At 73.6% G+C, this 57,671-nt stretch carries 41 protein-coding genes, 1 tRNA gene and 3 pseudogenes (2 of these 45 only partly in view); 19 read left to right on the top strand and 26 right to left on the bottom strand.

What is annotated here, in order from left to right:
* Positions 1–1,877, top strand: partial view of a helix-hairpin-helix domain-containing protein gene (locus ACMA1D_RS15190; protein WP_414724491.1) — the 3' portion only. The gene continues 1,243 nt to the left of window position 1, outside the view; the window shows 1,877 of its 3,120 coding nt (coding positions 1,244–3,120); its start codon lies off the left edge, out of view; it ends in the stop codon at positions 1,875–1,877.
* 332 nt (positions 1,878–2,209) lie between these two features.
* Here the strand turns inward: ACMA1D_RS15190 and ACMA1D_RS15195 are convergent, their stop codons facing one another.
* Positions 2,210–2,902 carry a hypothetical protein gene (locus ACMA1D_RS15195; RefSeq protein WP_414724492.1) on the bottom strand — a complete coding sequence of 231 codons (693 nt, stop codon included), beginning with the start codon at positions 2,900–2,902 and terminating at the stop codon, positions 2,210–2,212.
* A gap of 47 nt (positions 2,903–2,949) precedes the next feature.
* Between ACMA1D_RS15195 and ACMA1D_RS15200 the strand changes: the two genes are divergently transcribed.
* Entirely contained in the window at positions 2,950–3,138 is a 189-nt protein-coding gene (locus ACMA1D_RS15200; protein WP_349997543.1) for a DUF5703 family protein, read from the top strand.
* Between the two features lie 138 nt (positions 3,139–3,276).
* On the opposite strand, the gene ACMA1D_RS15205 is transcribed toward ACMA1D_RS15200, so the two are convergent.
* The 3 genes from ACMA1D_RS15205 to ACMA1D_RS15215 form a co-directional block, all read right to left on the bottom strand.
* Positions 3,277–4,218 carry a chaplin gene (locus ACMA1D_RS15205; RefSeq protein ID WP_414724493.1) on the bottom strand — a complete coding sequence of 314 codons (942 nt, stop codon included), beginning with the start codon at positions 4,216–4,218 and terminating at the stop codon, positions 3,277–3,279.
* 143 nt (positions 4,219–4,361) lie between these two features.
* Entirely contained in the window at positions 4,362–4,595 is a 234-nt protein-coding gene (chpH, locus tag ACMA1D_RS15210) for a chaplin ChpH (RefSeq protein WP_349993326.1), read from the bottom strand.
* Positions 4,596–4,772: 177 nt separating this feature from the next.
* Complete coding sequence (locus tag ACMA1D_RS15215) at positions 4,773–6,107, bottom strand: M20/M25/M40 family metallo-hydrolase (protein WP_414724494.1); 1,335 nt, start codon at positions 6,105–6,107, stop codon at positions 4,773–4,775.
* 231 nt (positions 6,108–6,338) lie between these two features.
* Here ACMA1D_RS15215 and ACMA1D_RS15220 point away from each other — a divergent pair.
* Positions 6,339–6,426, top strand: a tRNA-Leu gene (locus ACMA1D_RS15220).
* A 144-nt stretch (positions 6,427–6,570) separates the two neighbouring features.
* On the opposite strand, the gene ACMA1D_RS15225 is transcribed toward ACMA1D_RS15220, so the two are convergent.
* From ACMA1D_RS15225 to ACMA1D_RS15240, 4 genes and pseudogenes are all read right to left on the bottom strand, one after another.
* Positions 6,571–6,786 carry a hypothetical protein gene (locus ACMA1D_RS15225; RefSeq protein ID WP_414724548.1) on the bottom strand — a complete coding sequence of 72 codons (216 nt, stop codon included), beginning with the start codon at positions 6,784–6,786 and terminating at the stop codon, positions 6,571–6,573.
* A gap of 123 nt (positions 6,787–6,909) precedes the next feature.
* Positions 6,910–7,206, bottom strand: coding sequence for a zinc ribbon domain-containing protein (locus tag ACMA1D_RS15230; protein WP_414724540.1), 297 nt, complete (start codon positions 7,204–7,206; stop codon positions 6,910–6,912).
* Positions 7,134–7,712 (bottom strand): annotated as a pseudogene (locus tag ACMA1D_RS15235) (recombinase family protein); the annotation flags it as partial. The pseudogene ACMA1D_RS15235 and the gene ACMA1D_RS15230, both read right to left, overlap by 73 nt.
* A gap of 697 nt (positions 7,713–8,409) precedes the next feature.
* Positions 8,410–9,300 (bottom strand): TRM11 family SAM-dependent methyltransferase, encoded by an 891-nt coding sequence (locus tag ACMA1D_RS15240; protein WP_414724495.1) that lies wholly within the window; start codon positions 9,298–9,300, stop codon positions 8,410–8,412.
* A gap of 123 nt (positions 9,301–9,423) precedes the next feature.
* Here ACMA1D_RS15240 and ACMA1D_RS15245 point away from each other — a divergent pair, with 123 nt between their 5' ends.
* Complete coding sequence (locus tag ACMA1D_RS15245; RefSeq protein ID WP_414724496.1) at positions 9,424–9,891, top strand: hypothetical protein; 468 nt, start codon at positions 9,424–9,426, stop codon at positions 9,889–9,891.
* A gap of 25 nt (positions 9,892–9,916) precedes the next feature.
* Here ACMA1D_RS15245 and galE read toward each other — a convergent pair whose 3' ends face one another.
* Positions 9,917–10,912 (bottom strand): UDP-glucose 4-epimerase GalE, encoded by a 996-nt coding sequence (gene galE / locus ACMA1D_RS15250; RefSeq protein WP_414724497.1) that lies wholly within the window; start codon positions 10,910–10,912, stop codon positions 9,917–9,919.
* Positions 10,913–12,333: 1,421 nt separating this feature from the next.
* On the opposite strand from galE, the gene ACMA1D_RS15255 reads away from it, so the two are divergent.
* Complete coding sequence (locus tag ACMA1D_RS15255) at positions 12,334–12,567, top strand: DNA methyltransferase (RefSeq protein ID WP_414724541.1); 234 nt, start codon at positions 12,334–12,336, stop codon at positions 12,565–12,567.
* Here ACMA1D_RS15255 and ACMA1D_RS15260 read toward each other — a convergent pair.
* A complete protein-coding gene (locus ACMA1D_RS15260; RefSeq protein WP_414724498.1) occupies positions 12,564–13,490 on the bottom strand; it encodes a hypothetical protein in 927 nt (308 codons plus the stop codon). The genes ACMA1D_RS15255 and ACMA1D_RS15260 overlap by 4 nt on opposite strands.
* A gap of 842 nt (positions 13,491–14,332) precedes the next feature.
* On the opposite strand from ACMA1D_RS15260, the gene ACMA1D_RS15265 reads away from it, so the two are divergent.
* The 3 genes from ACMA1D_RS15265 (at position 14,333) to ACMA1D_RS15275 (ending at position 20,451) form a co-directional block, all read left to right on the top strand.
* A complete protein-coding gene (locus ACMA1D_RS15265) occupies positions 14,333–16,342 on the top strand; it encodes an MFS transporter (RefSeq protein WP_414724499.1) in 2,010 nt (669 codons plus the stop codon).
* Positions 16,343–16,770: 428 nt separating this feature from the next.
* A complete protein-coding gene (locus ACMA1D_RS15270) occupies positions 16,771–18,879 on the top strand; it encodes a GTP-binding protein (protein ID WP_414724500.1) in 2,109 nt (702 codons plus the stop codon).
* A gap of 348 nt (positions 18,880–19,227) precedes the next feature.
* Positions 19,228–20,451 (top strand): glycoside hydrolase family 26 protein, encoded by a 1,224-nt coding sequence (locus ACMA1D_RS15275; RefSeq protein ID WP_414724501.1) that lies wholly within the window; start codon positions 19,228–19,230, stop codon positions 20,449–20,451.
* Between the two features lie 25 nt (positions 20,452–20,476).
* Here the strand turns inward: ACMA1D_RS15275 and ACMA1D_RS15280 are convergent, their stop codons facing one another.
* From ACMA1D_RS15280 to ACMA1D_RS15320, 9 genes and pseudogenes are all read right to left on the bottom strand, one after another.
* Positions 20,477–21,763, bottom strand: a complete 1,287-nt coding sequence (locus ACMA1D_RS15280) for a GNAT family N-acetyltransferase (protein WP_414724502.1) — start codon at positions 21,761–21,763, stop codon at positions 20,477–20,479.
* A complete protein-coding gene (locus ACMA1D_RS15285; protein ID WP_414724503.1) occupies positions 21,760–23,322 on the bottom strand; it encodes a hypothetical protein in 1,563 nt (520 codons plus the stop codon). Before ACMA1D_RS15285 ends, ACMA1D_RS15280 begins: the two co-directional genes overlap by 4 nt.
* Positions 23,323–23,330: 8 nt before the next feature.
* Positions 23,331–24,059, bottom strand: a complete 729-nt coding sequence (locus ACMA1D_RS15290) for a glycosyltransferase (RefSeq protein ID WP_414724542.1) — start codon at positions 24,057–24,059, stop codon at positions 23,331–23,333.
* A gap of 438 nt (positions 24,060–24,497) precedes the next feature.
* Positions 24,498–25,256, bottom strand: a pseudogene (locus ACMA1D_RS15295) (glycosyltransferase); the annotation flags it as partial.
* Positions 25,253–26,632, bottom strand: coding sequence for a polysaccharide deacetylase family protein (locus ACMA1D_RS15300; protein ID WP_414724504.1), 1,380 nt, complete (start codon positions 26,630–26,632; stop codon positions 25,253–25,255). The pseudogene ACMA1D_RS15295 and the gene ACMA1D_RS15300, both read right to left, overlap by 4 nt.
* Positions 26,622–28,529: a lipid II flippase MurJ gene (locus ACMA1D_RS15305; RefSeq protein ID WP_414724505.1), complete on the bottom strand. Its 1,908-nt coding sequence runs from the start codon at positions 28,527–28,529 to the stop codon at positions 26,622–26,624. Before ACMA1D_RS15305 ends, ACMA1D_RS15300 begins: the two co-directional genes overlap by 11 nt.
* A 1,019-nt stretch (positions 28,530–29,548) precedes the next feature.
* Complete coding sequence (locus ACMA1D_RS15310; protein WP_414724506.1) at positions 29,549–31,150, bottom strand: O-antigen ligase family protein; 1,602 nt, start codon at positions 31,148–31,150, stop codon at positions 29,549–29,551.
* A 218-nt stretch (positions 31,151–31,368) separates the two neighbouring features.
* Positions 31,369–32,346 (bottom strand): annotated as a pseudogene (locus tag ACMA1D_RS15315) (sugar transferase); the annotation flags it as partial.
* A gap of 1,004 nt (positions 32,347–33,350) precedes the next feature.
* Complete coding sequence (locus ACMA1D_RS15320; protein ID WP_414724507.1) at positions 33,351–34,745, bottom strand: glycosyltransferase; 1,395 nt, start codon at positions 34,743–34,745, stop codon at positions 33,351–33,353.
* A gap of 1,298 nt (positions 34,746–36,043) precedes the next feature.
* Between ACMA1D_RS15320 and ACMA1D_RS15325 the strand changes: the two genes are divergently transcribed.
* Both ACMA1D_RS15325 and ACMA1D_RS15330 read left to right on the top strand, forming a co-directional pair.
* On the top strand, positions 36,044–37,873 hold the full coding sequence (locus ACMA1D_RS15325; protein WP_414724508.1) for a glycosyltransferase family 2 protein: 1,830 nt from the start codon (positions 36,044–36,046) through the stop codon (positions 37,871–37,873).
* A 41-nt stretch (positions 37,874–37,914) separates the two neighbouring features.
* Positions 37,915–39,795 carry a galactose oxidase-like domain-containing protein gene (locus tag ACMA1D_RS15330; protein ID WP_414724543.1) on the top strand — a complete coding sequence of 627 codons (1,881 nt, stop codon included), beginning with the start codon at positions 37,915–37,917 and terminating at the stop codon, positions 39,793–39,795.
* Positions 39,796–39,902: 107 nt separating this feature from the next.
* Here the strand turns inward: ACMA1D_RS15330 and ACMA1D_RS15335 are convergent, their stop codons facing one another.
* The gene (locus ACMA1D_RS15335; RefSeq protein WP_414724544.1) at positions 39,903–40,934 is read right to left on the bottom strand and encodes a glycoside hydrolase family 6 protein; all 1,032 of its coding nucleotides are present in this window, start codon (positions 40,932–40,934) and stop codon (positions 39,903–39,905) included.
* A gap of 410 nt (positions 40,935–41,344) precedes the next feature.
* On the opposite strand from ACMA1D_RS15335, the gene ACMA1D_RS15340 reads away from it, so the two are divergent.
* Positions 41,345–41,782, top strand: a complete 438-nt coding sequence (locus ACMA1D_RS15340) for a (2Fe-2S) ferredoxin domain-containing protein (RefSeq protein WP_414724509.1) — start codon at positions 41,345–41,347, stop codon at positions 41,780–41,782.
* 127 nt (positions 41,783–41,909) lie between these two features.
* Here ACMA1D_RS15340 and ACMA1D_RS15345 read toward each other — a convergent pair whose 3' ends face one another.
* The 5 genes from ACMA1D_RS15345 to ACMA1D_RS15365 form a co-directional block, all read right to left on the bottom strand.
* Positions 41,910–43,838, bottom strand: coding sequence for a primary-amine oxidase (locus ACMA1D_RS15345; RefSeq protein ID WP_414724510.1), 1,929 nt, complete (start codon positions 43,836–43,838; stop codon positions 41,910–41,912).
* 395 nt (positions 43,839–44,233) lie between these two features.
* Complete coding sequence (locus ACMA1D_RS15350) at positions 44,234–45,787, bottom strand: APC family permease (protein WP_414724511.1); 1,554 nt, start codon at positions 45,785–45,787, stop codon at positions 44,234–44,236.
* A 40-nt stretch (positions 45,788–45,827) separates the two neighbouring features.
* On the bottom strand, positions 45,828–46,775 hold the full coding sequence (locus ACMA1D_RS15355) for a hypothetical protein (RefSeq protein WP_414724512.1): 948 nt from the start codon (positions 46,773–46,775) through the stop codon (positions 45,828–45,830).
* Positions 46,776–47,321: 546 nt separating this feature from the next.
* On the bottom strand, positions 47,322–47,564 hold the full coding sequence (locus ACMA1D_RS15360) for a hypothetical protein (RefSeq protein ID WP_414724513.1): 243 nt from the start codon (positions 47,562–47,564) through the stop codon (positions 47,322–47,324).
* Positions 47,565–47,612: 48 nt separating this feature from the next.
* Positions 47,613–48,005, bottom strand: a complete 393-nt coding sequence (locus ACMA1D_RS15365; RefSeq protein ID WP_414724545.1) for a hypothetical protein — start codon at positions 48,003–48,005, stop codon at positions 47,613–47,615.
* A gap of 424 nt (positions 48,006–48,429) precedes the next feature.
* Here ACMA1D_RS15365 and ACMA1D_RS15370 point away from each other — a divergent pair, with 424 nt between their 5' ends.
* Both ACMA1D_RS15370 and ACMA1D_RS15375 read left to right on the top strand, forming a co-directional pair.
* Positions 48,430–48,801: a YciI family protein gene (locus tag ACMA1D_RS15370; RefSeq protein WP_414724514.1), complete on the top strand. Its 372-nt coding sequence runs from the start codon at positions 48,430–48,432 to the stop codon at positions 48,799–48,801.
* Positions 48,802–48,979: 178 nt separating this feature from the next.
* Positions 48,980–50,356 (top strand): RNA polymerase sigma factor, encoded by a 1,377-nt coding sequence (locus ACMA1D_RS15375; RefSeq protein WP_414724515.1) that lies wholly within the window; start codon positions 48,980–48,982, stop codon positions 50,354–50,356.
* 280 nt (positions 50,357–50,636) lie between these two features.
* Here the strand turns inward: ACMA1D_RS15375 and ACMA1D_RS15380 are convergent, their stop codons facing one another.
* Positions 50,637–52,310, bottom strand: coding sequence for an FAD-binding dehydrogenase (locus tag ACMA1D_RS15380; RefSeq protein ID WP_414724516.1), 1,674 nt, complete (start codon positions 52,308–52,310; stop codon positions 50,637–50,639).
* Between the two features lie 191 nt (positions 52,311–52,501).
* Between ACMA1D_RS15380 and ACMA1D_RS15385 the strand changes: the two genes are divergently transcribed.
* The 6 genes from ACMA1D_RS15385 to ACMA1D_RS15410 form a co-directional block, all read left to right on the top strand.
* On the top strand, positions 52,502–53,053 hold the full coding sequence (locus tag ACMA1D_RS15385; protein ID WP_414724517.1) for an NUDIX hydrolase: 552 nt from the start codon (positions 52,502–52,504) through the stop codon (positions 53,051–53,053).
* A 718-nt stretch (positions 53,054–53,771) separates the two neighbouring features.
* Positions 53,772–54,143 (top strand): YidH family protein, encoded by a 372-nt coding sequence (locus ACMA1D_RS15390; protein ID WP_414724546.1) that lies wholly within the window; start codon positions 53,772–53,774, stop codon positions 54,141–54,143.
* Positions 54,131–54,451 (top strand): DUF202 domain-containing protein, encoded by a 321-nt coding sequence (locus ACMA1D_RS15395; protein WP_414724547.1) that lies wholly within the window; start codon positions 54,131–54,133, stop codon positions 54,449–54,451. Before ACMA1D_RS15390 ends, ACMA1D_RS15395 begins: the two co-directional genes overlap by 13 nt.
* A 233-nt stretch (positions 54,452–54,684) precedes the next feature.
* Positions 54,685–55,629 (top strand): MBL fold metallo-hydrolase, encoded by a 945-nt coding sequence (locus ACMA1D_RS15400; protein WP_414724518.1) that lies wholly within the window; start codon positions 54,685–54,687, stop codon positions 55,627–55,629.
* Positions 55,630–55,946: 317 nt separating this feature from the next.
* Positions 55,947–57,077, top strand: a complete 1,131-nt coding sequence (locus ACMA1D_RS15405; protein ID WP_414724519.1) for a phosphotransferase family protein — start codon at positions 55,947–55,949, stop codon at positions 57,075–57,077.
* A 7-nt stretch (positions 57,078–57,084) separates the two neighbouring features.
* On the top strand, positions 57,085–57,671 hold the start of the coding sequence (locus ACMA1D_RS15410) for an acyl-CoA dehydrogenase family protein (protein WP_414724520.1). Its footprint extends 637 nt past the window's final position; 587 of the gene's 1,224 nt are visible here — the first part of the coding sequence; the start codon lies at positions 57,085–57,087; its stop codon lies beyond the right edge, outside the window.

Genomic DNA, 57,671 nt, shown 5'->3' on the forward strand with positions numbered 1-57,671 from the left:
ACGCCGCCACGGAGTTGGACCGCACGCGCCAGGTGTTGGCCGCCGGTGGGGCGCCGGAACAACTGGCCGAGCAGGTGGTGCGGACGCTGGGCGAGCGGGCCGCGACCGCCCTGCGGGAGGATCCGTGGCTCCTGCTGGCCGTCGCCGGCGTCCGCCCCGAGCAGGCGGACGGCTTCGCCCGGGCCCTGCTCGGGGCCGAGTGCGGCCCCGGTGACGCGCGGCGCGCGCGGGCGCTGGTCAGTTGGCTCCTGGAGCGCGCGGCCCTCGAAGGCCACACGGCCCGGGAGACCTCCGCGCTGCGCGCGGCGCTCGCCGGGCAGGCCGTCCCCGACCCCGACGAGGCCCTGCGCGAGGCCGTCGCGGAGGGCGGAGTGCTGGTCTTCCAGGACGCCCTGGAAACCCCCGGTGCCGCCCCGCGTGCCCAGGACGACGCCGAGGAGGAGGAACAGCCGGTACGGGTCCTGTTGGGGCTCGACCGGTACGCCCTGGCCGAGGAGAGCCTGGCCGACGGACTGGCCCGGTTGATCAACACCTTCGACCCGACGGCCGAACCCACGCCGCCCACCGCCCCGGACGACACGGACGGGTCGCACGCCGCGGGTCCGCACGCCGCGGACGACACGAGTGGCCCGGCCGCCACCGACGACGGCACCGGCACCGGCACCGGCACCGGCACCCCGGAGGAGGCTCCGACCTGGGACTCCCTGGCGGAGGCAGCCCCCTCGTCGTCGGCCGCCGAGTTGATCAGAGCCGCGGCGGCGCACGGGCTGGTGGTGCACAGCGGGGGCGAGCGTGCCCGGGCCGAGCCGGTGGCGCTCGTCGCCGCCGCGCACGCCCGCGGACTACGGGCCTACGCGGCGGCGCACAGCGACGACGGCCGGCAGCGGCTGGCCGCGGCGCTGGCCGCCGCCGACCTCCCCGCAACCCTCGCGGTGACCGTCGCCGGGCTGCTCACCGACGCCGAGGGCCCCGGCCGGGACGCGGAGGGCGCGCTGGGGCTCGACCTGCTCGCGGTGCTCGACGCCCCGCACCTGGACGTGGAGGGCGCGGCGGCGCTGGTGGAGTGGCTGCCGGACGGCTGCCGGCTGGTGCTGAGCGGCGATCCGGGGGTGCTCGGTTCGGCCGGGCCCGGACGGGTCTTCGGCGATCTGCTGGCCGCCCGCGCCTGCCCACAGGTGGTGTCCAGGACGCCGGACCCCGGACCCATCGGCGAGTTGGTCTCCGGCATCGGCATCGGCGAGCTCCAGCAGGTCGCGGCGCCTGGCAAGGAGGTCGTGATCGTGCCGGTGCGGGACGCGGGCGAGGCCGTGCACCGCACGGTGCAGTTGGTGGCCGACTCGGTGCCGCGGGCGATCGGCGTACCGGTGCCGGACATCCAGGTGATCACCGTCGGACACGGCGGCGCCGCCGGCACCCGGGCGCTCAACGCCGCCCTCAAGGAACGCCTCAACCCCGGGCCCGGTCGGTTCGCCGGCTTCGACCCGGGCGACCGCGTCGCCTATGCGGTGGCCCCGGGGCGTACGGTCACCGGCACGGTGGTCGCCGCGGAGCCGGCCGGCCTGCGGCTCGACTGCGGCGGCGCCGGGGTACTCGTGGAACGGGCGCGGATCGCGGACGCGCTGCGGCACGGCTGGGCGATCACGGCGCACCAGGCGGCCGGCCGCCGCTGGCCCGCCGCCGTCGCCGTGCTGCCGGGCGACGCGGGCCACCTGCTCACCCGGGCCTGGGTCTACACCGCGTTCAGCCGCGGCGAGCAGCACCTGTCGGTGGTGCACGGCGTGGGCCAGGCGCTGCCGCACGCGGTGGCCGAGGTGCCGGCCACGGAGCGTACGACCCGGCTGCGGGCCCTGCTCCACGCCCAGACCCCGACGGTCTGAGCCCCACCGCGCGGGGCGCCGGGCCCGTACGGTGGCCGGCGCCCCGGGCGCACGCCAGCCCCGGGTCGCCCCGTGCGCCCGCGGCAGGGCGCACGGGGCGGCGCTGGCCCGGCCACCGGAAGCCGCGCTCCCGGCCGGACGTACGGGCCCGGGCCACCGGGCGCGGCCCCTCCCACCACCCGTACACCGCCCCACGCCCCTGCCCGCCAGCGCCCCGCGCGAGCCCGTATCCACCGGGCACGCGAACGGGCCGCCGCCCCGCCGGCGTCGACCAGCAGGGCAGCGGCCCGAAAGCAGACCCGGCCCGGGGGGCCCGGCAGAGCAAGCCCCGGCTAGGGCTCCGGCTCAAGCAGTTCCAGGTCGTCGTCGACGTCATCGTCCACGTCGTCGGGTTCCTCGTCGAAGACCGTGCTCACATCGAAGCGGCAGACGATGCGCTGCGGGTCGGTGTGGTCGAACGGCGCCGCCAGCCACTCCCCCGGCTCGGCCGGCTCGTCGGTGGCCGCCACCCAGAGCGTGGAGTCCCCCTCCTCCAGGCCGAACTCCTTGTGCCGGGAGGCGATTTCATCCGGTTCGTACTCTCCGAAGAGGACCCCGAGCGCGGCGTGCACGCTGCCTCCGACGGCCGCGGCCGACGTGCCCTTGCCGGACAGGCCGTTGCCCGCGATCACGTCCGGATCCAGGTCGGCGATCCGCTGCGCCTGGGAGAGCAGGCGCTGCGGCTCGGACACCGCGTAGTCCCTGCGGATCAGCACGCTGACGGCGCTCGGTTCCTCCGGCCCGTCGTAGGCGGGCAGCGTGTCGTCGCCGGGGATCTCGAAGGGCGTGACTTCGTCGTACGCGTCGTAGAGGAGTTCGTCGTAGGTCTCGGCAGCCGCGGCCAGTTCGTTGAACGCGGCGTAGACGGCCGGGTCGTCCCCGCCGACCCGTCGCTCGACGGCATCGAGGTGGCGATCCAGTGCGGCTTTCACCGCTTCAGCGGCGGCGCGTACCTCGGCAGCAGATGGCTGCGCAGCATCAGACATAGTGCAGACGCTATCCGTACCAGGGCAGTTCCCGCACAATAGATGCGATGCCGGAATACGAATTCTGCGATGTGTACGTGCCTCGGGGGGTATCCCGCAAGGCCACGACTCGCCTACTGACCGAACATGCCGAGTACGGACACTGGGAGTTGGACCGCCTGCGGCTCAACCCCGACGGCAGCCGCAAGGTGCGGCTGCGCCGCCGGATCATCCGGCAGTTGCGTGCGACCTGGTGACGCGGCGCGGGCCCGATGCCCCTGGGCCCGCGCCGCGCTCCACCCGTGGTCACCGACGCGCACCCGCTGGTGTCGGATCGGCCCGCACCGCCCCGGCCGACCCGGTCGACGGGGGCGGGGCGGTGCCTGCGGCAGCGGTTAGGCGGCGCGCGACCTGCGGTAGAGCACCGTGCCTGCGAGCAGCAGGCCGGCGCTGGCGGGCAGGGCGATGGCCAACGAACCGGCGCCGGTGGCGGCGAGCTGGTCGGTGGCCTTGGAGATCAGGTCCTCAGCGGGGCGCTCCGAGCGGGACGCCGGCAGCTCGGGGCCGCGCTCCATGTGCGTCTCGGTCTGCGGGGGCGTCTGCACCCAGGGCCCGGGCGGCTGCTCGGCGTGCGGCGGCTTGACCGGCTCCGGCTTGGGCGCCGGCTCCGGACGTGGCTTGCCCTCGGGCTTCGGCTCGGGCTTCGGCTCGGGCTTGGGCTTCGGCGGCGTCACTTCCTCCCGCTCGGGCGGCTGGGGCGGCGTCTCGCGGACCACGGGTCCGGCGTCGTTGGCGCACTTGTTGCCGAGCGCCGGGTTCAGCAGCCCGATGACGTTGATCGTGTTGCCGCAGGCGTTGACCGGCACGTGCAGCGGCACCTGGAGGTTGTTGCCGGAGCCCACACCGGGCGACCCGTGGGCGCCGCCCTGGGCCAGCGCCCCGCCGGACTGCGTGCCCTGCGCGGGCACCCCGCCAGGCCGCGGAGCGCTCTGCCCCGGGCCCGTGTGCTTCCCGGTCCCACCGGGCGTGGTCTTGCCGGGTGCCGTCTTGCCGGGCGTCTTGCCCGGCTTGGCCTTCCCGGTGGTGCCGCTGCCGTCCACGTTGGCGCATCTGTTGCCGGCTGCCGGGTTGAGCGCGCCGACCACGTCCACGGTGTTGCCGCAGGCGTTGAGCGGGATGTGGATCGGCACTTGTACGTTGTTGCCGGACAGGACGCCCGGTGAGCTCGTGGTGGCACCGCTGGCGGCCGAGTCCGCTTGCGCGTAACCGCCGGCCACGGCGAGTACGCCACCCGCGGCGGCCATGGTGATCAGGCCCTTCTTCGCGACCTGTCGCATAGGTTTGGTTCCCCTGATTCTTGCCGTCCGGAAGACACGGGAGCGCGAGCGCGCCCCGCGCCAATGCCCAGCGGCCCCGGAGTGCATGGCGCGCACTCCGGGGCCGCCCGGGTCTCACCCCCTTGCGGGGGCGAGGCTTAACGTCACTTGTTGATGCAGGTGTTGCCCAGGGCCGGGTTCAGCAGCCCGATCACGGAGATGGTGTTGCCGCAGACGTTCACCGGCACGTGGACGGGCACCTGGATGTTGTTGCCCGAGATCACGCCGGGCGAGCCCACGGCAGCACCCTGGGCGCCCGAGTCGGCGGCGGCAACGCCCGCGCCGGCGAGCAGCAGGCCACCAGTGGCAGCCGCAGCAGCGACGACCTTCTTGATCATTCTTCCTCCTTGTTGGCAATGCGGCCCCAGCCGCGGACCGCACACCCTGTAACGAAGGGGAAGTATTCGAGCAACGCGTCAAACAGGGCGTTCACTCTTCTCAGCTAACGCCCCGGGTGTCACTTGCGAAACGTGTCGATTCCGGACCCGTCGACACCCCTCGGCGACACCGAACGATCAGCAAGCGTCGATGAACCGGTCGAGCACCCGGACCCCGAACTTGAGCCCGTCCACCGGCACCCGCTCGTCCACGCCGTGGAACATCCCGGCGAAGTCCAGCTCCGGGGGGAGCTTCAGCGGCGCGAAGCCGAAGCCGCGGATGCCCAGGTCGTCGAAGGACTTGGCGTCGGTGCCCGCCGAGAGGCAGTACGGCACGGCGCGGGCGATCGGGTCCTCGGCGCGCAGCGCGGTCTGCATGGCGTCCACCAGCGCCCCGTCGAAGGTGGTCTCAAGGGCCTTGTCCGCGTGTACGTCCTCGCGCTTGACGCGCGGGCCGAGGATGCGGTCGAGGTCGGCCAGGAACTCCTCCTCGAAGCCCGGCAGGAAACGGCCGTCGACGTGCGCGGTGGCCTGGCCGGGGATCACGTTGACCTTGTAGCCCGAGTCGAGCATGGTCGGGTTGGCGGTGTTCCGCAGCGTGGCGCCGATGATCTTGGCGAGGCTGCCCAGCTTCTCCAGCGTCCCGTCCATGTCCTCGGGGTCGAGCGGCACGCCGAGCGCGTCGGAGAGCTCGTCCAGGAAGGACCGTACGGTCTTGGTGACGCGCACCGGGAACTGGTGCCGACCAAGGCGCGCGACCGCCTCGCTGAGCTCGGTGATCGCGTTGTCCTTGTGGATCATCGAGCCGTGGCCCGCCGTGCCGTCCACGGTGAGCTTCATCCAGTGCATGCCCTTTTGCGCGGTCTCCACCAGGTAGAGGCGCAGGTTCTCGTTGACGGTCAGCGAGAAGCCGCCGACCTCGCTGATCGCCTCGTTGACGCCCTCGAAGAGGCCCGGGTGGTTGTCGACCAGGTAGCGCGCCCCGTACGTGCCGCCCGCCTCCTCGTCGGCGAGGAAGGCCAGCACGATGTCGCGCGGGGGCTTGCGGCCGGTGCGCAGCCGGTCGCGGACGACCGCGAGCGTCATCGCGTCCATGTCCTTCATGTCCACGGCGCCGCGGCCCCAGAGGCAGCCGTCGGCGATCTCCCCGGAGAAGGGGTGGTGCGTCCAGTCGTCCGCGTTGGCCGGAACGACGTCGGTGTGTCCGTGGATCAGCAGGGCCGGCCGCGAGGGGTCCTCGCCCGCGATGCGCGCGACCGTCGACGCCCGGCCCTGGTGCGACTCGAAGATCTGCGGTTCGAGGCCCACCTCGGCGAGCTTCTCCGCGACGTACTCGGCGGCGGCGCGCTCGCCGGGGCCCGAGTGGTCGCCGTAGTTACTGGTGTCGATGCGGATCAGGTCCCGGCACAGGTCGACGACCTCGTCCTCGCCGGTGATGCTGGAACCGGTCCCGGCCGGGTTCGACTCGCTCACGCTGCCTCCTCGTCGTTCGTACGCCGCGCGTCCACCCCCGGGCGGGGTCGCCCGAGGCGTGGTCCGCCGTCCATACTCCCGCGCCGCCGTGCCCAGCCCAAGGCGGAAATACTGCCGATACGCGCTCGTCACACGGGTCCGCGGGCCGTCCGGCCGGGTGATCGAGCACCCCCGGATGTTTGCTATGGTTTTCCACGTCGGAACGGGCACGGCCCGGGCGGCAGACACCTAGTCCGGGTGGCGGAATGGCAGACGCGCTAGCTTGAGGTGCTAGTGCCCTTTATCGGGCGTGGGGGTTCAAGTCCCCCCTCGGACACCAGCTAAATCCCCACGGTTGTTCTCTGGCCGTGGGGATTTCGTGTTGCGCTCGTCGAGTCTGATCTCGGCGCGCACGATCGCGCGGTGGGCTTCGTAGGTGAGGTGGAGGCCGAGGCGTCGGTAGATCTCGGTCTTGTCAGCGGTCTTAACTTTTCTGGACGACGGTGGTGAGATCGCTGATGGAACGCACGATCCGCGCGATCTCGTCCTGGCTCATGCAGGCGGTGGGGCCACGGGTGGCGGCACGGAGGTCGGCCTCGGCTTTGACGCGGCGAGCCTGGGTTTCGGCGATCCATTGGGTGACGACGGTTGGGTCGGCCCCCGGCTTCGAGGGCGGCGCGGTGGGTGGCGAGCTTGGCATCGCAGTCGGTGATGACTCTCCGGGCCGTGGCGGCTGTGGTGGTGGCGCCTTCGGGCTCGGCAGCCGTGCTGAGGGACATCTGATCGATGGTGTCCTCCAGTCGGTGCGGGAGGAACACCTTGCTCACCTAGGCGTCCAGCGGGGGGATGACCCAGTTTTGTAGATGTTGCGCGGGTGCTGGACGTGGTTGGCCAAGGCGTATTCCTCTGGGAAGCGGCAGCGGTAGTACGCCTCGCCGTGGGACCACTGCCCTTGCATTCGCCGCGTGCACAGGGCGCAGGTGATGCGTCCTCGGAAGAGGTAGGGGTTGTGGGTGCGGTGCTGTAGGTGGGGGCGCGGGAGCGAAGGGTGGCTTGGGCCCGGGCGAAGGTGTCGTCGTCTACCAAGGGGGTGTGGACGATCTTCTTGGAGACGATCCACTTGTCCTGGCTGTTCCAGCGCATGGTGGCGGCGTAGCCGAGGGTGACGTCTTCGATGTCGGCCAGGGTTTCGTGTTTGTGTTGCCGGTTCCAGACGTTGCGGCCGATGTAGCGGGGGCTGGTCAGGATCGCGCGGATGGCGCTTTTGGACCACGCGACGCCGCTGTGGTGGGGATTGCGGGACCGGTCGTGAGCGGGATGGCAGGCGATAGTGTCGCGGGTCAGCCCTTCGGCGACGGCGAACAGCCCGAGCCCCTTGAGGTAATCGGTGAAGTTGCGGACCACAATCGGGGCCGTGGCCGGGTCGGGTTCCAGCCCGTACAAACGTTTGCCGTCTGCGGCCTTGGCGAGATGGGGGTGGGGCCCAGGTCCTTGAGTCGGTACCCGTAGGGCGGGCGCCCTCCGAGGTACCGTCCCTCCATCAGGGCGAGGGCGGACATGGCGGAGTGCACGCGGACCTTGATCCGGTTGCGCTCGCCTTTGGGACATGCCGCCGAAGACGGACATGATCAGGTCGTGGGCCTCATTGTCCGGATCGATAGGGCCCCCGACCTCCGGCACCCACAAGGGAACGCCGTAGTGGACGAAGAGGGGGAAGGTGTTGCCGAACTGGCTGCCGTAAAAGGCCCGTTGGGGCTCGCCGATGATCACTGCATCGAAGCCTCGGTCGGGGTTGGCGAGCCCGGCCAGCAGTGCTGATGCGCGAGGTCGGCGCTTCCAGGGCAGGGCGCGGCTATGCCCGATATCGAAGTACTCGTAGACGATCGTGCCGCCTGTGGAACTGATGAGCGCTTGAGCGCGGTTCATCTGCCGCAGGCGAGAGGCGTCGGGGTCCTGGTGGTCTTCGGTGGACACGCGCCCGCAGAAGGCGACGCATCCCATTGGCGGGCACTGAGGGACGCGTGGGAGGGGCGGGAGCGCACCCGGCGCGCAGCCAGGGAAGGGGAACGTCATCGTGTGCCACTGCCGTGGCCTTTCTGCCGTTGGTTGTTGTGGGCGTCTATCGATAGCTCGACTCTGCCCGAAGGGCCAGTTTGCTCGGCGTGGCGACGCAGGATGCGCACCAGGACAGCGGCGGCCGACAAGGTGAGCACGGGATCGCCCTCGGGGAGCACGACCTCAAAGCCTGGTGGCGGTGATAGATGGCGCTGGGGCAGGCTCCCGTCGCCGCCATCGCGACCGCGCGGCGGATCAGCGATTCGCATCACGGTTTCGCTGAGTGCAGGTACGCGGGGCGCGAATCGTCGGCCGCCATGGGCACGTGGCTGCCCACGTCGGTTGACGTGTTTTGGTAGGGCCTCATCGGGCCGGGACGAGTGAAGACGAGGACGTCCTCGTGCTGGATAACCGCCAGCGGGATGCCTCGGCGACGGGCATCGCGTACGTACTTCATCTGGAAGAACGATGAGCGAGGGATCAGACGACCGTCGTGGATGCCGGCTAGGAGCGCGACACAGCGCTCGGTAGGCGTGAGTCCCGCTGCCTGGCCGGCAGCGATCACGGCGGACGGCAAGTCGGTGAGTTCACCCCGCTCGCGCCACGGACGGGTCGTGACGACCGCGGTTCCCCCCGGTCGCAGCACAACCCGGCATTGGGTCAGGATCTCGGTGAAGGCGTGGAGGAGTCGGTCGGTGGAGACGTGGGCGAGGTTGGACGGGTCGTGGCTGTAGCGGTCACACCGTTTGACGACTCCGCGTTCGCCCGTCTCCCGCGTGGAGCGCACGTGCCCGTGTACCGAGTTCCCGTACGGACGCGAGGTGATGACGAGGCTCACCTTCCCGTGATGCTCGGGTGGGATGAGGCGGGTGAGATCGCGGGCGTTGCCGCAGCGCACGGAGCCGAAACCGGCGCCCGACTGCCGCACGGCGGTGGTCGTGTTGGGACGGACGAGGGCGGCCCACCGGGGCTCGTACTCGACCCCGAGCGCGTCGCGACCCAGGCGGATGGCTTCCACCAGCGTGGTGCCGATGCCGCACATCGGGTCCAGGACCAGGTCGCCGGGACGGGAGTAGGCGCTGATGGCGTGGGCGGATGAGCCGGGCGCGTAGCGATCTTTGCGCTGTGCCGCTGCGGAGGTGGGAGCGGCATTCCACACCGAAAGGGAAGTGGCACTGCGAGGTCTCCTTCGTCGCGGTTACGGGTGGCGAATCGCGGACAAGGCGACCAGGTCACAGTGGGCCACGCCACTCGCGCCGACCGTCGGCAGGAGGACCATCTCGTGCACGTCGTCGTGCCGACCGTCCTCGCCCTCCTCTGCGGGCAGCCTCGCCTACCGATGCACCTTCATCTGCTGGGGTTCAGCAAGGGAGGCTTCGCAGCCCTGAACCTGCTGTCACGACACCCGCGCCTCTTCACCGCCGCCAGCGTCTGGGACACCTCTCTGCTCAGCGACCGGCCACCGCACCCGCAGCTCGTGGAGGCTGCCGGCAGCACCGAGCAACTCGATGAGTACGACGTACGGCACAACCTGCGCTGCCACGCCGCAGCCCTGCGCGGAACCCACCGCATCGCGCTCGGCGCTATCGGCACGCTGGCAGCCGACTGGACCGCCGGCCACCAACTCCTCGACGCACTCCACATCCCTCACCACGCCTACCAGGACGCCCCGGCCCAGCACCGTTGGGACACCGCGTGGATCACTCCAGCCATGCGACACCTGCTCGCCCTCGAAGCCAGTCTGCACTGACGCCTCCGCGGAGCGAGGCGCGGACTCAGTACTTCAGCAGCTTGTCGCGTACGGGAATCCAGTCCAGTGCGGACTGGATTCCGTCCTCCAGGGGCAGCTTCGGCGTCCACCCCAGCAGGCTCTGAGCGCGGTCGCTCGTGGTGTACCCGCCGGCGACGTCGCCAGGGCGAGGGTCGGTGTCGATCGTCAGCAGGGGGGTGCTCACCACGTTGTTGAACGCCGCGCACAGCTCGCGGACGGTGGTGCCGGCACCGGTGCCCAGGTTGATCGCGATCGATGGCTTCGATGCGGTGAGAATGGAGTCGAACCGCTCGATCGCCGCGATGTGGGCTGCGGTGAGATCCCAGACGTGCACGTAGTCGCGGATGCCCGTGCCATCGCGGGTCGGGTAGTTCACGCCGATTACCGGGAACGCCGTGCCCTCCTGGTGGGCCTGGATGAGCTTGCCCAGCGCATGGCTGGGGCGCTTGAGCTGGAGACCGGTCCGCAGTAGGGGATCGGAGCCAACCGGGTTGAAGTACCGCAGCGACAGCACCCGCATCTTCCCGGCCGCGGCGATGTCGGCGAACATCTCCTCGCACACGGCCTTGGTCCGCGCATAGGGACTCTGCGGCGCCAGCGGCGAGTCCTCGGTGACGGGAGAACCGTCCTCGGCCTGATAGATGGAGGCCGAGCTGCTGAAGATGAGGCGATCGCAGCCGTTGCGATGGAGGTGGCGGACGAAGTCCAGGCTCTTCCCCACGTTCGCCTCGTAGTAGCCGATCGGGTCAGCCACCGACTCCGGTACCACGATCAGCGCCGCGCAGTGCACCACAGCAGAGATGTCCGGGTGCTCCGAGAACACCCTGTCAACCACGGCCCCATCCGAGATGTCGCCCTCGTAGAAGATCCGACCGTCGGTGAACTCCCTGCGGCCCGTGACCAGGCTGTCGAGAATCACCGGAGTCACCCCCGCGTCCAGACACGCCGACGCGACGGTGCTTCCGATGTAGCCGGCTCCGCCGGCGATGAGAACAGCCATGAATTGCCCCTTCTTGGCTCATGCGCGACCCAAGTTGACGATCAACAGCAAAGCTAGCGGAGCAGCGGGTAGAGGCTCGCGGAATCAGCCAATCGGCACGTTCCATCGCCTTGCCTGGCGGAAGCGCTATCCAAGGTTTCCGTCAGGATCGTGGACAGGCGCCTCCGTAGGCGATCGCTCCTAGGAAGGAGGCCATTGAATCGACGCCCACTGCCTCACGGTGCGCTATCGCAGGTTGCCTAGCTTGGCCCCGCCTGCTGAAACCATCAACGTGCTGCTCGACCGCGAACATTAGGTGGGTGGTGTTACGACCGAGAGGAGGCTGCGATCGGGCTGCCGGAAGCCCCGATGGCGACGATGGGTAATTTGGCGGCGAGCACGGTCGCGGAACCTTACCGACAGGTTCCTCTCGGTCACACATCCGCCATGGGCCTGGGCCCATCGGCCCGGCGCCCGCCACCTGTCGTCAGATAGGCCCTTGTCTTTCGGCCTGTTGCAGGCTTTCTAAACAGAGCGAGTACTTGCCTGCATTGATACTGGACCCACTAGCTTTGGCTATTTTCCCTGTCATGCCAATTTTGGATAACTGCGAGGTTGCGGTATACACTTCCGCCGGATGCGCGTGTGGCTGTATCTATGGAGCTGTGCAATTTGAGGCAGGATATGGAAGTTTCTCAGAACATTATGCCTAGCTTGGCGGAGGTGCACGAGGGAGGCGCCTTCGACCTTGTGGGTAAGCTTCCTGCTGAATTGGTTGACCTGGTTATCACTTCGCCACCTTACTGGGGACTTCGCGCCTACGGACTCGACCACAACGAGGATATCCTGCGAGAGTGGGAGGCTGAAGGTAGGAGTAAGGAGGTTACGCCTCCATACGACTGGCACAGACTTCACGGTGGTTGCCTTGAGCTTGAACCGCTCCCAGAGTGGTATGTGAGTAATCTTGTCGAAATTCTTCAACGAGGCGCGTCCGCATTGAAGGCGGGCGGAAGTATGTAGATCAACGTCGACGACACCTATTTCGCTAGATGGTCGAGTATCCGCTTCGACGGTCGCCAAGGTTTGGGCGACAATCCGAGAATGCGCAGGAAAACACCAATGGGAGGGTTTCGACAAGAGAAGCAGCTGCTATTGATCCCTGCACGCTTCGCTATTGCCATGCAAGCGGAGCGAATGGATTCTTCGAAACGACGTTATCTGGGAGAAACGGAATGTGCTACCGCGCCCCGAAACGGGACCGACTGAGGCTCGCACATGAACACTTCTTCCGCTTTGTGAAGCGCCCGAAAGAGGGGCGAGCGAAGTACTACTACGACATGCCCGCAGTGGAGGATGGCGCTCGGGATGTCGTGAGAGTCAACGCTGCGCCCGGCTCTGACTGACACTCGGCGACCTTTCCGGTAGAGCTGATCGAGCCGCGAATCGTAAGCTCGCGCCCTCCCGGCGGCCTCGCCTTGGACCCGTTCTGCGGCACGGGGCACTCTCTCGCAGTCGCGGTCAAGACCGGACGCCGAGGGTTGGGATTTGAGATTACCCCTAACTTCTCCGCGGCAGCGCGTGCGAATGTGACCAACCGGCAGTTCGCCACGACAACCGAGGGCGAGATAGGCCTGCCCAAGCAAGATGAGGGAGACCCACAGTCGCACCTGTTCTAGAGTTCGAATAGGCCGGTTTGGGCGGACATTGTTTTAGCTTTCTTCTTGACCTTGGCAACAAAGTCTTCGCGTTGGGCGCCGCCCTCACTGCTCGTGGTCATGGCTTGAAGGTAGTTCGGCACGGTCGTTCTGACAGTCTCGATCAGATCGAGCCGCAGTTTCCCGTCTGAGTCCAGAGCATCACTGTAGTCGAAGCCAGCAAATGTGATGTCCCAAGGCATTCCCGCTCCGACTGGAGTGAAGTTGATGCGCGACCGGAGTTGTTGAAGAATGCTGTGCTGCATCACTACATAGAGCGGCACATCTATTTGCTTTAGATATTCACCCTTCACGGCCACTTGGGTACCGAGCCGCTTGTACACGTTTCCAGTGTTCACTCCATAGTCTATCCTGTCGGGGCGTCCTTTACGTTTAGCTTCTTCGGTGAAATACGCGCGCCAGTCTTGGACATCGCCCGCTTTCCAGGCGTTCCAGGCCGGCCCAACTCCGCCGCCCCGCAAGTCGATTGCCTGCGTCTCGACCGCCATGAGCCGTGTTCCGCTTGGCGCGGAAGGTTCATCCGCGAATGCGACATAGTCGATGTTGAGTCTTGGAGTGAGCGTAGCCGCCACCTCAGGCACCAGAGTCGCCTGCCGATCCCCGAAAAAATCAGTCACGGCCCAATCGACGGGTGGACCGTCGAGCCGGTGGTCACAGACGGCGTAGGTGCGTTGCTGGCCGTTATCCCATTTAGCCGCATAAGGGACTGAACAGTAGCCAAACCCATATTGGCGCTGCTTCTCACACAAGCCACCCGCAAACGGGCAGCTTTCCTCTCTCCATGCCTTGGCGGCTGCTGGCGAGCCGCTGTCGTGGGGGAAGCCAAAAGCTTCAACGATGGGGAAGAAGGTTCCTCGTCGGTTCTGGCCCATGTTCTGCGTCATCAGGGCATGCTAGCCGTATCCGTAAGTCAACAGCGGGCCTGAGCGCTGAGGGCCATTAGCCTCGCGTTTTCATGAAGCAGGCTGTCCGACGGGTGGGCAGGTATGCCAAAAGTGCCTCCGACCAGCAAGAACGAGGATTGTCGAGGTCGTTGTTCCTGCCACCGCCAGAGGCACTTCTCAGGTGAAGAAGCGTATCGGGTCCTACCCACGCGTCCACAGTGCGAGGCAGATGGGGCTGTCGAGTTCGATGCGCAGCTCTCCGCCGGTAACCGGAGGGCAAGCTCTGCGACGTTGCTTCGGCGGCGGACGCCGAGTACCCGTACAAGGATGGCCTGGTCATCGATCCAGGGGCAGACGTCCCGTCGCTGAAGCCACGCCGCTCGGAGATGCTCACGCCTGACGATGGTTGTGATGGTCGAGCGAAGCGGCAGCGCCGCTATCGGGCTCAGCTAGTTGCCCCACCAAGGCGAGTTGCTGCACGGCCATTCGTACTCCAAAGGCGGCTGAGTCAGAGCGTCACCCTCCGCACTGACGCCGCGTCGAAACCTTGATTCTGTGGCTAGGCCACCGGTCGTGCCCGAGCGGTCACGGTCACCGGGCGGCCCGGCCGGCACGGCAGGCGCCTGGGCGCGCGCCTGGTGCGTACCGATCTCCGGTCGTGCCCGGTCGTGGTGCGGGGCGAGGCCGGGGGCCCGGGTGAGGGGCGGATGGGGGTGGCCGGTCCGTGGCGGTGATCAACGGGGTGAACCGATCAGCAAGTTAGTCGCGGCCGGCGCTGTGCTAGCGTCGAAGGCCGCTCTCAAGCCGGAAGCGCTGGGGCGGGTCCCGGGGGGACCGGGTCGATGACAAGCGTCGATGGCGAGCGTCGACGGCAAGTGCAGACCTCGGGGAAGACTGGGGAGAGAACCGCAGTGACCACCGACGGCCCGGCTCGGGCCGACGTCAGTGGCGGCGATGACGCCGCCGGATGTGCCCGGACGAAGCACAGGCAGCCGAGCGAGCAGACGGACAGACGGTCGGCCGGCATCCGAGTGCCCGCCGACCTGGGTGCGCGGATCAGACAGGGCGCGGTGCGCGCCCTCGTTCACCCGGTGGGCGCCGCGCTGGCGCTGGCCGGCGTGCTGCACCTGCTGTGGGTGCTGCTGATCGCCAACAGCGGCGGCGACCTGGCCGCGCAGGACGCCTGGGCGACCTTCGCCACGGAGTACCCGGGGTACGCGTACAACTTCGCCTGGTTCGGTGGCATGCACCCCGTCTCGTACAGCGTGATCTCGCCGTACCTGATGGCCGAGATCGGCGTGCGCACCACGATGGTGATCGTCGGCACGCTCTCCGCGGGGCTGGTGGCGCTGCTGCTGGTGCGCAGCCGTGCGGTGCGGCGGCCGATGCTGCCGGCGCTGTACGCGGCCGTGGCGCTGACCTTCAATGCGGTCTCGGGGCGGGTGACGTTCGGGCTCGGCCTGATGTTCGGGCTCGCGGCGGTCGCGGTGATCTTCGCCTGGCCCCGGAAGTGGCGCTCGCGGCGCTGGTCGCACCGGCTGGCCAGGGGCGGGGTCGCGGCGACGCTGTCCGCGCTGGCCACCCTGTCGAGCCCGGTCGCCGGGCTGTACGTGGGCATCGTGGCCGCCGCGCTGTGGGTCACCAAGCGGCGCCCGGCCGCGTACGCGCTGGGTGTGACGCCGTCGATCGTGGTGGCGCTCTCGGCGTGGCTCTTCCCGTTCTCGGGGACCATGCCGATGGACTTCACCTCGGTGATCGTGCCGTTGCTGAGCGCCGCCGCGGCGTTCTTCTTCGCGCCCAAGCAGTGGCGGACGGTCCGGGTGGCCGCGCTGCTGTACGGGCTCGCGGTGGTGTTGGTGTGGGCGATCCCCTCACAGATCGGGTCCAACATCACCCGGTTCGGCATGATCTTCGGCGGCGTGGTGCTGCTGGCCGTGGTGCCGCCGTTCAAGATGCCGCGGCTGAGCCTGTCGCGGGCGCTGAGCCGCAAGTGGGCGGCGCTGACGGTGGCCATCGCGGTGGTGGCGATCGGGCAGGCGTCGCAGTCGACGGCCGATGTGATCAAGACCACGCCCTCGGAGTCGTGGGAGCAGGAGCTGCTGCAACCGCTGCTCGACCAGCTCGACCGGGCGGGCGCCGAGCGTGGTCGGGTCGAGGTGGTCCCCGCCCAGAGCCACGTGGAGTCCTCCGCCATCGCCCCGCACTTCAACCTGGCCCGGGGCTGGAACCGGCAGGCGGACAAGGGGCGGAACCCGATCTTCTACGAGGAGGGCCGGCTCACCCCGGACAGCTACCGGGCGTGGCTCGGGCGCTGGGCGGTGCACTTCGTGGTGCTGCCGAAGGACCGGCTCGACGGGGCGGGCGAGGCGGAGGCCAAGCTGGTCAGCAAGGGCCTGCCGTACCTGGACAAGGTCTGGGCCGACGAGAACTGGAAGCTGTACCGGGTCGTCGACCCCACGCCGATGGCCGAGGGTGCCGCCACCGTGACGCGGGCCGGCGCCGAGGAGCTGACCATAGACGTGCGGGCGGCCGGTCCGGTGCTGATCCGGGTGCCGTACTCGCCGTGGCTCGGGCTGATAGACGGCAAGGGCAAGAACGTCGAGCCGCCGCGCGCGGGCGAGGACGGCGCGTCGCCGGTGAACACCCAGGGCTGCCTGACCAAGGAGGTCCAGGAGGTGCCCGAGGGCGAGCCCGAGGACGAGTGGACGGTGCTGCACGCGCCGAAGCCCGGTACGTACCACATCGGTGGACGCTACAAGTTCCCGCGCGGTACGGCCTGTCCGCACGACGTCGTGGAGAGCGGGAGCGCGCAGACCAGCGCGCTCAGGGCCGCGGACGGGGTCGGCCGCTAGCGGTCGGCTGCTTCAGGGTGCGCAGAGCGGCCCGGGGCACGCACCGGCTTGAGGCAGGCACCGGCGCGAGGCGCGCAGTAGGTCTCGGCGCGTATGAGAGGCATCTGGAGGGGGTCCCGCCCGGCGGGGCCCCCTTCGGGCTGTCCGGGGGCGGAGATGTGGGGATGCGGGCGGCGGGTGCGGTACGCGGGCGCGCGTAGTTCGGTTGTGTGGGTACAGGCGCGCGCGAGGCGGGGGCGTGGGCCGGGTCCGTGCGGCCGGGCGAAATTCGGGTGCCGGTGGCGGGCGGGGGTGGGAGGATGCTGCGGCGCCTGCCGAACCGGTGGTGGGCGCGGTCATGCGTACGGCGAAGGAGCGGCAGATGCGGCGAGCTTTCGGAATCTCCCAGGTCCCCCATCTGACGAGTGTTTCCGAGGACTTCGCCACCCATGACCACTGTGAACATCGGCATTCTGGCCCACGTTGACGCAGGGAAGACCAGCCTGACCGAGCGGCTGCTGTTCGACGCGGGCAGCATCGACCGGCTCGGCAGCGTGGACGCCGGCGACACGCAGACCGACAGCGGCGACATCGAGCGGCAGCGCGGCATCACCGTGCGGACGGCGGTCGCGCCGTTCCTGGTCGGTGACCGCCAGGTCAACGTGATCGACACCCCCGGGCACCCGGACTTCATCGCCGAGGTGGAGCGGGCGCTCGCCGTGCTCGACGGGGCGGTGCTCGTCGTCTCCGCCGTCGAGGGCGTCCAGCCGCAGACCCGTGTGCTGATGAAGACGTTGCGCGCGCTGGGGCTGCCGACGCTGCTGTTCGTCAACAAGATCGACCGTACCGGCGCTCAGGACGCCACGCTGCTCGCGCGCCTCCGGCAGACGCTGTCCCCGCAGGTGCTTGCGGTCAACGACGTCCTGGACGTGGGGACGCGGCGCGCCACCACCCGGCCGCGGGCGTGGGATGCGCCCGCGGTGGCCGCGGAGTTCGCCGGGGTGCTCGCCGAACACGACGAGGGGCTGCTCGCCCGGTGGGTCGAACGCCCCGGGGTGCCGACGCCCGGCGAGTTGCGGGCGGCGCTGCGCGCGCAGACCGCGGCCGGCCTCGTGCACCCGCTCTACTTCGGCTCCGCGCTGACCGGCGAGGGCGTGGCCGCGCTGGTGGACGGCGTCGTCGGACTGCTGCCGACGCCGGGCGAGCGGGCCGGGGACGGAGCGGTGCGCGGCACGGTCTTCGCCGTCGAACGCACGGCTGGCGGGGCGAAGGTGTGTTACGTGCGCATCCGCTCGGGCGCGCTGCGGCGCAGCCAGCGGGTGGGGCTCTACCGGCGCGCGGCCAACGGCACGGTCACCGAACAGGTGGCGCGGATCACGGCGTTGGAGGTGGTCAGGCCCGTCGGGGCCCGGCCGGCCGGCGGCCTCGCGGCGAGCTCCGGCGGGCCGGGGGCGGCCGTCGGGCAGCCGTCCATGGCCGGCGGGGACATCGCGCGGGTGTGGGGGCTTGCCGCCGCGCGGGTGGGTGACCTGCTCGGTGATCCGGCCGACGCGGGCGGCAGCGTGCCGCCGGTGGGCGCCCGGCCCTTCCCGCCGCCCGGCCTGGAGTCGGTCGTCGTGCCGCGCACGCCGGCCCAGGCGCCGCGGCTGCACGCCGCGCTCACCGCGCTGGCCGACCAGGACCCGCTGATCGGGGCGCGTACGGTGCCGGGCCGGGGGACGGCGGTGCTGCTGTACGGGGAGGTCCAGAAGGAGGTCATCGCGGCGACGCTCAGCCGCGACTTCGGCATCGAGGCCGCGTTCGAGCCGAGCCGGGTGCGGTGCCTGGAACGGCCGGTGGGGCGGGCGGAGGCGTACGAGGGGATGGGCGACCGGGCGGAGACGCTGTTCTGGGCCTCGATCGGGCTGCGGGTCGAGCCGGGTGAGCCGGGTTCGGGCGTGGTCTACCGGCTCGGCGTGGAACTCGGCTCGCTGCCGCTGGCCTTCCACCGGGCGATCGAGTCGACGGTGCGGGAGACGTTGGCGCAGGGGGTGTACGGGTGGCCGGTCACCGATTGCGTGGTGACGCTCCACCGGAGTGGTTTCAACAGTGTGATGAGCACCGGCACCGACTTCCGCAGGTTGACGCCGCTGGTGCTGATGGCAGCGCTGAAGGCCGCCGGGACCCGGGTCTACGAGCCGTACCACGCCTATGAGTTGGAGGTGCCGCAGGCCGACCTGCCCGCCGCGCTCGCGGTGCTCGGGGCGGTGGGGGCGGAGGTCGCGGAGTCGGGTCCGGCCGGGGCGGCGGACCTCATCGGGGCGGCGGGGGCTGCGGGGCCCGGGGCGGCGCCCGGTGGGGTGGGACGGCCGTGGTGCGTACGGGGCGCGGTGGCCGCGCGGCAGGTGGACGCGGTGCAGCGGCAGTTGCCGGGGCTGACGGGTGGTGAGGGCGTGTGGTGGTCGCGCCCGTCGGGCGACGGGCCGGTCAGCGGCCCGGTGCCGCGGTGCGAGCGCACGGACGGCAATCCGCTGGACCGGGCGGAGTACTTGCGGTGGTTGGCGCTGGGCGAGCGGTAGGCGGGGCCGACGGCCGGTGATCGGTGGCGGTGGCTGGTGACCGGCGGTGGTCGGGGCTGGTGGTTGGCGCCCGGGGCGGGGGCGGGAGTCCCGCGTCCCTTGTGACGGGTGGGGTCACAGCGGTCCCACGGCACCGGCCGCGCAGGCGTGGGGCGCGTACGGCGGGGGCCCGTGTTCCCGCTCGCCCGGGCCCGTGCCGCGGCGGGGTCGCGGTACGCGCCGGGGCGCGGTCGGCGGGCCGGTGGTGCGGGGGCGGCGGAGGTTTTGTGGGGTGTGGGGGCGTGGAATACCTCAGCCTCGGCGCAGCAAGCTGGGTGTCCCCGCGGGTGTGGGGCGGAGGGAGCGGTCATGGTCAGCCGAGGTCGCAGGGCGGTCCGGGCGGTCGGGGTGGCCGCGGTCAGTGCCGCCCTCGCGTGGGCCGGGCTCGGCCTGGCGACCGACGGCGGGGGCGGTGGGGCCGGCGGTGGGGTCCGGCCGTCGCCGGCGGGGGCGGCACAGCACGGCCCGGCGCCCGCCCCCGCACCCCCCGAGCCCTCCCCCGCGCCGCCCGGTCGGACCCCGGGCCCGCACGCCGCGCCGGTGCCCGAGGTGGCCTCGGGTGCGGCGGCGCCGATGGGGGCCTTCCTCGGCTCGGGGCCCGATGCGCTACGGCGGATGACTGAATTTCAGCAGTGGCTGGACGGCCCGCCGCTGCGCGTCGGCCACACCTATCTCCCCGGTGACCTGTGGTCCAACATCGAGGGCCGGCCGGAGTTCCTGCGGGCCTGGACCACCTGGCGGCGGGCCGATCCGGCGCGGCTGCTGGTGCTGAACGTGCCGATGCTGGAGCGCAACGAGGCGGGCGTGTCGGACCGCGAGGTGCGCGGGCTGCTGCGGCGGGGCGCGGGCGGGGAGTTCGACCGGCACTTCAGGACGCTGGGCGAGCGGCTGGTACGGCTCGGCGCCCCCGACACGGTCCTCGTGCTCGGCTGGGAGATGAACGGCCTGACGTACACCGGCCGGTGCGCCCCCGATCCGCGGGCGTGGCGCACGTACTGGCGGCGCATCGTGACGACCATGCGGGCGGTGCCGGGGCAGCGGTTCCGCTTCGACTTCGCGCCGAGCCGCGGCGAGGACGCCATCGGATGGACGACCTGCTACCCGGGCGACGACGTGGTGGACATCATCGGCATGGACAGCTACGACCAGCCGCCGGGCGAGGAGTTCGCGGACTACGTGAACCAGCCGTACGGGCTGCGCCACCAGGTGGAGTTCGCGGCGGCGCACGGCAAGCCCGTCTCGTACCCGGAGTGGGGGCTGTTCCGCAACGGCGACAACCCGGATTTCGTACGCGGCATGTTGGCGTGGATGGCGCAGCACCCGCCCGTCTACCAGACGATCACCGACTACTGCCCGCACGGGGTGTGGGAGTGCGAGCGCAGTCCGCGGTCCGCCGAGGTGTTCCGGGAGGTGTTGGCGGCCTCGGCCGACGCGGCGGCCGAGGCCGCCGGGCGCGCCGCCCCGTCGTACCCGGGGCCGGCGACGACCTCCGGACGGCCGGCGGCGGACCGCCCGGCGGGAGGGGAGAAGTAGCGGCCGGTGGCGGGGAGAGTCGGGGTCAGGGGCGGGTGGGGGCGCTGTGGTTGCGGTGGTTGCGGAGGTGGGTGCGCCAGGCGCGGAGGGCCGGGAGGCGGGTGCGGGTGGTCTCGGCGAGTGCGGCGCGCAGGGCGAGGTGGCCGGCGCGCAGCCACAGGGCGGGGGCGAGGTGACGGCGGCCGAGCAGGAACCGTTGGTTGACGACCTGCCGGGGCCGCCAGTGCCGTTTGTACGGTTCGTCGCCGCGCAGCAGGCTGAGCACGCTGCGGCCGGTCGCGGTGGCGCGGGTGGCGTCCTGGCGCAGCAGCATGGTGGCGATGTCGATCTTGCGGCGGGCCTCGGGGTGCGCGCCGTAGAGGTAGCCGCCCGCGAACTGGCGGGAGAGCAGGGTGACCTCGCTGACCAGGACGTCGTCGCCGATCCGGTACTCGCTCAGGACCGCGTCGCCGGTGCGCACCAACTGCCGGGTGGCGCGGGCGAGATGGGCGGCGAAGCGCGGCCTGAGGTGCTCGGGGGTGACGCCGCGGCCCTGCCACTGCTGGCGGTGCAGGTCGAGCATGGTGGCGACGGCCGCCGGCACCTGGTCGGCGGGGACGGCGTGGTGGGTGACGCCGAGTGCGTCCACCCGGCGCAGCTTGCGGCGGGCGTTGCGGGCGCTGGCGCCGGAGAGCCTGCGGAGCAGGTCGTCCATGGGGCGCGCGGGCAGTTCGAGACAGATCGAGTCGGCGCGCCGGCGCACCGGCCCGCGCCAGCGCCCGACCACCGTTTCGACGGCCGCGCCGGGGCGCACCTCGCGGAGGTCGATGAGCGCGGTACGGGCCAGCCGGCTCAGCCCGGCGGCGAGGGCGTCGGCGGCCTGCGGGCAGTCGTCGGCGATGAGTACGTCGCAGAAGTCGGAGATGTCGAGGCCGAGCGGTAGCAGGGTGGGGAAGGGGCGGTAGCCGAGGAGCAGTGGGGCGACGGCGACCAGTGGGCGTTCGGTGGGGGTGTCTTGCGTGGGGGCTGGCGGGGTGTCGGTGTCGGGTGGGGTGTTCCGGTGGACGAGCACCAGGCGGAGTCGGTGGGGGTGCCCGTAGGAGAGCCACCACGAGTGGAGCCAGGCGTGGGTCTGGAAGGGCGTGGCCGCGGAGCAGCGCCGGTACAGGTCGTCCCACGCCCCGGCGAGCGCCGCGAAGTGCCGCGGGTCGCGGCAGATGGTGGTGGTGAGGCGTTCGGGGGCGGGGGGCTGCGCGGCGTCGGGCCCGGGGGGCTGCGCGGGGGTCCTGCGGTCGGCGGGGGCCGGGGTGGTGCGGGCCTGGTGGGTGGTCATCGGGGTGCCTCCACTGCGGGGCGACGGCCGGGGGTGGCCGTACTGCCGGGTGCCGGGGCGGGGGCGAGCGGGGGCACGGGGGCGGGGGCCCCACCAGGGGCCAAGGTCCCGCCGGCGGCCGGGATCGCGCCGGTGACCGGGGTTCCGCCGGCGGCGGGGCGTGCCAGGAGGGCCAGTGCGCCGAGCAGGCCGCCGGCGCAGCCGCCGACGGCGAGGGAGAGCGGGAGCGAAGGTGAGGTCGGGGCGGTCGGGGGCACGGCGGGGGCGAAGACCGTGAGCCGGACGCCGGTGTTCCGGGCCGAGCGGTTGGCGTGTTCGGCCAGCGCGCGGGCGACGGCGTTGGCGGTGGTCGCGGCGCGGGCGGGGCGCGCGTCGGCGCCCGTTACCTCGATCATCGGGGCGTCGGGCGAGGTCGCGGTGCGCACGCTCGCCCGCAGGTCGTCCACCGGTGTCCCGGTGGTGCGCTGGGCCGCGCTCAGCACGGCACCGCCGGTGGTGATCCGACCGTACGCCTGGGCGAAGCCGAGCGCCGTCGCCGGGTCCGTACCGTCCGCCGGCACGGCGACCACATAGCTGGTGGCGGTGTACTCGGGGGTGGCGAGCAGCCCGTACGCCGCGCCACCCCCGAGGCCGAGCGCCGCGCCGAACACCACCGGCCACCACCCGGGCAGCCGCGCCCGCGCAGCGCGCCACAGCGGGCCCCGGGGGCGAGGGGTGCGGGTGGTGCGGGCCTGCGTTTCCGGTGCGGCTTCGGGATCGGTGTGGCTGGTGTGCTCCGGGGCGACGGGGAGCGGGGCGTACTCGGTGTGACTGGTGTGACCGGAGTGCCCACGGCCGGGGTGGGGAGGCTTGGGCGTGTTCCGTGTGGGGGCCGGTGTGGTGTCCGTGGGCGCCGGCGCGGTGCGGTCGGGCGCGACGTTCTCCTTGAACTCCCTTGTTTTGAGCGGAAGTTCGACCGTACGCGAGTGCCGGGCGGAGGGTCGCTGGCCGGGGCCGGTACGAGGGGTGGCCTGCGGGGGCTCGGACGTGGCGGGGGGAGGGGCGCCGGGAGTGGCTGGCGGGTTCGGCACGGTGAGGGTCAGCGTGGCGTCGGCGGCCAGCAGGGAGGCCGCCGTGGGGAGGTTCGCCCGGGAGGTGGGGGCGAGGGGGGCCGGCCTCCATGTCGATTTGTCGCTGCACTGTTCCACGGTGCGTGACTCGCTGTGCCCGGGTTCGCGGTGGCTGGGCTCCGGGTCGTCGGAGTCGTCCGGGTGGTCGGGCGGCGAGTCGTGCTCGGGTTCGTGGCGGGCGGTGGTGTGGGCCTTAACGCCCGTCGCGGCGTTCGGAACCTTGGCCCCGCCGGGGGTGGCGGCGGTGGCGGTGGTGCGCGGCTTGCGCTGCCGACGGGTGGTCGCGCCGGGGCGTCGGGGGGCGGCTGGTGCTGGTGCGGCTGACGCCGGGGGTGGGACGGGGGCGGCGGCGGTGGGCCCGGCCGGGGGCTGGCTCGCGTCCTCGGGGGTGACGGTGGCGCCTGGCGGCGTGGGGGTGCGGTCCGGGCGGGCGTTGGTGGTCTTGGGCATGGGAGTGCTCACCTCTTCGCGTTCTTGCGGGCGTACGGGCGCGCAGGGCGGCGCGGTTGCGCTGCGGTGGCGCCCTCCGCCCCCGGGGTACGTGGCGCCGGACGCCCGGCCGCGCGGGGTGGCGGGCCGTCGGCCACGCCCGGCCGGCGGTTGGCGCGGTTGGCCGCGGAAGCGGGCGGGAGTGGTTCGCCGGGGCGCGGGGGTGCGGGGGCAGGGGCCCGTACCGGCCGCGGGTCGACACCGCCAGCTACGGGGGCGGGCTGCGACGGGCCGGCAGCACACGGGGCGGCGGCCGGGGCGCCCGGCACCGAGCCGACGGGACACGGGGGCGCGGCGGCGGGGGCCCCTGCCGGCCTGTGGGGTGCGGTGCCGGTCGGCGCGTCGAAGCGGTCGCCGCGGCGGAGGCGGCGGGGTTTCCCGGCGCGGTCGGCGCGACCTTCGGTGGCGTACAACTCGGCGTAGAGGTCCATGAGTTGACCTGCGGTACGGGTGATGGCGTACCGGTGGACCGCGGGCGGCACCGGCAACCGCTCGGCGCCCCGTGCGGCGTGGGCGCGTAGGGCTGCGGTGAGTTCGGGCGCACCGGGGCCGATCCGGTGCGCGCCGGGCGCTTCGCTCTGGGGCAGTTCGTCGATGGCGGGGCAGGTGACGTGGAGTACGGGCAGGCCGGCGGCGAGGGCCTCGACGACGGCGAGCCCGAACGCCTCCTCGGTGGAGGGCGCGACACAGATGTCCATCGCGGCCAGCAGCTCCGGTACGCCGAGGAGCTGGCCAGGGCCCGGGGAGGTGCGGCGGGCACCGGCCGCGCCGTACGCGTCCCCCGTCCCGCCGCCCGCGTGGGCCGTCTGGTCCGCTTCCCCTCTCTGACCCGCCTGACCCGCCTGACCCGCCTGACCCGCTGCCCCCGCATCGGCTGCCCGGCCCGCGGTCCCGGCCCGGCCCGCCGCCCCCGCGTCGGACGTGGCCGAGGCCGCCCCGTCGTCGCCGGCCGTGGGCGAGCTCGTACGGGCAGCGGCGGAGGGGGCGCCGGTGCGGCACGGTGCCGTACGGGCGGTGGAGGGGGCGGGCGCGGCCGGGGGGCGGTCCGGCGTGGTGGGGGGTCGCTCCGACGCGGCCGGTGGGAGCACCGGGGCAGTGGGCGGGGCCGGCTCGGCGTCCGGGGCGGCAATCCCCTCGCATTCGCCGATCAGATGGACCCGGTCGGCCACACCGAGCGTCTGCGCCAGGCGCCGCAGCGCGGGGCGTTCCGGGCCGTCGCCGACGAGGAGCAGGTGGACGTCCGGCAGGGCGGCCACGGCGCGTACCGCCGTGTCGAACCGTTTGCCCGGGACCAGCCGGCCCACTCCCCCGGCCACGTACGCCAGGGGCGGGATGCCGAGCCGGGCGCGGGTGGCGGCCCGGGCGGTCGGGTCGAAGCGGAAGCCGGCCGCGTCGATGCCGTTGGGCACCACGTGTACCCGCTCGGGCGGCACGCCCCAGTCGCGCAGCCGGTCCGCGATGGTGCCGGAGACGGCGACGGTGGCGGCGCCCAGGCGCTCGGTCGCCAGGTACAGGGCCCGGGTCCCTGCGGTCAGTGGACGTCCCTCGATGTGGGTGTGGCCGAGGGAGTGTTCGGTGGCCACGACGGTGCGCACGCCGGCCAGTCGGGCGGCGGTCCGCCCGTACACGCAGGCGCGGTAGAGGTGGGTGTGGACCAGGTCGTAGCGGCCGGCGCGGATCAGTCGGGTCAGGCGCGGCAGGGCGGACAGGTCACGGTTGCCGCGCATGCCGAGGTCCAGGACGCGGACGCCGTCCGCGCGCAGGCCACGGGCGACCGCGTGTGCGTCGGTGAGCGCGATCACATCGCTGTGTACCGGCAACTCGCGGAGCAGCAGCCGTAGTTGCTGCTCCGCACCGCCGGCGCGCAGGCCGGTGATGATGTGCAGCGTCCTCATCGGACGGCCTCCGCCGTCGGGGCCGGAGCGCCGTTGCTTCCGGCTGCGTGGGGGCGCCCGGCCGCCGGGACGGTTCCGGTCAGCGGGACGGGGCCGGCCGCCGGGACGGTTCCGGTCGCCGGCTCGGTTCCGGTCGCCGGGGCGGGGCGTTCGCCCTTGGGCGCGGGGAACGGGGTGCGGCGGCGCAGCGGCAGCAGCAGCCGTTTGGCCGCGAGGCGCCAGGCCGTGTCGCTCTCGCCGATGTGCACCCGGGGCAGCGCGTACGGGCCGGTCAGCGGGCCGGGGTCGATGGCGCAGGCGTAGTCGTACCCTGCGGCGCGGACCGCGCTGACGGCGCGCCGGTCCACCGCCCCGTACGGGTAGCAGAAGCCGCCCACCCGCTGGCCGGTGATCTCTTGCAAGGCGGTGCGGCTGTACGCGGTCTCCCGGCGGAGCGTGTGCGAGTCGGCGGCCGGCAGCCGGTGGTGCAGCAGGCCGTGCGAGCCGATCTCCATGCCGGCGTCGGCCGCGGCGCGCAGGCCGTCCTCGGTGAGCAGCGGCTTGCGGGGGCCGAGCGGGTCCCAGGCGTTGTACTGCCCGATGCGGCCGGGCAGCGCGAACACGGTTGCCGTACAGCCGTGTTCGCGCAGCAGCGGGAGGGCGTGGTCGACGAAGTCGGCGTACCCGTCGTCGAAGGTGAGTCCGACCAGGTCGGCCGCCTCGCCGGCGGCGCGCGCCCGGAGCAGCTCCGCCACGCTGACGCCGCGCAGCCCGCGGTCGAGCAGCCAGCCGAGTTGGCGGCGCAGCCGGCCGGGGCTGACGGTGACGCGGTACGGGTCGTCGGGTTCGTGGCTGACCGAGTGGTACATGAGGAGCCAGGGCACGGCTGGGGTGCGGGGGGCCGGACGGGGGGAGGACTCGGCGCTCTTGCTTGCGCCTTCCCGCTGGCCTTCGCGGCCCCGCTGGCCTCCGCGTTCCCGCTGGCCTCCGCGGCCCCGCTGGCCGTTGCCTTCGCTCTCACCACCGCTCTCGTCATCCCCGTCACGGCGACCGGCGCCGGGTGCCGTCGGGAGCCACGTACGGGCGGGCGCCCCGGGCCGGGCGTCGGCCGCGGTTGCGGCTCCGGCTTCGGGATCGGCCCCGGACTCGGCCCGGGTCCAGGCCCCGGCCCCGGCTTCGGCCCCGGCTTCCGGCCCGCCCTGGCGCGCGGCCTGCGCGTACCCGCCGGCGAACTGGTCGTCCGCGGCTGCCCACGGGGTGCCGGCGGCCCCGGCCCCGGGGGTGGCCGGTGCGCAGGTGTGCGGTGGGGCGGGGCGCGCGCCGGCGGCGGGGTGGGCGTCGCCGGCCCGGTGGCCCGGGTCGGCCGGGGTGGGGGCGCGGTGCGGGTCAGTCGACATGCGGGTTCCTTCGGCGGGACGGGCGGGGTGCGGCGTCGTGGGCTGGTGGAGTGGGGGGCGCGGGGCGGGCGCGGCGGGTGCGGCGCGCCGCCGCCCGGGCCGTGGCGATGAGGTCGGGCACCTCGGGGGCGTGCAGGGCGACGGCCGCGGCGGCGAAGACCGCGGGCACCACCAGCAGGCCGAGCGCCGCGGCGGTGAGCGGGTCGGGCGTCAGCCGGGCGGCGATGGCGCCGGCGGCACTGGCGACCGCGGCGGCGCCCGCCAACCTGGCGAGGCCGCCGCCCATGCCCCGTACGTCCAGCGGGATCATCCGGCTGCTCAGCCCGCGCAGCAGCAGCACCGCGGTCGCGGTGATCCCCAGCGCATTGCCGAGCGCGATCCCGTACACGCCCCAGGGCCGCACCGTGCCCAGGCCCACCACCAGGGTGAGCAGCAGCCCGCCGAGCATCGCGAGGGCGGGGTACCAGGTGGGGCGGGCCGCCGAGAAGAACGGCCGGACCAGGGCGCCGGTGAGGCTGTGGCCAAGCAGCCCGATGGCGTACACGCGCATGACCGAGGCGGTGACCGCGGTGTCTGCGGCGTCGAACTCGCCGCGCTGGAAGAGGAGTTCCACGAGCTGGGGCGCGTACCCGACGACGTATCCGGCGCCGAGCAGGACGACCAGACCGGCCAGCGACAGGTCGCGCTCCACCCGGCGCCTGGCCCGGTCCCGTTCGCCGTCCGCCATGGCCCGGGCGACCAGCGGGAACGTGACGGTGCAGAGCATCAGCGAGAGCACCATCGGCACCTGGGCGATCTTCTGCGCGTAGTTGAGGTGGGAGATGGCGCCGGGCGCCAGGGACGAGGCGGCGAACCGTTCCACCAACACCTGGGCCTGCCGGGCGAGGGTGAACAGCGCGACCGGTACGAGCAACGCGAGCCCGAGCGACACCGGCGCGGCCCCGGCGGGCCGAGCGTGGGCGGGGTCGGCGCCGCTGGAGGTGGAGGTGGTGCTGGTGGGGTGGGCGCTGGCGGGGTCGGCGCTGGCCGAGCGGGCGCCGGCGGGGGTGCGAGGGTCCGTGCCGGTCTCGGTGCTGGCGCCGGCCTCGGTGCTGACGTCGGTCTCGGCGCCGGCGGGCCGCCGCCGGCGGAGCCGGGGCAGATGCGGGCGGGGCCAGCCGATCACCCGGTGGGCGAACGCCGGGAGCTGCACCAGGATCATCAGCACGCTGCCGAGGGCGACCCCGAGCGCCGCCGCCCGCACGCCCCACCCGTCGCCGATCGTGAGCACGGTGCCGACGATGGCCAGGTTGTACGCGACGTAGATCGCCGCCGGCGGTACGAAGCTGCGGTGCGCGCGGAGGGCGGCGCTCAGATAGCCGGCGGCCCCGAAGGTCAGGAGGGTCAGCGCGGTGAGCCGGGTGCAGTCCACGGCGAGCGCGGGATCCGCGAGCCCGGGCGCCAACAGTTCCACCCACCACGGGGCGACCACGACGAGCAGCAGCGCCGCACAGGCGAGCACCGCCCCCATCCACGGGGCGGTGCTGATGACCAACTCCCTTACGGGGTCTACCTCTTGAGGTTGCCGGGTTGGTCGCCGACCGCGGCCACGGGTGTCCGGTTCGGGGTGGGTGGCGGGTGCGGGTTCGGCGCCCGGCCGGGGCCGTGGGCCCGCCGCGGGGCCTGGAGTCGACGCGCGGCGCCGGGACAGCGCCAGGCTGAACGCCGGGATCAGCACCAGGGCCATGGCGTCCTCGATCAGCAAGGTCGCCGCGATCTCGGGCACCGTCCAGGCGACGAGGAAGGCGTCGGTGGCCCCGTTGGCGCCGAAGAGACGGGCGATGGTCTGGTCGCGTACGAGGCCGAGCAGCGCCCCGCAAACGGTGAGCACGGCGGTCACCGCCGCCGCCCGTGCCACGAATCGCTCGGCCCCCCGCGGCCGTTGCGCCGCCCTCGGCGCGGGTTGCGGCGTCGGTGGGGGCTGCTCCGCCGACGGGGGCTGTTGCCTCGGTACGGTCAGGTCCGCCGGCACCGTCGGCTCCGTCGGCTCCGCCGGTGTGGTTCGTCCCGTCGGCGTGGTTCGCCCCGCTCGGGCCGCCGTCTCGGGGGGCGGCTCCGTCAGTGGGTCTACGGGGGAATCCGCCGGCACCCCGGCCGGGAGGGGTTCGGCCGTAGGAGGTTCGGCCCTGAGGGGCGCGGCCGTGCAGAGTTCGGCCCTGGGCTGCGGCTCGTACGGGGACAGTGGCCCGGTTGGAGGCTCCTCGGCGACCGGCGACGACGCGACCGCAGCCCACTGGCCGGCGGGACTTGCCGGCTCCGACTCCGCAACCGGCTGCGGCTGCGAGACCGGCACCGATGCCGGCCCGTACTCCCGCACCGGCCCGTACTCCCGCACCGGCCGCGGCCCCCACGCCGGGGGCGGGCCGGCAGGTGTGCCGGAGGCGCCGGACGCGGCAGACGGGGTCCGCGGGGGCGCGGGCTCCGGTGCCGCGGGCGCCTCCTCCGGTACCAGCTCGTCCCGCGTGGTGATCGGCGTCGTGGGGGCACTGGGCAGGGCCGGGTGGGGGGCGTCCACCCGGAACGCCGCCGAGGCGGGCGTGAACTCCGTGGCGGCGGGGCCGGGGAGGAGTACGTCGTGCGGGTACGCGGCGGCACGACCCACCGGCCCCGCGGCGCTGGGCGGGGCGGCGCCCGGTACGGCGGCGGCATCGCCCTGCGCCGCGGACGCGCCGAGCCCAGGCGCCGCGCCCGGCCGGGGGACCTGCGCGGGCCCGGTGGCCCGCCCTGCCGCAGTCACCGGCGCCGGCTCGGCGCCTCGCTCCGGCCGACTGGCCGGCGCCGGCTGGGTGGCCGGTCGGGATCGGGGCTGCGGACCGGGGCGGCCCGGCGGTGGTTGCGGCGCCCGGTCGTGCCGTTCCGCAGGTGGCGTCGTATCGCTCATGGGTGTGCCTCCGCAGGGGCGATCCGCTCCCGGTCCGGTGTCACGCGGCGCGTGGGTGGGGCGTACGGGTGGGCCGCTGCCGGTGCGGTCGACCCGTCGGCGCGGCCGGTTGCCGGGGGCGGGGGCGCCGGCGACGGCAGCAGATACGGACGTGCGGGCGAGGACGGCCGGGACGTGGCCGGGAGCGCAGCCGCCGCCGCGGCCGGGGAGAGCGCCCACCAGGCCGCGAGGCCAAGCGCCACCGAGGTCAGTACGGTCGTCGGGCCGCCGACGTCCGCGTACAGGAAGTCGACGGCCTGCCAGACCAGCAGGCCGACGGCCGCCGCGCCGCAGCCCAACACCCCCGGCCCGGTGCCCCCCGGCCCGGCGCCCGGCCCCCTCCCCCGCACCGCCCCGTCGCACACCCGGCGCGAGCCGGAACAGCACGCCCGAGGCGAGTCGCAGCAACACGCCCGGCGCGGGCCGGCGCGACTCCCGCGGCGCAGGTCGAAGACGCGCCGCAGCGCGCACACCAGCAGCGCCGCCCAGCAGCCCAGCAGGGCGAGCGCGCCGAGCAGGCCCTGTTCGCACAGGACCAGCAGGTACATGTTGTGCGGCGAGAGCAGCGGCTCGCGTTCGAAGGCGTGGCCTGCGCCGGCGGTGTCGCTGGCCGCCGACAGGCCCACCGAGGCGTGGCCGTCGCGGTGCGCCGCGAACCCCTTGGGACCGACGCCGGTCGCCGGGCGGTCGCGCCAGATGTCGGTGGCCGCCGCCCACAGCCCGTACCGGTCGGTGACGGAGCGGTCCGGCGCGGCCGAGACCCGGGTGATGCTGTCGAACCGCTCGGCCATCAGCCCCGACCCCACCCCCGTACCGCAGACCAGCAGCACCGCGAGGGCCACCAGCGCGGCCAGTACGCGCACGGCCCTGCGCACCCCGTACAGGCAGAGCACCACCGTGCCCGCGCAGGCCGTGGCGATCCAGGCGCCCCGGCTGAACGACAGCGCCAGCGGCACCAGGAGCACCACCGCGCAGCCCAGTGCGGCGCGGCGCGGCCAGCGGGCGCCGGTGCGGGTCGCCGGCAGGGCGAGGCCGATGGCGAGGGCGATCACCACGCCGTAGCCGACGGTGGTCGCCATCGCCATCACGTCCAGCGGGCCGAAGGTGCCCACGGCCCGCACGTCGCGGCCGGCGTACGAGGCGCCGGTGCCGGTGGCGTACTGCCGGACGCCCACCGCGCCCTGCACCAGCGCGAGCAGCACCAGCGCGCCGGCCACCCAGTGGAAGTCGCGCCGGGAGCGCAGCAGGAGCAGCACGGCGAGCGGTACCAGGACGAAGACCTGGATGGTGCGGGCGTAGCCGGCCAGGGCGGCGGCCGGGTCGGCGGCCGTCACGGTCGCGACGGCGACGGCCAGCGCGGGCGCGCCGAACAGCAGGGCCGCGGTACGGGTGAGCGGCCGGGCGCGGTCCCGCAGCAGGCGGACGGCGCAGTACGCGACGAGGCCGGCGGACGCGACGTCGGCCGGTGTGACGTGCGGGCCGCCGCCGACCTCGCCCCGCTGGCCCGGCAGGCACAGCAGCAGCACGGTGGCGAGCGCGGGCAGCAAGTGCCAGGGCACGGCGCGCAGCCCGGCCCCCGGCCGACCACCGCACCGCGCACCGCCCGGTCCCGCGGCGCCCCGGCCCGCTCCCGGCCCTGCGTCCCCCTCCCGTACGGGTGTCACGGACGGCACAGGCGGCACGAGTGTCGTGGACGGTACGGATGGTGTGGTCAGCACAGGCGGCACGGGGCCGGGGGCCGGCGGGTGCGGAGCCGGCGGGGACGGGGCGCCCACCCTCAACTCCCCCCGCACCGGAACAGCGAGCCCGCCGTGCGGAGCAGGATGCGTACGTCCTGCCAGAGCGACCAGGTCTCGATGTAGTGGTTGTCGAACCGCACCCGGTCCTCGATGGAGGTGTCCCCGCGCAACCCGTGCACCTGGGCCAGCCCCGTGATGCCCACGGGCATCCGGTGCCGGGCCCGGTAGCCGGGATAGCGCTGACTGAACTCCCGTACAAAATAGGGCCGTTCGGGTCGCGGCCCGACCAGGCTCATGTCACCGCGCAGCACGTTCCACAGTTGCGGCAGTTCGTCGAGCGAGGTGCGGCGCAGCCAGCGGCCCACGGCGCTCATCCGCCGGTCGTCGGCGACGCTCCAGCGCGTCGCCGACTCGTACGCGTCGCTGCGCAGCGTACGGAACTTGAGCACCACGAACGGTCGGCCGTCGCGCCCCACCCGTTCCTGGCGGAAGAGCACCCCGGGGCCGTCGGCGCAGCGCACCGCGAGGGCGCAGGCCGCCAGCACCGGTGCGACCGCGATCAGGCCGAGGGCTGCGGCGCACACGTCGAGCGCCCGTTTGCCGGCGGCGGCCAGCCGGTGCCGGGGCGGTGGGGCGAGCCGCCGGCAGGCGAAGCCCCAGAGGTGGTCGGGGACCGGGCCCTGGACCAGTTCGCGGGCCGCGGCCGACTCCCGGTCCCCGGTCACCAGCCATACGGTGCAGCGCTGTTCGCGCAGCGGGCCGAGGAGGGCCGCGACCCGCCGATCCGCCCACGGGGCGCTGGTGAGCACGGCGGCCCTGATCCCGTACTGGGCGATGGCCCGGCGGACCGCCTCGGGCCCGGCGAGCACCGGCAACGCCGGAGGCACCGGCGGGGTCGGCTGGGGCGACTGGGGCGCCGTTTCGCCCGGGTCGGTGGCCGGCGTGGGGCCCGGGATGGGCTGTACGGGCGGTACGGGCTGCGCCGGTGGGGCGGTCAGCGTCGCGGACGCGGTCGGGGCCGTTGCCTTGGCCGGAGAGGGAGACGGAGGGGGCGGGGCCGGAGGTGTGGACTGCGGGCCCGGGATGGCGGCCACCGGTGCGGACGGCGCGGGGGGTGGGGGCGGGCCCGCCGCGGTCGGGGTGCCGTCGGGGCCCGGGTCCACCAGGGCGACCGGGCGCAGCCCGTACGCGGGGGCGGCGAGCAGGGTCGCGAGTACGCGTTCGCCCAGCGGGCCGACGCCGACCACCAGGGCGGGGCACGGTGCGGTGCGGCGCAGATGGCGCAGGAGCCGGTGGGCGACGGCCCGCGCCAGGCACATCAGCGGGGCGTGGGCGGCGAGGAGCGCCAGGAGCTGCCCCCACTGCGCGGTGCTCGCCGGATCGAGCGCGACCAGTCCGGTGGTGACGACACACCAGGTCAGCACGGCGTGTCGGACCAGTACGGGGAGTTCGTCCAGGGCCGCGGCAGACAGGCCGGGGCGGTAGAGGCCGGCGCGCGCGTGGAGCGCGAACAGCACCACCAGTGCGGGCACCGCCGTCCGCAGCGCACCGGCCGCGTCCGCGCCGTACATGGCGTCCGCCGCCTCCGCGGCGTCCGGCAGGTGCAGCACGTTCAGCGCGTTCGCCAGCAGCAGCGCGGCGACGGTGGCCGCGCCGTCGGCGACCAACAGGACCAGCGGCGCGAGCCGTTGCCGCAACGGCGCCCGGCCGCGGAACGGTCGTGACACCCCGCCGTCACCGCCCCGCGGCGCGCACACCGACACGGCGGACGCGGCGTCGGCCCCGGCCGCGAGACGGGTGCCGCTGACGGTGGCTGCGCCCAGGCCGATGGCCGTACTGGTGTCGGTACTGATGCCAGTGTTGGTGTTGGTGTTGGTGCCGGCGCCTCCGTCGGCTTCGGAGCCGGGGCCGCTGTCTGCTTCGGCGGGCGCGGCGGGTTGCACAGCGGGGCCGGCGGCGCAGGCGGGCGGGGTGCGGGCCGCACCAGAGCCGGCGCCCGCGGTCCGTACGTCGTCCGCGGTCATGACCTGCCCACATCCGGCCCGCCGCGCTCCCCACCGGCCGACCCCCGACCGCCAGCCGCCACGCCACCGGCCGCCGGGCCGCCGGGCACCGTGTCGCCGACCGCCGTGCCGTCGAGCGCCATGTCGCCGCCCGCCGTACCGCCGGGCACCGGGTCGGCAGCTTCGGTGTCGGCTCGTACGCCGGTGACGGGCACAGCAGTGGCGGGCACCGCGACAGCAGGTACAGGAGTGGCGGGCGCAGCCGCGGCGGACGGGGCAACGCGCCCCGACGGTGCGGCGGCAGCCGCACCGAGCACCGTCGTGTACACCCACCCCACCTGCGCCACCACCCGCCGTACGTCGTGCCGTTCGCACACGTGGCGCCGGGCCTGCGCGCCCAGCGCAGCGCACCGGTCGGGGTCGGCCAGCAGGGCGGCGACCGTACGGGCGAGGGCGGCCGGGTCGTCGGGCGGGGCCAGGCAGTGGGCGGCGTGTCCCGGCGGCAGGCCCTCGCGGGCGCCGGTCACCTCGGTGACCACGACCGGCCGGCCGCAGGCCATCGCCTCCAGCGGGGCCAGTGCCATCCCCTCCCAGCGCGAGGGCAGCACCACCAGGTCGGCCGCCGCGTACCAGCGCGCCGGGTCCCGCGTCGGGCCGGCGAAGACGACGTCGGGCGGCGCGGCGCGGCGCAGCCGGTCACCGTACGGGCCGTCGCCGACCAGGGCCAGCCGTGCCCCCGGGACCGCGGCGGCGATCCGCGGCCAGGCGGCCAACAGCACGTCCTGCCCCTTCTGTCGGCACAGCCGCCCCACGCACACCACCAGCGGCCCGCACCGCACCGTCTCGTACAGGCCGGGGAGACCGGCGCGGGCGGCGCGACGCGCGGCCGGGTCCTGCGGTACGAAGCGGCCGGTGTCCACCCCGTTGCGCACCACCGCCCAGCGGCCTGCGATCCCGGCGGCGACGCCGCGCAGCCGCTCGTCCTCGCTCACGCACAGCAGCCGGGTGGTCCAGCGCGCCGCGTACCGCTCCCAGCGCACGGCCAGTGCGCGCGTCAGGCCGTCGACCGCGTCGAAGGACCAGGCGTGCGGCTGATGCAACGTCGGCACCCGACGGCCCGCCGCGAGCCGCCCCGCAAGACCCGCCTTCGCGCTGTGGGTGTGCACCAGATCGGGGTCCAGGGTGCGGATGATGCGGGCCAGCCGTGCGGTTTCGGCGGCCAGTGCGGGGCCGGGGGCGCGGCGCGCCGGCCAGTGCAGGACCTCGGCCCCGGCCGCCGCGACCTCGGCGGCCAACGTCCCGCCGGGCGGACAGGCCACCACCGGGCGGAGCCCGCTCGCGCGCTGGCCGCCGACCAGGTCGGCGACGACCCTGGCCACGCCGCCGGACACCGGCTGGCAGACGTGCAACACCGTCAGCGGCTGTCCGGCGCGTGCGCCCGGGGGGCGGCCGGGGGCCGGCACGGTACGGCGCCCCGGGGCGCGGTTGCTACCCGGTGCCCCGCCCTGGCGCGGCGAGCGACGGTCTCGTGGCGAGCGATGGTCTGGCGGCACGCAGGGCCCCCCAACAACGGTTCTCAGCGGTGTCGTGGGCTCCGGATTTCGCGGAGCTGAAGCGGCCAAACCATGACAGAAAGCCCTCTGCAATTCACGCGAGACGCGCACAGATAGGCCGACAGTGTGACTTTCACTTCCTCAGCCATTCGACGCCGGGCGGTACGGCGCGCCGATCATCCGATATAGGCCAATCCTGCCCGCTCGGTTGTTACCGTCCCTTTTTGCCAGATGAGACGACGAATAGACCAGATGGGCTATCGCTGCCGCAAGGCAGGCCCTTGCTCGTTCCGCGGGAGGCCGCGTTGGCTGCGAACAGCCATGTCAGAGCGTCAGTGAAGAAGGCCAAGAAGGTCGGTGCTGCCGCCGATTCCGAAAAAGCACGGCAGGGCGACCGTGCGGCAGACGCCTGTGCATCCGCCGAGTCCACGACGCCCCGTGCCACCGACGTTTCCTCGCCCACCGACGAATCCCCATCCACCGGTGAATCCCCGCCCACCGGCGAAAGCGGCCGGGGCACACCGACCATTCCAGAACCGAAGCCCGTCCCGGCTCCGAAGCCTGTCCCGGCTCCGAAGGCCGTCTCGACTTCGAAGCCCACTCCGACTCCGAAGAGCGCGCCGACCCCGAAGTCCGTCCCCACCCCGAAGGCCGTTCCGACTCCGAAGAGCGCACCGGCTTCGAAAAGCGCACCGACCCCGAAACCCGTTCCGGCTCCGAAGCCCGTCCCGCCTTCGAAGCCCACTCCCACTTCGAAGGCCCAACCGAAGCCGTCCGCGCGCCGGAACGCCAAGCCCCGTCGAGCCCCCGCTGACGCACCACGCGGCGCGGCCGAACGCAAGGCCGGCCAGACCAGCCGGGCCGGACAGACCGAACAGACCGAACAGACCGACCGGACCGAACAGACCAGCCGGTGCAGCCGAAACGGCCAGGCCAACCAAGCCACCCAGGCCGACCGGGCCAGCCGGTCCGGCCCGAAGAAGGGCACACACGCCGCGACCGGCCGCCCGAAGGCGACCCCGCGCCAGGCCACCCCGGACGACGCGCCCCCCTCCACCCGGCCGACCGCCGCGCCCGTCCCCGCCCCGTCCGCGGCCCCCTCCCCCAGCACCGCCGAAGAGCAGCCGGCGCGCTACGACTACGACCGGTACAGCCAGTTGGCCGGGCCGCTCACCGATCCGCCGGCGGGCGAGCCCTACCGGGTGCGCTACCGGAGCCTGCTGGCGCAGGAGCCGCACCGGGTGCGGGCCGCGCTGTTGTTGGCCGCCGCGCCCGCCGTGTCCGCGCTGTTGCTGGTGTGGCTGCTGCGTCCCGAGCACTGGGTGCACCGGACGTACGTGTCCCACTGGGTGACCACCGCCGATGCGGTGATGCTCGTGTCGATCGGGCTCATCGAGGTGTTCCGGCTGTTCACGGTCGTCTCCAACGCCCACGCCACGCTGGTGGCCCGCGACCCGGTGCCGGTGCGCGCCGCGTCCGGCACCAAGGTGGCGTTCCTGACCAGCTTCGTCCCCGGCAAGGAGCCGGTGGCGATGGTGCGCGCCACGCTGGCGGCGGCGAAGCGGCTGCGGCACGCCGGGACGCTGGACGTGTGGCTGCTCGACGAGGGCGACGACCCCGAGGTCAAGGAGTTGTGCGCGGCGCTGGGCGTGCGGCACTTCTCCCGCAAGGGCGTGGCCCGCTGGAACCAGCCCACCGGCCCCTTCCGGGCCAGGACCAAGCACGGGAACTACAACTCGTGGCTGGACGCGCATGGCGACGCGTACGAATTCATGGCCTGTGTGGACACCGACCACGTGCCGCTGCCGAATTTCCTGGAGCGCATGTTGGGCTACTTCCGGGACCCGGACGTCGCCTTCGTCGTGGGGCCGCAGGTGTACGGGAATTACGAGGCGGCCGTCACCAAGGCGGCGGAGAGCCAGCAGTTCCTGTTCCACGCGCTGATCCAGCGGGCCGGCAACGCCTATGACGGGGCCATGTTCGTGGGGACCAACAATGCGGTGCGGATCAGTGCGCTCAAGAGCATCGGCGGGCTCTACGACTCGATCACCGAGGACATGGCCACCGGATTCGAACTGCACCGCACGCGCAATCCGCAGACGGGCCACACATGGCGTTCGGTGTACACGCCGGACGTGTTGGCCGTCGGCGAGGGCCCCGCCGCCTGGGCGGATTTCTTCAGCCAGCAACTGCGGTGGAGCAGGGGCACCTACGAAACGCTGTTCAAGCAGTACTGGCGCGGTATTCCCACACTGCCCCCGGGAAAGCTGCTCAACTATTCGCTGCTGCTCACCTTCTATCCGATGTCGGCGCTGAACTGGGTGCTCTCCGCGCTCTCCTGCGCGCTCTTCCTCGGGCTCGGCGCGTCCGGCGTGCAGATCTCGTCGGAGATCTGGCTGATGCTCTACAGCGACGCGGCGGCGCTCCAGATCGGGCTCTACCTCTGGAACCGCAAGCACAACGTCAGCCCGCACGAGCCGCGCGGCTCGTCGGGCACGGCCGGCATGGCGCTGTCGGCGATCTCCGCCCCGATCTACGCGAAGTCGCTGTGCGATGCGGTGCTGCGGCGCAAGAGCCGGTTCGTGGTGACGCCGAAGGGCGATTCGTCGAGCCCGGACCGGCTCGCGACCTTCCGCATCCACCTGCTGTGGGGCGTGGTCTTCGGCGGTTCGCTGGTGGCCTCGCCCTTCCTCGGCCACACCCATGTCGCCATGTGCACCTGGGCGCTGCTCGCGGTGCTGCTGTGCCTGGCGGCGCCGGCCGTGTGGTGCGGCGGGCTGCTGCGCGCGCGCCGTACCGCACGCCGGGGCACGACCGCGCTGCCGGCAGCGGCAGCGGCAGTCCCGGCCACGGCCACGGCCACGGCGACGGCGACGGCGACCGCAACGGCGCCCGACGAGCCGGCAGCCACCGCCGCGGCGCAGACCACCCAGCCCACGACGACGGACGCCACCACGGCAGAGAGGGATTCGCTGTGCGCCACCTGATCACCCCCCGGGCCCGTACCACAGCCATCAGCGCGACGGCCATGCTCGTCATCGCCGGCCTCAACGCCCCGGCGGCCGTGAGCTACGCGGAACGCACCTACCACGCGTACAAGATCAACCAGCCCGGCTACAAGGCCCACTACGGGCACTGGAAGCTGCTTTCGGTGCCGGAGAAGTACCGGGTCAGGGCGATCCACGCGGCCCTGCTGCGCACCGGGAAAGTGCTGCTCATCGCCGGTTCGGGCAATGACGAGAAGCGGTTCGACGCGGGCACCTTCGACACCCTCCTGTGGGACCCGGCCAACGACACGTTCAAGCTCATCCCCACCCCCGAGGACCTGTTCTGCGGCGGCCACTCGCAACTGCCGGGCGGCAACATGCTGGTGGCCGGCGGCACCGCGCGCTACGAGGTGCTGGACGGCGAGGTCGAGCGCGCGGCCGGCCCGATGATGGTCAAGAACGAGGACCCGGACCGCGGACGCCGCTTCGCCAAGGGCACCGTCTTCCGCGCCCCCGACGGCAAGCGCTACCGGGCCACCCGCCCCTTCCGGCTCGACCCGGCGGAGAAGAAGACCCTCAAGGGCAAGGGCCAGGACGGCAAGGTGGTGGTCAAGGCCAGTGAGACCCGGGTGTTCGTCGAATCGGTGAAGAAGGGCAAGGCGGGGCTGCGCGACAAGCCGGCCCAGTACACGATCGGCGGCCTGAAGGGGCGGGCCAAGCAGGACGTGTACGGCCTCGCCCAGGCCATGACGTTGGACAAGCAGGACTACCAGGGCATCAAGGCCACCTACGAGTTCGACCCGGACGACGAGCGCTACGTACCGGTCGACCCGATGGAGGAGGCCCGCTGGTACCCCACGCTGGTCACGCTCGACGACGGGCGGGTGCTGTCCGTCTCGGGCCTGGACGACGTGGGGCAGATCATCAACGGCATCAACGAGATCTACGACCCGAAGACCAAGAAGTGGTCCAAGGCCCCGCGGCACTACTTCCCCACCTATCCGGCGCTGTTCCTCACCAAGGGCGGCAAGCTCTTCTACTCGGGTTCCAACGCCGGGTACGGGCCGGCCGACAAGGGCCGCGTACCGGGCCTGTGGGACCTCAACCGCAACACCTTCCAGCCGGTGCGCGGGCTCACCGACGCCGACCAGACCGAGACGTCGACCTCGGTGCTGCTGCCGCCGGCGCAGGAGCAGAAGGTGATGATCCTGGGCGGGGGCGGCGTCGGCGAGTCGAAGAAGTCCACGCCGCGCACCGCGATCGCCGACCTGACGAAGAACCCGCCGCGCTACGAGAGGGGGCCGGACCTGCCGCAGGGCACCCGCTACCTGTCCAGCGTGATCCTCCCGAACGACACGGTGTTCACCACCGGCGGCTCCCACGACTACCGCGGCAAGGGCGACAGCGACATCCACAAGGCGCAGATCTACTCGCCGCTGAGCAACTCCTTCCAGCGGGCCGCCGACCCGACCGTGGGCCGCAACTACCACTCCTCGGCGCTGCTGCTGCCCGACGGCCGGGTCGCCACGTTCGGCTCCGACCCGCTCTACGCCGACCGGGCCAACACCCAGCCGGGCACCTTCGAGAAGCGGGTGGAGATCTACAGCCCGCCGTACCTGTTCGCCAAGGACCGGCCCGTGCTCGGCGCCGGCCCCAGCGAGCTCAAGCGCGGCGGCGAGGCGACCTTCCGCACCCGCCACCCCGAGCGCATCACCAGCGCCAAGCTGATGCGCCCCAGCGCCGTCACCCACACCACCGACGTCGAACAGCGCTCCGTCCAACTCGGCGTCACCCGCCAGCGCGGCGCGGTCACCCTCTCCGTCCCCGCCGACCGGACGCTCACCCCGCCCGGCTGGTACATGCTCTTCGTCACCGACGCCAAGGGCACCCCGTCCAAGGCCACCTGGGTGCACCTGCCCTGAGCACCTGTCGTGCGGCCGGGCCACCGTCCGGCAGGCACCACGCGGCGCCCGGCCCCGCTCGGGGCCGGGCGCCGCGCCCGTGCTTCAGGCCCTGCCGGGGCCGCTGGCTACCCGGCCGCGTTGCGGGCCAACTCCAGCGCGTACGAAGGCCACCAGCGGCCGGCCGGCGGGCCGCCGCGGCAGGCGCCGTCCGACTCGCCCGGGCGCTTGATCCACAGGTACGCGTCCACGCCCGGCTCCCCCGTGTCGGTGGACGGCGGGTGGCCGATGGCCCGGCCCGGCGGGTTGCACCAGGCGCCGTCCGGGCCGCCGTCCGGCGCCGGGCCGCGCCCGTTGCGTGAGGTGTCGATGACGAACGGGGCGTCGTCGACCAGCCGGGACAGCCGCCGCCCGTACTCCGTAGTGGCCTCGGTGGTGTGGAAGTTGGCCACGTTGAGCGCGAAGCCGTCCGCGTAGTCGATGCCGGCCCGCCGGAGCGAGGGCACCAGGCGGGCCGGGTCCGGAACCCAGCCCGCATTGCCCGCATCCAGGTAGACGCGGGTGCGCGGCAGCCCGGAGAGCGTGACCACCGCGTGCCGCAGCAGGTCGAGCCGCTCGCCGCGGGGCGGCTCCGGCACGCAGCCGTCCACCACCTGCGCCACCGCGTCCGGCTCCACGATCACCAGCGCGCTGCGGTCGCCGATCCCGGCCGCCAACTCGGTGGCCCACCTGCGGTACGCGGCGCCGTCCCCGGCCCCGCCCCTGGAGTGCTGGCCACAGTCCCGGTACGGGACGTGGTACGCGACCAGGACCGGCATCCGCCGCTGCGCCCGGGCCGCCTCGGTGATCTCGCGGGCCCGCTCCCGCGGCCGGTCGCCGATCCACTCGGCGACCGGCCGGCGGGCCAGCGGGGTCAGCAGCCGGGCGTCATCCGTGCGGCCCTGCGCGCGCCAGGCGCGGAGTTGGACGGCGGCCGGGGTGTGCCGGTCGCGCCACAACTCCCGGTCCCGGTCGAGCGGAAGGCGCTCGCCCGGCCCGGGGAACGCGCCGGCCACCGGGTCGGACGCGGAGGCGGGCCGGCCGGCAGCGGCCGATTCCGCCACCCCGATCGCCGCCGGCAGCGGCAGCCAGCCGCCGTACGCCAGGGCCAGCGCGGCGATGCCACCGGCCGCCAGCGTTCCGCACCACACCGGTGACCGGCCTCGGGCTACCTGTCTCACCTGAACTCCCTCGCTCGCTCGGCGGTCCCACCGCCCGCCGGCGTCCGACGCGGGGCGGGACGCACGACATGACGGAACATCAGGGTTTCCCGCCGACGGGCGCACGGCACCCGGTGACCGCCAAAAGGGCGACGAGTCCGCGGCGCGGCCCGGTCGGGGCGGCGGGCCCGCTGGCCAAAGTGGTGGGGCCGCCGCACCGGGGCGGGGCCGCGACCCCGGCCCGGCCACGGGTCGGGGCCCGCCGACCCGGTTGCGGATGGACCCGGGCCCGGCCGAGGGTGGGCCGGGGCCCATCCGGCGTGACGGTCCTCTCACCCCGCCGGCCGGCCCCGGCCCGTACCATCGGTCGGATGAGCTCCCCCACGGACCGCCGGTTCCCCGCCGCCCGCCGCACGGCTTCCGACGCACCCGGGAAGGCCGCCGCGACCTGCAAGGTCACCGTGTGCCGGGGGTGCTGCTGCGGCGATCCGCGCAAGGTGCCCGGGGTGGACCACGCCGGGCAGATCGCCCGGCTGCGGGAGGCGGTCGGGCCGGCCGCTGCGGTACGGGCCTCGGACTGCCTCGACGTGTGCGACCAGGCCAATGTGATGGTGGTGCAGCCGTCGCCGAGCGGGCGCGCCGCGGGCGGCCGGCCGGTGTGGCTGGGGCTCGTCAACGACGACGACGCCCTGACCGACATCGCCACCTGGATACGCGCCGGCGGGCCCGGCCTCGCGGAGCCGCCCGGGGTGCTCGACCTCTACGCGTTCACGGTCTCGCGCCGGGTCCGCGAGGCCCTGGAGGACTGACCGCTCCCCTTCTCCCCCCGCCTCCGCGCACTTGGCGTACGCACCCGGTACGCGCCCCCACACGTCCGTGTCACAGGGCGCGGCTGCCGTGCCCCGGCCAGGCCGGGGCACGGCGCGGTGCCGGGGGTCAGCCCTCCTCTGCCGGCAGGTTCAGGGCCGGGTTGCGGTCGAAGAAGCCGCTCGGCCGCAGGGTGAAGCCGCAGTGGTCCACGGGCATGACCGGCCACTCCTCGGCGCGCGGCAGATGGGTGGGCCCGAAGGTGTGCCACACCGTCAGCTCGGTGTCCTCCAGCGACTCGCCGCCCTGCGCCCAGGAGGTGACGCCGGCCCCGCCCGGGTGTTGGTTCGGGTAGTCGCCGGCCGGGTAGCGCCGGTCGGCGGTCTGCCGCGTCACCCACAGGTGCTTGGTCGCGTAGCTGAGCCTGCGGGTGACCGGCGCGTCGGGCTGGGCCAGCAGGACCGGGCTCGGCTGCGGCACCAGCACGTAGCCGACGGGCTGTCCGACCCGGTTGCGTACGGACGGGTTGGTGATGCGCCAGTGCCGGCCCGTGGTGGCGTCGGCCAGCCGGCCGCCGTCGGCGCTGTCGGCCAGCGGTGTGGTGCGGATGGTGAACGCATTGCCGTTGGGGTTGGCCGGGCCCGTGGGCACCGGTACGGCGTCCACCTCCTGCACGGTGTTGTGGTGGCCGTCGACCGCGACGTCCAGGCGTACGCAGAACAGGTGCTGGTGGTAGGGGGCGAGCAGGCCGGGCGCGAGCTCGGTGCCGTGCGGCGCGGTGGCGCCCGGCTCGATGGCGGTGGTCTGCACGATGCCGGTGGATTTCACCTCGAAGGCGATGCTGCCGTCCGGGTGGAAGTACCAGTAGAAGCCATAGTCATAGTTGCCGACGGTCGCGATGTAGGAGATGACCAGCCGGCGCCCGCGGCGGCTGTGCACGGCGTTGCCGTTGAAGATGTCGGTGTGCTTCCAGAGCAGCCCGGTGTCCTCCTCGTGGATGCAGATCGCGTTGGGCAGCGTCTCCGGGTGGCCGTGGTCGTCGGTGAGGACGGCGTCCAGGTAGCGGATCTCGCCGAGGCAGTCGCAGCCCAGGCGCAGCGCGTTGGCGTTGCGGCCGAGCGTGTACTCGCCGGCGTCCAGGAACGCCACCCAGTTGCGCGCCTCGTCCGCCTCGCCGTACGCGACGGCCATCTCCGCCAGCGAGGCGCGGTGCAGCACCGACCGCCGGCGCTCGCCGTCCTGGTAGCCGATCTGGTGCAGCACCAGGCCCTCGCGGGCGTTGAAGTCCACCCGCATGCTCCAGCCGAGCCAGTCCAGCCGGTGGCCGGTGAGCTGGAAGGAGGGGCCGTCGGGCTGGGTGATCCGCAGCGGGCGGACGTCGGTGCGCGGCGGGCCGGTGAACTCCGGCTCGTACCGGCCGCACTCGGTGGGCACCGGCACCGCGCCGGTGTCGACGAGTCGTACGACGCGCCGCTGCGTCAGGTCCACGTCGGCGACCAGGCCGGCCACCGGGTGCGCCCAGGCGTTGTCCGAACCCGTACAGCGCAGATAGGTGGGCGAGCGCAGCAGTCGCCGCCCCGGCTCGTCGTCGAGGACGAGCGGGCCCGCCGCCAGCGGGGCGATGACGGCCAGGCTCGGGTCGGTGATGCCGCGCTCCGCCATGGCGCGCCGCCAGCCGGGGTCGGCCTTGACGATCTCCTCACAGAGCTCGAACTCCTCCATGAGCAGCGGGGGTTGGCCCTCCTTGGCGGCGTCGAGGTCGCGGTAGGAGAGCAGGGTCTGCGCGGTCAGGTCGACGACGGCCTCGGCGGCGGCGCCGGTCTCCTGGTCGAGCAGGGTGGCCCGCACGCGCCGTACGACCGGGTCGCCGGGGCGGTGGGTGCTGGCGGTGTGCCGGTCCGGTTCGTGTGGCAGGACGAGCGGGAAGCGGGTGGCTTCGGTGACCTTGCCCGCGTCGGCCAGGATCCGCCTGGCGGTGGTGAACTCCTCGGCGGTCAGCGGGTCGAGCGGGTGCGCGGGGGCCTGCGCCCCCGGTTGCGGGGTCTCACAGCAGTTCATGCGGTGCTCCTTCGCGCGGTGCGGCGAGGTGCTTGCCGATAGCTGGTGGTCGAGCTGGCTGCTGGTGGCTCTGGTGCGTCGTCGCTCCAGCTCGCTGTCGGTCGAGAACCGTACGCGCCGCGCCCCCGGCCCGCCGGGAGCGACGCGGGGGCCGGACCCGGGCGGTGGTGCACGGTGCCGCGGGCCCGAGTGCGCCCTGGTACGCGGTGCGGCGGCTGGTGCCGTGGGGCGGCCGACGGCTGGTGCGTGCCGTACGGAGGTGACTGCTGGGGCGTGTCCGACAGGCCCACGAGCCTGGCGGCTTGGTGCGGTATCGACAGGTCGTACGGTCCCGACAGGTGGTGCGGTTTTGACGGGTGGTGCGTTTTGACAGGTGGTGCCTAGTTAGGTCGATCTCACGCAGTGGTGCGGTGCGAGGTCGCCGGCCCATGTGCGGCTGCGGCCTTCTCCAGTTGGAATGCCTCGTTGCCCTTCCCTATTCCGCGGTGCACCTCCGGGCGTGTCGCGCGCAGCAGCAGCCCGTACCCGATGCCGACGACGACGGCGAGGCCCATCACGCCGGGCAGCAGCCAGCGCAGCGCGGAATCCGGGTCGGCCTGGAGCAGCACGTCGAAGTCCTTGACGGCGTAGACCATGATGACGGCGAGCGCCACGGCCGACAGGCCCGAGCAGATGATGCGGGGCAGGTGGACGCGGGTGGCGCCGCGGCGGACGAAGAAGGAGATGACGGCGATGCTCGCGGTGGCCATCAGGGCCATCACGCCGAGCGCGCCCACGTTGCCGGCCCAGGTGAACAGGTGCAGCACCGGCGTGGTCGGGTCACCGAAGGGCTTGTCGTCGCTGAGCGCGAAGCCGGCCACGACGACCAGCGAGAGCACGCTCTGGAGCACGGAGCCGTAGGCGGGCGCGCCGCTGGACTTGTTGGTGCGGCCGAACGCGGCGGGCAGCAGGCCCTCGCGGCCCATGGCGAAGGCGTAGCGGGCCACCACGTTGTGGAAGCTGAGCATGGCGGCGAACATGCCGGTCACGTAGAAGACGTGCATGGTGTTGGTGACCGCGGTGCCCAGCCGGTCCTCGGTCAGCCCGAACAGCATGCCCGGGCCCTGCGCCTGTGCGGTGGCCACCACCTCGGACGGGCCGGCCGCGACGCCGAGCACCCAGGAGCTGAAGGCGAAGAAGAGGGCGGCGAAGCCGACCGCGAGGAACATCACGCGCGCCACCACCACCTGCGGCCTGGTGGTCTCCTCGGCGTAGACCGGGGACTGCTCGAAGCCGGTGAAGGAGGCGATGCAGAAGCACAGGGCGGTGCCGAGGCCCGCGCCGGTGAGCGTGTCGGGGTTGAACGCGTGCAGCGAGACGCCCTCGGGGCCCGGGTCGCCGAGGCCGGCCACCGCGAACACCGAGACCAGCACCACCTCGATGAGCAACAGGACGCCGAGCACCTTGACGTTGAGGTCGATCTTGAGCCAGCCGAGCACGCTCACCAGCACCACCCCGACCAGGGCCGGAATCCACCAGTCCACTCGCACGTCCAAGTGCTGGTCGATCAGCCCGGCGACCTCGAACCCGAAGATGCCGTAGATGCCGAACTGCATGGTGCTGTACGCGACGAGGGCGAGCACGGACGCGGCGGCGCCGGCGGTGCCGCCGAGGCCCCGGGCGATGTACGCGTAGAAGGCGCCCGCGTTGTGCACGTGGCGGCTCATCTCGGCGTAGCCGAAGCTGAACAGCATGAGCACGATGCCGAGGATCACGAAGAGCAGCGGCTGACCGACGATGCCCATCACGGCGTACGTGGTGGGCATGACGCCGGCGACGACCATCATCGGCGCGCTGGCCGCCACCACCGAGAGCAGCAGCCCGGTCATGCCGATGCGGCCGGCGCGCAGCGCGCGGTCCTGGCCCTTGAACGTGCTGATCTCTCTCGCGCGCGTGCTACCCGTCGTCATGGCGGACGGTTCCTTTCCACGGGAGGTGCCGGGAATCAGGTCAGGGTGAGCCGAGCGCCGCGGAGCGCGCGGCGCGGAATTCCTGTTTGGGATCGCGGTCGGTGTACGACCAGGGGGCCCGGGTGGCGTGCGGGCCGATGCGGTGGAAGAGCGCGGCGGCCTCCGCGAGACGTCCCTCGTGGTACGTGGCGTGGGCCAGGTAGTTGAGGTCTATCTGCTGGCGGGGGTGGTCCTCACCCTCCCATTCCAGCCACCAGTCAAAGGCCGCTTTCAGCACTTGTCGGGCCTTTCGGGTGTGCCAGTGCTGCGATTCGGCGGGGTTGCGCGGCACCGCTCCGGAGGCGGCGAGCACCCGGAACCGCTCGGCGTGCGCCACCACCGGCAGCACGGCCAGGGGCGAGTCCGCCGGCGCCTGCTCGGCGGCCCAGTCGGCGAAGTCGTACACCTCGTGCAGCGGGTCGCCGCCACCACCGTCACGCTCCGCGAGCGCGGCGGCCATCAGGTGGTGCGCGTGGTGGTGGTCCGGGTGGCGGGCGCGCACCTGGTCGAAGGCGCGCGCGCAGTCGTCGCCGGTGCCCAGGGTGCGGGCCAGGACGAGTTGCGCCAGCCACGGCGACGGGTCGGTCGGGACCAGTCGCGCGGCCACCAGACACTGCTCGCGCGCCGACTCGTACGACGCCTTGCCGCGCACCGCGCGCAGGGTACTGGCGCAGGCCAGCAGGGTCGCGGCGGCGGCGCTGTCGGGTTCGGCGAGCTGCCATTCGCGCGCCCACGAGACGCTGGCCCTGGCCTCGGCGAGGACCATCAGACGGTGTCCCCTGCGGTCCCAGTCCTCGCCGGTCTCGGCGAGCAGGGCCCGGGCGGCGCTCCACCGTCCCTGGGCGAGTGCGTTGCGGGCCGCGGCCAGCTCCGCATCGTCCAGCGCGGGGTCAAAGGCGAACCGGCCCCTGCGCCACGGGCGGCCGATCGAGCGTGGCGGAGGCGTCATTCGTGAAGTTCCTCCACAACGCTGTCACCTCCAGCCCCGCAGCGGAATCCGTCCGCGCGAGGTGCGCCGGCCCCATCGGTGGCCCCCAGTGCCAGCGCCGCCGACGGCGAATGATCACGGACAGCAAACCGGTAGTCACTGCTCTGCGTCAAGGCCGGAAGACGCCCCCAACACGCCGTGACTTCCCCGTGTCCTGACCGCCCTCCGCCCATCCCCCACCCACCGGGGCCGACCCGCCCCCGCCCCGGGCGCCATCGTCACTGCTCACGGAGGGTGCGACGACCATGACCGTATGGGGCCAACTCCCTTTCGCCACTGGCGTGTTGAGACCAGAACGTGATCCACGCCTGAACGGAATGAGACCCCGGACCGACGCATTCCCCACTGCGGGGCGACGGGTCAGCGGAGGCGGGCGGCCGGAGCGGGGCCGGCGGGGCGCCCCGCCGTGAGCGCCACACCCGGGCGGCAGAGGCGATTGCCAGCCGCCCCGGCCCGCCCTCACCGCACCCCGCCGCACCGCTCACAGCGCGCTACAGAGCTCACCACTCACAACACGTCGCGCAACGCGCGACAGACCTCGGCACTGCTCGGCCGGTCGGCCGGGGACCGACTCAGCATCCGGTCAATGAGCCCGCCCAGCGGACCCGGCACGTTGACCACCCGGTGCGGCTTGTCCACGATGGCCCGGCGCTGGTCCTCCCGAGTGGCGCCATCCGGGTAGTCCACGTGCCGCCAGCCGGTGGCGGAGATGAAGTACGAGGCCCCTAGCGCGTACACCGCCCCCGTCACGTCGAGCGCCGACCACACCCCAGGGCCCCGGGCCCCGTACCGCGTTGGTCAGATACGAGTCATGGTCGAGGTGTAGCCGCCTCCGCCCGGGTAGACCCAGTCGCCGGTCATGGCCGTGCCGTCGGGGGTGAAGGTGCCGCGGAAGTAGGCGGGGCTGCCCTTGGCTCCGGCCCAGATGGTCAGGTGGCCGTCGGTGAGTTCGTAGACGTAGTCGAAGGTGTTGCCCTGCGAGTCGTAGTAGCGGGAGGCCACGTCCGCGCCGGTCGGCTCGCCGAAGGGGCGGAGGTTGCCGATGACCTCGATGCCGGTGACCGGCTCGCCGAACTGGACCAGGTCAACGTGCTGGACGAGGAAGAACCCGCCGGGCAGCCACTCGTACCGCACGGTCCCCTCCACCCCGCCGGTGACCCTCCAGGTGCCCACCAACGGTGCGAGGGCCAGGAGTTCGGCGGTCGGCCGGGCCGGTGACCGGTCCGCGTCCGCCTGCGCGGTCGCGTCCGTGGCCGCAGCGGCGTTGGTGGCGGTGGCCGGGTCAGCGGTCGGGGCCGGGGGCGCAGTGGGCGCGTTCGCCTGCGCGGGAGTGGCGGCGTCAGCGGTCGGGGTCGGCGTGGTGGTGGGGATCGTGGTGGGGGTCGTCTCGGGCATCGTGTTCTTCCTCTCGGTGGGTGGTTGCCCGTTACCTCGTGGCCGGGGGCGGGATCTCGACACGCCTGCGATGTGCTCCACGTCACATTCCGCCGGTGTCGAAGGCGAGGTCGCGGCTCCGAGGTCTCGGGGAAGGAGCCGGGCCGGCCCGGTCGCGTCCGCCCCCGTCACCCGGGCCGACCGGCCCTACCATGAGCCATCCGAAATCAGGGAGCACCCCGTGAAGTACCTGCTGTTGGGCTACACACCGGCCGCCGCCTGGGACGCGGCGACCGCCGACGCCGCGACGCCGGAGGCGCTGGCCGCCTTCGCGGTGTACCAGGAGTTGGAGAAGGAGCTGGTCGCGTCGGGCGAACTGGTCTCCACCGAAGGGCTTGGACACCCCGCGGTCAGTACGACGGTGCGCCCCACCATGGAGGGCGTGGTGGCGACCGACGGGCCGTTCGCCGAGCTGAAGGAGGTGCTGGCCAGCTTCGCCGTCATCGACGTGTCCGGCAGGGAGCGGGCCGTGGAGATCGCCGCGCGGATCGTCCGGGCGCTGGGCGAGCCGATCGAGATCCGGCCGGTCATGGGTGAGGACTTCGCGTCGTGACCGTCCGGCTGTGCCCCCACGCCCGGCCCCGCCCCCTGCCCCGCGCCGCGTCCCGTTGCTGGCCCCGCACCAGGTCCCGACCCCGTCCCCGGCCCCGTTCTCGCGTCCGCCCTCGCCCCTGCTCCCGCCCCTGCTCCCGCCCGTGCGACCCGACGGGTGCGGCCCACCGGGGCGGGCGATGAACGACGGCGCCGAGGAGTTCGACGAGGTCGAGGAGTCCGACCGGGCCGAGGAGCCCGAGGGGGGCGACGGAGCAGTTGGGGCGTACGGGACGGGCGGGGCCGACAGCGGCGGCGGGGCCAACGCGGGGAGGGACGGCCGCGGTGGGGACGCCCAGCACGTCGAGCGTCTGTTGCGTACCGAGGCACCGCACGTGCTCGGCGCGCTGACGCGCCGCTTCGGCCGGTTCGACGTCGCCGAGGACGCGGTGCAGGAAGCGCTGCTCGCCGCGCACGGGGCATGGACGGCCACAGGCGTGCCGGACCAGCCGCGCGGCTGGCTGATCCGCGTCGGCTACCGGCGCATGGTCGACCTGCTCCGCTCCGAACAGGCCAGGCAGCGGCGCGAGCGGGACGTCAGCCTGGCCGAGCTCGCCGGCCGGCCGCCGGAGCCCGCGGCCGAGACGGACGACAGCCTCACCCTGCTCCTGCTGTGCTGCCACCCCGAGTTGCCGCCCGCCTCGCAGATCGCGCTCACCCTGCGGGCCGTCGGCGGACTGACGACCGCCGAGATCGCCCACGCCTACGGCACGTCCGAGGCGACCATGGGCACCCGGATCAGCCGCGCCAAGCAGCGGCTGGCCCGCGCCGGCGCCCGTTTCACCCCGCCGTCCGCAGCCGACCGCGACAGCCGGATGGCCGCCGTCATGCAGGTGCTCTACCTCATCTTCAACGAGGGGTACACGGCCACGGCAGGGGACGCCCTCAGCCGGCTCGACCTCACCGGCGAGGCGATCCGACTGGCCCGCCTGCTGCACGCCGCGGCGCCCGAGGACGCCGAGGCGAGCGGGCTGCTGGCGCTCATGCTGCTCATCGAATCGCGGCGGGCCGCCCGTACCGGCGAGGGCGGCGCGCTGCTGCCACTGGACGAGCAGGACCGTACGCGGTGGGACCGCGAGTTGATCCGCGAGGGAACCGCACTGATCGACGGCGTCTGGGGCCGCGGGGCCGCGGGCCCGTACCAACTCCAGGCCGCCATCGCCGCCCTGCACGCGGCGGCCCCCACCGCCGGACGGACCGACTGGCCGCAGATCGCGATGCTCTACCTGTGGTGGGAGCGGCTCGCCCCGACCGCCCCGGTACGGCTCAGCCGCGTGGTCGCCGTCGCCCGGGCCTTCGGCCCCGTACGCGGTCTCGCCCTCCTCGATGACCTCAACCGCCGGCACGGCCTGGACCGGGACCCCCTCACGCGCCAACGCGAGCGCGCCGTCCGCGCCCACCTGACCCATCTGTCGGGTGACCCGGCCCGCGCCGCCGCCCTCTACCGCGAGGCCGCGGACCTCACCGCCAATCAGGTCGAACGCCGCTACCTGCTCGACAAGGCGGGGGGCGGGTGAGCGGGGGCGTGCCCTTGCGCGGGCGCGTGCCGGTGCGCTCCCCGGGCCTTCCCGCACGCGCTTCGCCCCGTGCGGGGCGCGCCGTCACCCCGGGCCCGCCGTCACCCCGGGCCCGCCCCGTCGCGTTCCGCACGGCCCGGGGACCGCCAGCCGGCGCGTGCTTCCTGGTACGGCGGTGAGGGCTGGGGGCAGGACGACACGGAGGGGACGTCCACCGCTCCGTCCGCGCCGAGTTGCGCCCCTCCGGCCAGGGCCCGCCGCCGGCGCGCGGCGCAGCCGACTACCCCACCGCCTCCCCCACCGCACGCCCCGCCGTGCGGCCGGAGAAGAGGCAGCCGCCGAGGAAGGTGCCTTCCAGGGAGCGGTAGCCGTGCAGGCCGCCGCCGCCGAAGCCGGCGGCCTCGCCGACCGCGTACAGCCCTGGCAGCGGCGTGCCGTCGTCGGTCAGTACCCGGGATCGCAGGTCGGTCTCCAGGCCGCCGAGGGTCTTGCGAGTGAGGATGTTGAGCCGCACGGCGATCAGCGGGCCCGCGTCGGGGTCCAGGATGCGGTGTGGTGCGGCGGTGCGGATGAGGCGGTCGCCCAGGTAGGAGCGGGCCCCGCGCAACGCCGTGACCTGGAGGTCCTTGGTGAACTTATGGTGCAACTCGCGGTCGCGCGCGGTGATCTCGCGGCGTAGCTCGGCCTCGTCGACGTGGCCGGACTTGCGCCTGGGGTCGGCCTCGGTCAGCTCGTTCATCCGGCGCACCAGTGCGGTCAGCGAGCGTTCCACGATGAAGTCCTCGCCGTGGTCCAGGAACGCCTGCACGGGGCCGGGGACGCCGCCGCCGGCGCGGCCGAGCACCTGCCGGACGTGCCGGCCCGTCAGGTCGGGGTTCTGTTCGGAGCCGGAGAGCGTGAACTCCTTCTCGATCATCTTCCGGGTGAGCACGAACCACGAGTAGTCGTAGCCGGTGCGCATGAGGTGTTCGAGGGTGCCGAGGGTGTCGAAGCCGGGGAAGAGCGGCACCGGCAGCCGCTTGCCGAGCGCGTCCACCCACAGGGGCGAGGGGCCGGACAGGATGCGGATGCCGTGCTGCGACCAGATGGGGTTCCAGTTGGCGATGCCCTCGGTGTAGTGCCACATCCGGTCGCGGTTGACGAGGCGGGCGCCGGCCCGCTCCGCGACGCCGAGCATCGCGCCGTCCACGTGCGCGGGCACGCCGCTGAGCAGGTGCTCGGGCGGCGTGCCCAGGCGTCTTGGCCAGTTGCGGCGCACCAGTTCGTGGTTGCCGCCGATGCCGCCGGAGGCGACGATGACCGCCTGGGCCCGCAGTTCGAAGGCGCCGGCGACCTCCCGGCTGCTGGCGGTGCCGCGCTCGGCCGTCGAGGGCGCGAGCACCTCGCCGCTGACGGTGTCCACGGCGCCTGCGGTCCGGCTGAGCCCGGTGACCCGGTGCCGGAACCGCAGTTCCACCAGGCCGCGCGCCACCCCGGCGCGCACCCGGCGCTCGAACGGTGCGACCAGGCCGGGGCCGGTGCCCCAGGTGATGTGGAAGCGGGGCACCGAGTTGCCGGGCCCGGTGGCGGCGTACCCGCCGCGCTCCGCCCAGCCGACCACGGGGAAGAACCGCACCCCCTGGGCGTGCAACCAGGCCCGCTTCTCGCCGGCGGCGAAGTCGACGTACGCCTCGGCCCAGCGGCGCGGCCAGCGGTCTTCCGGCCGGTCGAAGCCGGCCGTGCCGAGCCAGTTCTGCCAGGCGAGGCCGTGGCTGTCGCGGATGCGCAGCCGGCGCTGTTCGGGCGAGTCGACGAGGAAGAGGCCGCCGAAGGACCAGTGCGCCTGGCCGCCGAGCGAGCCCGCGGGCTCCTGGTCGAGCAGGATGACCGTGCGGCCCGCGTCGACCAGTTCGGCGGTCGCGGCGAGCCCCGCGAGTCCCGCCCCGACCACGATGACATCCGCGTCGTACGCCATGGCTTCCATCCTCGTCGGGGCCGGCCGCCCTGCGTGCCCGGCCCGAAGACCTGCGCGCGTGCGTGCCCGACCCGAAGACTCTGCGCGGGCCCGGCGCCCGTCGCCTGCCCGATCCTCGTTACCCACGGGTATGGCGTCAACCGTCGGGACGCGACCGAAACGGCTGCGTACGGGCCTGGTTGGATGGCCGGATGACTGAGCAAGCGCCCCGTTCGGCGGATGAGGTACTGGACGTCGTGGACGAGCAGGACCGGGTGGTGGGCCAGGCCCCGCGCGGCGAGGTGTACGCCCGCGGGCTGCGCCACCGCTGTGTGTTCATCCTGGTCAAGGACGCCGCTGGCCGCGTCTTCGTCCACCGGCGGACCGCACAGAAGCTCGTCTTCCCCGGCCTGTACGACATGTTCGTGGGCGGGGTGGTCGGCGCCGGCGAGTCGTACGCGACGGCGGCGCTGCGCGAGGCCGAGGAGGAGCTCGGGGTCAGCGGGCTGCCCGCGCCGACGCCGCTGTTCTCCTTCTGCTTCGAGCGGCCGGGCAAGTCGTGGTGGTGCCGGGTGTACGAGGTGCGCTGCGACCTGCCGGTCAACCCGCAGGTCGAGGAGGTCGCCTGGCACGCGTTCCTCACCGAGGCGGAGCTCTCGGCCAAACTGACGGAGTGGGAGTGGGTCCCGGACGGCGCCGAGGGGTACCAGCGGCTGCTGGCCCACCGGGCGGCGGGCGGCGGGGCGGAAGCCGCGGAGGACTGATTGCGGCGCGCCGCGGGGTGGGAGTCGCCACGGGCCGATGACGGTGGGGCTGGCACGGGCGGAGCACGGGACCGGGGCACGGGCGCCGGCACCAGGCGCCCCCGGGCAGCGCTTCGGGATGCGGCGCGGTCGCTGGCGCAGGGCGCAACGCGGGCGGCGACTCGGGTACGGCACGGGAGTGCGGCGCGGCGCACCACGTCGGCGGCTCGGGTACGGCGCGGGAGGGCGGCGGCGCACCACGCGGGCGGCGACTCGGGGCGCACCGGCAGAGCCGCCCCGGCCCGTACCCTCGACCGCGAACCCCCGGAGCGATGCGGCGCGGGCCGCCCGGCCTCCCCTCCTCCGCGCGTGGTGACGCCCGGGTGGCTGGCCGGCGCCGGGCGCGGGCCCGGTCGGTGAACGTGGGCCACCTCGCAGCGCCCGGCACACCGACCGCCACTAGCCTGGACGGCATGAACGTATCTGCACTGCCCTCATGACGCGCCACGGGGCGCCCCCGCCGGGCGGCGGAGCGGCGGCGGACGGTGAGCCGACCGCCCGCGCCGGCGGCCGGCCCGGGGCCGGTGAAGGGCCGGGCGCCGACGCCGGTCCGGGCGGCGCGGCGGATGACGGCGCGGGCGACGGCTCGGGCTGTACCCGCGGGTCCCCGGGGCCCGGAGGTGCGGACGCCGCCGCGCCCGGTGGGCGGCGGCGCTGGTGGCGGGCGACCACTGCCGAGATGCGGCTGTGGTGGGCGCCGGGCCGGGTGCAGATCGAGGGCAAGACGCCCGACTACCGGTTCTCGCTGGCCAACGAGCGGACCTTCCTGGCCTGGCTGCGCACCGGCCTCGCGCTGGTGGGCGGCGGGTTCGCGGTGGACCAGTTCCTGCCGGACGAGGAGCGCGCCCTGCGGACCGTACTGGCCGTCGCGCTGCTGGTGGGCGGGGCGCTGTGCGCACTGCGCGCGGTCAGCCACTGGCTCCGCTGCGAGCGGGCCATGCGCCGCGGCGAAGACCTCCCCGTCTCCCGCTTCCCGACCGTGCTGGCGCTCGCGGTGGGCGTGCTGTCCGCGGTGATGGTGCTGGTGGTGGCGTTGGGCTGGGCGGGCTAGTGCCGGCGGCCCGCGACCCCGGGCTCCAGCCGGAGCGGACCCGGATGGCCTGGCGGCGCACCACGCTCGCCTGTGCCGTGGTGGCCGTCCTGGCCGGGCGGCAGGCGCTGATCGGCGGGGACCGGCCGGTCGCCGTGCTCGCCCTGGCCGCGATCGGCCTGCTGTGGCTGGCGCTGCTGGCCGTGGCGCACCGGCGCATCCGGTTGCTGGCCGCACCGCGACCGCCCGTCCTGTCCCCGCGGGCGGCTGCGGCGGCGGCCTGGTGCGCGGTGCTGCTCAGCGCGGTGGGGCTGGGCGTCCTGCGGTAGGTGGCGGCCCGCCCCGTATCCCGCGTACGGGCACGAACGGACGGCCTTCCGGGCGCTGCCGGCGCTCGCTGCGCGGGCGAGGCGGCGGCCCGGGCTGCGGTGACGCCCCGCGCACGAGGCAGTCGCGGACGCGGCGGGCCGTGCCGCGGGCGTGTCGCGGGCGTGCCCTTTCGGAGGGCTGGGCCCGGGTGCCAGTCTTGGCGCGCCAACTCGCAGGTCTTGGAGAGGACAGCATGTCCCACATCAGCGCCAACGCCGCCACCTGGGCGGCGGCCACCGAGCCGTACCCGGTCCAACTGGCCCCGGGGGTGCACGCCTACGTCCAACCGGACGGCGGCTGGTGCCTGAACAACGCGGGCTTCATCAGCGACGGCCGCACCACGGCGATGATCGACACGGCCGCCACCGAGCGCCGGGCGCGTGCGCTGCGCGAAGCTGTGCTCGCCAGCGGGGCGCCGCTGCCCGGGCTGCTGGTGAACACGCACCACCACGGCGACCACACCTACGGCAACTGGGTCTTCCTGCCCGAGGCCACCGCCGTGGGCCACGCCGCCTGCCGGGCCGAAACGCTGGCCAACGGCCACCAGTTGCACGCCATCTGGCCCGAAGTCGACTTCGGCACGGTGGAGATCGCCCCGCCCACGCTCACGTACACCGACGCGCTGACGCTGCACGTGGGCGAGATCGAGGTGCAGTTGCACCACCCGGGCGTGGCACACACCCTCGGCGACACCTTCGTCTGGCTGCCGGAGCAGCGCATCGTCTACACCGGTGACCTGGTCTTCCACGGCGGCACCCCGTTCGTCCTGATGGGCTCGCTCGCCGGCTCGCTGCGGGCCGTCGAGCAACTGCGGGCGCTGGACGCGGAGACGGTCGTGCCCGGGCACGGCACGATCACCGGGCCCGAGGTGTACGACACGATCGAGCGCTACCTGCGGTACGTGACCGAACTCGCCGCGCAGGGGCACCAGGCGGGCCACACCCCGCTGGAGGTGGCGCGCGGGGCGGACCTCGGCGAGTTCGCGCAGTTGCGGGAGAGCGAGCGGCTGGTGGCCAACGTGCACCGGGCGTACGCGGAACTCGACGGGCTGCCGCCGGGCGCCCCGCTCGACCCGGTGGCCGTCTTCTCGGACATGACGGAGCTCAACGGCGGGCGCCCGGTGGCCTGCCACGCCTGAGCCTCCGTCCGGCCGGCCCGCCCCTCTCGCGTGGGCCCGTGCCCCGTTCGTACCGTGCGGACGGTCCGCACCGTGCGGACGGTCCGACGGGGCCCCGGCTGCGGGCCGCACCGGCGGGCAGTCGGGCAGGTTCGGCAGGTCGCGCCGAAGGGCGGCAGCGGGCGGGGCCCGGCGCACACCGTGCGGCGCGGCCCCGCCCCGGCGGCCGAAACCCGGCACCCCGCCCCCGCATGGCTGGACTCCATACCGACTGGTCGGCATCATGAGGCGATCACGGGGACCCAGTCCCGCATCCCGACCCGCCGGAGGCAGACTCGATGAGCGCAGGCAGCCCAGTTCCGGGACGCGAGGGCACCGCCGAAGGCACCGGCGAAAGCACCACTGCGGGCCCCGCAGAAACCGCAGAAGCCACGGACACCGCACCCGCCCCGGAGGCGGCCCCGCCGGGGGTCGACCTGGAGCAGGTGCGGGCCTTCCTGGACCGGGAGCTTCCGGGCCTGCTCCGCGGACCGCTGCGCGCGAGCCTCATCGAGGGCGGCCGGTCCAACCTGACGTACGAGCTGAGCGACGGCACGGCGCGGTGGGTGCTGCGGCGCCCGCCGCTGGGCCACGTACTGGCCACCGCGCACGACATGGCGCGCGAGCACCGGGTGATCAGCGCCCTGCACCCCACGCCGGTCCCGGTGCCCGAGCCGCTGGCGCTGTGCACCGACCCGGCCGTGCTCGGCGCCCCGTTCTACGTGATGAGCCATGTGGCCGGCACCCCGTACCGCAGCGCCGGGCAACTCGCCGCGCTCGGCCCGCAGGCCACCCGGACGCTGCTGGTCGACCTGGTGGACACGTTGGTGGCGGTGCACGCGGTGGACCCGGCAGCGGTCGGGCTCGCCGACTTCGGCCGGCCCGACGGCTACCTGGAACGCCAACTGCGGCGCTGGGCCAAGCAGTTGACGCTTTCCACCAGCCGCGAGCTGGCCGGCATCGCCGAGTTGCAGCAGCGGCTGGCCGACGCGCTGCCCGCCTCGCCCGCGCCGACCGTGCTGCACGGCGACTACCGGCTGGACAACGTGCTGGTCGACGCCGACCACACCATCGCCGCCGTGCTCGACTGGGAGATGTCCACGCTCGGCGACCCGCTCGCCGACCTGGGGCTGCTCGTCATGTACACCGAACTGCCCGAGTTGCCCGACGCGCCGATCCGCTCGACGCGCGGCGCCCCCGGCCACCCCTCGTCCGCCGAACTGATCGAGCGGTACGCGACGCGCTCGGGCCGCGACGTGGCGTCCCTCTCCTGGTACACCGCGTTCGCCTTCTTCAAGCTCGCCGTGATCGCCGAGGGGATCCACTACCGCTACGGGCTCGGCCAGACCGTCGGCGCCGGATTCGACCGGATCGGCGCGCTGGTCCCGCACCTGATCGACAGCGGACTCACCACCGTACGGAAGGGCTGAACGGGCCGTGGACTTCGCCTACGACGCCAGGACCGAGGAGTTGCGCGGGCGGCTGCTCGCCTTCCTGACCGAGCACGTCTACCCGGCCGAGGCGCTCGCGCAGCAGCAGCGCGCCGCCCAGGCCGACCCGTGGGTACAGCCGCCGGTGGTGGCCGAACTCCAGCGGGAGGCGCGCCGGCAGGGCCTGTGGAACCTGTTCCTGCCCGACGACCGGTACGGGGCGGGCCTGACCAACGTGCAGTACGCGCCGCTCGCCGAGCTCACCGGCCGCAGCCCGCAACTCGCCCCGACCGCGCTGAACTGCGCCGCGCCCGACACCGGGAACATGGAGCTGCTGGCCGAGTTCGGCACCGCCGAGCAGCGCGAGCGCTGGCTCGTGCCGCTGCTCGCCGGCGAGATCAGGTCCGCCTTCGCCATGACGGAGCCGGACGTGGCCTCGTCCGACGCCACCAACATCGAGACCCGGATCGAGCGGGACGGCGACGCGTACGTCATCACCGGCCGCAAGTGGTACATCTCCGGCGCCATGAACCCCGCCTGCCGGGTCTTCATCGTCATGGGCAAGACCGACCCGGACGGCGCTGACGTGCGCCG

The sequence above is a fragment of the Streptomyces sp. 796.1 genome, from assembly GCF_047525675.1.
Classification (GTDB): Bacteria; Actinomycetota; Actinomycetes; order Streptomycetales; family Streptomycetaceae; genus Streptomyces.

Bases quoted from the DNA above. Each gene is read 5' to 3' on its own strand.
- ACMA1D_RS15300 (WP_414724504.1), bottom strand. From the start codon at position 26,632: ATGTCGACTGACCCGCACCGCGCCCCCACCCCGGCCGACCCGGGCCAC.
- ACMA1D_RS15345 (WP_414724510.1), bottom strand. From the start codon at position 43,838: ATGAACTGCTGTGAGACCCCGCAACCGGGGGCGCAGGCCCCCGCGCAC.
- ACMA1D_RS15275 (WP_414724501.1), top strand. From the start codon at position 19,228: ATGGTCAGCCGAGGTCGCAGGGCGGTCCGGGCGGTCGGGGTGGCCGCG.
- ACMA1D_RS15195 (WP_414724492.1), bottom strand. From the start codon at position 2,902: ATGTCTGATGCTGCGCAGCCATCTGCTGCCGAGGTACGCGCCGCCGCT.
- ACMA1D_RS15390 (WP_414724546.1), top strand. From the start codon at position 53,772: ATGCGGCTGTGGTGGGCGCCGGGCCGGGTGCAGATCGAGGGCAAGACG.
- ACMA1D_RS15200 (WP_349997543.1), top strand. From the start codon at position 2,950: ATGCCGGAATACGAATTCTGCGATGTGTACGTGCCTCGGGGGGTATCC.
- ACMA1D_RS15375 (WP_414724515.1), top strand. From the start codon at position 48,980: ATGAACGACGGCGCCGAGGAGTTCGACGAGGTCGAGGAGTCCGACCGG.
- ACMA1D_RS15355 (WP_414724512.1), bottom strand. From the start codon at position 46,775: ATGACGCCTCCGCCACGCTCGATCGGCCGCCCGTGGCGCAGGGGCCGG.
- ACMA1D_RS15225 (WP_414724548.1), bottom strand. From the start codon at position 6,786: ATGCCAAGCTCGCCACCCACCGCGCCGCCCTCGAAGCCGGGGGCCGAC.
- ACMA1D_RS15270 (WP_414724500.1), top strand. From the start codon at position 16,771: ATGACCACTGTGAACATCGGCATTCTGGCCCACGTTGACGCAGGGAAG.
- ACMA1D_RS15290 (WP_414724542.1), bottom strand. From the start codon at position 24,059: ATGGACATCTGTGTCGCGCCCTCCACCGAGGAGGCGTTCGGGCTCGCC.
- ACMA1D_RS15350 (WP_414724511.1), bottom strand. From the start codon at position 45,787: ATGACGACGGGTAGCACGCGCGCGAGAGAGATCAGCACGTTCAAGGGC.
- ACMA1D_RS15205 (WP_414724493.1), bottom strand. From the start codon at position 4,218: ATGCGACAGGTCGCGAAGAAGGGCCTGATCACCATGGCCGCCGCGGGT.
- ACMA1D_RS15330 (WP_414724543.1), top strand. From the start codon at position 37,915: ATGCTCGTCATCGCCGGCCTCAACGCCCCGGCGGCCGTGAGCTACGCG.
- ACMA1D_RS15265 (WP_414724499.1), top strand. From the start codon at position 14,333: ATGACAAGCGTCGATGGCGAGCGTCGACGGCAAGTGCAGACCTCGGGG.
- ACMA1D_RS15400 (WP_414724518.1), top strand. From the start codon at position 54,685: ATGTCCCACATCAGCGCCAACGCCGCCACCTGGGCGGCGGCCACCGAG.
- ACMA1D_RS15405 (WP_414724519.1), top strand. From the start codon at position 55,947: ATGAGCGCAGGCAGCCCAGTTCCGGGACGCGAGGGCACCGCCGAAGGC.
- ACMA1D_RS15260 (WP_414724498.1), bottom strand. From the start codon at position 13,490: ATGACGCAGAACATGGGCCAGAACCGACGAGGAACCTTCTTCCCCATC.
- ACMA1D_RS15385 (WP_414724517.1), top strand. From the start codon at position 52,502: ATGACTGAGCAAGCGCCCCGTTCGGCGGATGAGGTACTGGACGTCGTG.
- chpH (WP_349993326.1), bottom strand. From the start codon at position 4,595: ATGATCAAGAAGGTCGTCGCTGCTGCGGCTGCCACTGGTGGCCTGCTG.
- ACMA1D_RS15285 (WP_414724503.1), bottom strand. From the start codon at position 23,322: ATGCCCAAGACCACCAACGCCCGCCCGGACCGCACCCCCACGCCGCCA.
- ACMA1D_RS15380 (WP_414724516.1), bottom strand. From the start codon at position 52,310: ATGGCGTACGACGCGGATGTCATCGTGGTCGGGGCGGGACTCGCGGGG.
- ACMA1D_RS15280 (WP_414724502.1), bottom strand. From the start codon at position 21,763: ATGACCACCCACCAGGCCCGCACCACCCCGGCCCCCGCCGACCGCAGG.
- ACMA1D_RS15340 (WP_414724509.1), top strand. From the start codon at position 41,345: ATGAGCTCCCCCACGGACCGCCGGTTCCCCGCCGCCCGCCGCACGGCT.
- galE (WP_414724497.1), bottom strand. From the start codon at position 10,912: ATGGCTGTTCTCATCGCCGGCGGAGCCGGCTACATCGGAAGCACCGTC.